Raw genomic sequence first — 57671 nt, 5'->3', positions numbered from 1 at the left:
GAGTATGCATATGAAGCATGAGCAGCTGCATGGTTACCATCCATGGTTTTCATCTTTCTTGCCATAGTTTGTTTTTCCTCCTTAAAGGTATGATGAAAATTGTATTATTTTTAAGGCAATATAATTTATGCCCTAAATTTCACAATAAATTATAACATAATCTTTACGAAATGTGCAATTGGTTTTGGAAGTTTTTGTATCTTATGAGATACAATTGTGTTACTGTTCACACAACACTATCCCATAAAACAAAAAAAGAAGAGGCTTACGCCTCCTCCAGAATCTGCAGTAAGGTTTTTCTCTTAAGCATGGCAAACAGCTGAGACTGGATGTCTGCCAGCTCTCTGTGCACCAGACAGGGAATTCCGTCCTGTCCGTCACGCACGCAGCCAAACTGAGGATCCAGGCATTCAATAATAAACATTCCCGGATCTATGGCCTCATATACATCATATAAGGTCAGTTCATCTGCACCTCTGTCCAGGGAATAGCCTCCATGAACACCGCGGTAGCCTTTCACAATCTTCGCTTTCTGTAATTTCTTAAGTATTTTATAAGCAAAGGGGGCTGTAATTGCTTCCTTCTCACAGATCTCAGGCACACTGAGCCTGCTCTCCCCCTGCAGTGCACGGATCACACGTACTGCATAATCACATTCTCTGGTAATAAACATTCCTTATATATCCTCTCTGCTCACAGCATTTCATTATTTTCAAACCTTATTATACCAATGCAGATTTTTTTTGTAAATAAAAGAAAACAAAAAATCAAAAAACTGTTGCAAATTTCCTATTTTAATGTAAAATGGTAAGCGGCTGTGCTGGTATAACAGGTGCAGGCATTTTTATTATATAAAAGAACACAATCACAGTATTTCATGAAAAAGAGGTAAACTATGATTTCAGCAAACAATATTACTTTACGTGTGGGCAAGAAAGCCCTTTTCGAAGACGTAAATATCAAATTTACAGAAGGAAACTGCTACGGTCTCATCGGAGCCAACGGAGCAGGTAAATCTACTTTCCTTAAAATCCTCTCCGGACAGCTGGAGCCTACCAAGGGTGATATCGTGATCACACCGGGACAGCGTCTCTCCTTCCTGCAGCAGGACCACTTTAAATATGATTCCTATACAGTACTGGACACCGTTATCATGGGTAACCAGAGACTTTATGAGATCATGAAGGAAAAGGATGCCATCTATGCAAAAGAAGACTTTACAGACGAGGACGGTATCCGTGCCAGTGAGCTGGAAGGCGAATTCGCAGAGATGAACGGATGGGAAGCAGAATCCGATGCAGCTACTCTCCTGAATGGTCTTGGTATTGAGACAGAATTTCATTATTCACAGATGGCTGACCTGACAGGAAGCCAGAAGGTAAAGGTACTTCTTGCCCAGGCACTTTTCGGTAACCCGGATATCCTGCTTCTGGATGAGCCTACCAACCACCTGGATCTGCCTGCTATTGAATGGCTTGAGGAATTCCTGATCAACTTTGACAATACAGTCATCGTAGTTTCCCATGACCGCTATTTCCTGAATAAAGTCTGTACCCATACCGCTGACATTGACTATGGCAAGATCCAGCTCTATGCAGGTAACTATGACTTCTGGTTTGAGTCCAGCCAGCTGCTGGTAAAACAGATGAAGGAAGCCAACAAGAAAAAGGAAGAAAAGATCAAGGAGCTCCAGGAGTTCATCTCCCGTTTCAGCGCCAACGCTTCCAAATCCAAACAGGCTACCTCCCGTAAGCGTGCCCTGGAGAAAATCCAGCTGGATGATATGCGTCCGTCCAGCCGTAAATATCCATATATCGACTTCCGTCCAAACCGCGAGATCGGTAACGAAGTACTTATGGTAGAGGGACTTTCCAAAACCATCGACGGAGTAAAAGTTCTGGACAATATCTCCTTCACACTGGGCCGTGAGGATAAGGTTGCTTTTGTAGGTGCCAACGAACAGGCTATCACAACCTTCTTCAAGATCATTACCGGCGAAATGGAACCGGATGAAGGTAATTATAAATGGGGTGTAACCACAACACAGGCTTATTTCCCCAAAGACAACACTGCAGAGTTTGATAACGACCTGACTATCACAGACTGGCTGACTCAGTACTCCGAGATCAAGGATGCCACCTATGTACGAGGCTTCCTGGGACGTATGCTTTTCCCGGGCGAGGACGGCGTGAAACGTGTCCGCGTACTTTCCGGTGGTGAGAAGGTTCGCTGCCTCCTCTCCAAAATGATGATCTCCGGTGCTAACATCCTGATTCTGGATGAGCCAACCAACCATCTGGATATGGAGAGCATTACCGCACTGAACAACGGACTGATCAAATTCCCGGGCGTGATCCTTTTCACCTCCCATGACCACCAGTTTGTACAGACCACAGCCAACCGTATTATGGAGATCCTTCCAAACGGAACCATGATCGACAAGATCACAACCTACGATGAATATCTGGCAAGTGATGAGATGGCTAAGAAACGTCACGTATTCGAAATCAATGAGGAAGATGCTTCCGATAACTAAAGATAACTAACATCACAAAAAAAGGTTCGCACCGGAGTTATGAGCTCTTCTGCGAACCTTTTCTTATATTATATATATCTTCTGTTTTCACCGTTTCCGTCAGAAACCCGCTCTGCTGTCAGCCTCCGGCACTCAGTCCTCCTGCTTCATGGTAATATCTGCCAGTTTTCCTCCTGTAACCTTCAGAAGATCCTCCAGAGGCACCTTCAGGGTAAGTCCGATCCGGCCGCCGCTGACATAAATCTCACTGAAATTACCTGCTGATGCATCAAATACCACAGGATATGGCTTCTTCATTCCCAGAGGGCTGCAGCCTCCTCTTACATAGCCTGTAATCTTGGTGATGTCCTTTACATGGATCATGTCCACTGTCTTCTCACCTACAGCTCTGGCAGCAGCCTTTCTGTCCACTTCTTTCTCAATGGGGACTACGAACACAAAATAACCGCCGCTTTTGCCCTCCATCACCAGGGTTTTAAAAGACTGGTCATAAGGTGCCCCAATCTTATCTGCACTGTGAAGTCCATCTATAAATTCATCACATTCATAAGTAAAGGTCTCATACCTCACCTTCTGTCTGTCCAGCATTCTCATTGCATTTGTCTTAGCTTCCTTTGCCATTCTCTGTCATTCCTTTCTGTTGTCATACGTGCTCTGCCGCTTACCTATATGGCAAAACGCATCCGGTGCTTCCCTGTCTTATTGAGTTGTGTACCCGGAATCCGGCACAGCCTTCATCTGCTGCATGTCATCGATCAGACGATGATACCCCTCAATGGTGATGATCCTATCTGTCTCAGAGGTTTTAACTCCCACACATCGTACATTTACCCAGCCTCTCTCCGAATGCCTCCATGGATAGGAAGCCTCCACAGTTTGGCCTGTGGTAATAATCGTATCCATTACATTATGAATATAATGGATATAATCCGGATGAATATTCTCAAACCAGTTCCTGTAGCACTGTGCAGGTGATGCATCCTTGTCTGCCTCAATAAGGAGGTGCATATTGTCATCTGCCAGCATAACAACCTGGCCGGAAGCTTTATTGATCTTGATGCTCCACAAGCCCATAAGGGTAGCAGAAAGAATATTATGATCCAACGTTTTCTCTACATACCTGTGAAGTCTCTCTGTCATATCTGTTTTTTCATTCTGGCAGAATAAAACATTCTCCAAAAGCCTTCCTGCCTTTTTCAGCAGAAACAGATCATCCCGGCAGTAATCTGCATTATCCACAGAGACCAGCCCTACAACCTTATGATTCTGATCACAGATACTGCAGAGCATACAATTATAAATATCCTGAAGCATAAATCCATTCCAGAGGATCTGATCCTTTTCCTTCAGTTCCTCTGCACTTCTGATAAACACAGCATGCTTTTCTTCCAGAAGCTTCGCCCAGGGACGCATACTATCCCCTGCTGTCAGCTTAAGAAAACGCTTTTTGTCCATTACACCCTTTTCAAGATAAGAATAAACATCCTGCCAGATGTCCATTCTGGAATCATATAAAAACAGACAAACCCGGCTGCTCTGATAATAATGTCCCGTAAAGTCCAGAATTTCCTGGATCAGTTCCGACTGGTGTTTCTTTCTGAGAGCCAGCTCATAAAGCTCCAAAGTCTGGTTCAGGCCGTACAGCTCATCCCTCACTCTGCGGTCCTGCTGCCGGCTTTCCCCTTCTACAGGCCAGGCAACTACCATAACTGCCGATCTGCCGTTATAAGTCATCGCCCTTTCACGCACACGGAGGAGACGGCCGTATTTCTCATACAGCATTTTCTCAGTCAGATAACTGCCGTTTTCCTCTTTCTCCATACTGTTGCCTGAAATTTTCCTTACATCTCCTGCAAATATCTGACTGTATTTACTTCCAAAATAATTATAAACGCCGGTCAGCTTCTTTGCTGCAGAATTCATGAAATATATTTCCTGGCTTTCCGTATCCACCAGATACACAATTTCCTCCAGCTGATCCAGGATTTTGCGGTACTCAAACTGTTCTGAAATTGCAGTCTGGCCTGTACACTCTTTATGCAGCCTTTCCTTTTCATTATACTCTGTCAGGCGTCGGATCAGCTGCATATAAGCATCGTTGGGAACCAGACAGGTATATTCAAACTCCTGTGCGGGCATAGGTCTGCCAAAAAGGAAGCCCTGGATCAGTTCCGGAAAGAGCGTATCCAGACAATGAAGCTCCTCCTCGTCCTCTACCCCTTCACAGCAGACCCGGATCCGGGCACTGTGGGTCAGCTCCAGCATATTGCTGAGAAGCCGGTAATTATAAGCGCTCTTCTGGATCTGGCGGATAAAGCAGCGGTCAATCTTGACCTCATCCACCTCCAGACCCTTGAGATAGCTCAGGGAAGAATAGCCGGTTCCAAAATCATCAATAGAAACATGAATTTCCTTATTACGCCAATTAGAGAATATATTATTAAAATAATTATAATCCTGCAGCTGCATGCTCTCCGTAACTTCCACTGTAATATTTCTGCCCGGAAGCCCTGCCTCTCTGGCAGCTTCCACCACATCATTTACAATAGAAGCCTCTCTCAGCTGCACATAGGAAACATTGATACTGATGCTGAAATCCTCCTGCAGCTTTCTCCATCTGGCACACTGGGCAAATGCCTGCTGCATTACCCACTTCCCTACAGGAACGATCATGCCGCTCTTCTCCAGAATGGGGATAAACACAACCGGAGACATAAATCCATACTTTCTGGAACGATAGCGCAACAATGCCTCCGCACCGTGAAGCTTATATTCATTGGAGGTTACCTGGGGCTGATAATAAAGCTCAAAGCCCTCAAAATTGTTTCGGATGCTCTCCTTCATCTCCTGCTGAAGCTCAATCCTGGACAAGGTCTTGTTATAATCCTCCGAAGAAAAATACTCCATACGGTTCCTGCCAGCCTCTTTGGCACGACCCAGAGCATTTTCCGCATAGCTGATCAATATATTTACATCTTTTTCCTTTTCAAAAGGATAGCTGACAATTCCTGCTGAAAAGCTACACAGCGCCGCTGTCTTCTCCTTCACCAGAGCATAGAAATCCTCTGCATCCTTCTTGTTGTAGCCCACAAGATCCACTGCAAAATGATCCCCGTCCAGTCTGTAAACTGTGTTTTTCTCACCCTTCAGGCCTTCCAGAATCTCCGCACTCCGGATCAGAACATGATTACCATACTCACGACCCATCCGCTGATTCACATCCCTGAAGCTGTCAATCCCCAAAACTATCAGATGTCCACGGTGTCCCCGGGCAATCTTGCTGTTCAGATTATCCAGCATTTTATTGTAATTCAGCAGTCCGGTAAGCATGTCAACCTTTTCGGCCAGAACACGTCTGGACAGACAGCCCATCACTACAAAGGACTGATGCTTATGGTTCTTCAGCACCTTACCTCTGGCATTGATCCAATTCTTTTTGCCATAGCTGTCCAGATAGCGGAAATCAAAATCCATAGTCTCTTCATTGCCATCTGCAACATTTCCCAGCTGGCGCAGGATCATCTTGCAGTCATCGGGATAAGCCACAGCCTGCAGATCATCCATGGTATATGTACAAACATCATCTCCAGTGCTCTCACGGACAATGTTCAGTTCCCGTGCAAAATGAAATTTCTTCTCCCTGATATCCCACAGAAAGAAAAAATCACTTGTAGACTCATTCAGGAACAACAGCATTTTATAATAATCCTGTATCTGTTTCCTGTCGTTTGCATTTGTCATCTAAAATAACGTACGGATTATGCTCCCCCCCAATAATCCGCATCCTCCTTCTTCAAAACTCATCTCTACGATAGTGGGCTGTGACTATCTGTCACTCGTACTTTTTCTTTTGCGTCTCTGGCTGTACGCTTTTTCTACTTTATCTTCTACAGGTTCTCCGGTTTCTTCCGGGTATTCCGGCTCTACACTGTTCTCCGGTTCTGCATCCTCATCCTCTCTATGAGGTTTATTGATAGCAAACTGGATCAACATTCCCAGAAGAGCAAAGCCTGCACTGAGTCCGATCCCATATGGAAACTCAGCCAGACCTCCCAGTCTGCCCAGAGAGACCCCTGCTATCAGACCACCGATCAGGCTTGTGGCCACGATCAACACCTCCCTGCAGTACTTCACTGCCAGGGTGCCAAGTGCGATCCCGATGAGAATACAGGCAAAAAACGCTGCCGAGCTGGTAGGATGAATAAAATAAATACTCAGTGCCCAGCCAATACCGGCTGCCAGCAGGAATACACCTGCTTTATAAATCAAAAATGCAATGACTGCAAATATGATTCCTGTTATCAAAACTGCCACTCCCCAGACAGTCTTATCCTGAATGTCCATAGACCGGACACAGATAAAGGCCAGTACAGCTCCCACAAAGAAGCCTCCCACCATCATCCAGAACCGGATCAGGCGGTAGCCAAGCACACAGTTCAGAATACCCAGTACCAGAAGTACTCCGAAAATTATGGTATAAAACTGTGTAAACATATCAGAACCCATCAGCCTTTCGCCAAGCTGGGGCATATTGCCGAAAATATCTGTAAAATAACTCATATTCTGTCACTCCTTTTCAGTCATCTCCGGAAACTGCCAATAAACTTTTGATCTGCATGTCCCGGGCTTTCTCAAAACATCTGTCAGAACATATAATACATGGTATACATTCCGTCTATGACACCGTAATGATAAGAAATCTCCTGCAGACCATGCACTGTCATATAATACCTGGCAATCTCCTGTATCTTCTCCTCTGTGATCAGATCCTCATAAGCTGCTTCATAGGCATCTGCATTGCTGAACTTAAATCTGACCACAGCTGCATTGTTGTCTATTCTGAGCCTGCACAAAGCATATACAGATTCTCTGTCATAGCTGTCAAAGCAGGCACCGTTCATCACATAGAAATTTTTGTCCCAGGCTGTACAGGCCGGAACCTGAAATTCCTTCGATGGTGTATAATTCTTCTCATATTCCTGGGGAAAAGGACAGAGATAATCATAAATCGTAGTCTTGTGCTCAGCCAGTGAAACCGCATCCCCTTCCAGAAATTCCGGCTGGTCTCCATTGGTGGCATCCACATAATAGTACTGACCGTCCAGCTCTACAATATTCCAGGCATGTCCCTGGGTGCTGCCTGCTGCATCCCCCTCCACATAGATACAGGGGATATCCAGACGCTCCAGCAGATACTGGACTGCACCTGCATAACCGGCACACACTGCCTTTTTCTTCCAGAAAACTCCGGCAATGCTCTGGTCATCATCAGAAATCTCATAAGCTGTATGATCAATAATATAAGTATAAGCTGTCATTACCTTCTGGTAATCATCCGCCCCCTCCGGGATCTGGGCAGCCATTTCCTGATAAGCAGCCTCCATTGCCTGGGCGATCTCCCGGCACTGCTCCTCTGTATAAGTATAGCCCGGGGAAAATCTGCAGTAATCCCTGCCATCGTAAGTGGTCTTGAATACCTTTTCCCTGTTATGTATCCAGAAAATTTCCGGATGATCCTTCAGCACTGCGTGATAAACTCTGTCGATCTGGTCATCTCCGCCCAGAGACAGGTAGAAATTCTCCTCATGGGCCCGGACCCCCTTCAGGATCTCACGATAGCCCCGCTTCTCATCATCGTCCAGCAGATTAAAATAATATTCCTGGTGTCCCTGGTCTGTGGACTCCACCTCCTGTTTCTTCAGCGTACGCACCTCCACAGGATCACGCACAGCCCTCTCCCAGGTCATTACAGCACCGACGGCAAAAACCGCCACAATTACCGCCAGAAACAGACGAAACACCGGAAAATGACGTTTCTTCATTTCGTTTATCCCTTCTCACAGCTTTCCTAAAGCTTAACACAGAATCCATAAATTTACAATAAAATATCTTTATTCGAAATTATTATATAAACTTTACAACCATTCTTTAATTGTTTTTTCTGTTTCACCAAGGATTCTGCATTGCTCCATCAATTTCCTGTTGCAGTCCCTGTTGATATTGATCGTAACTACCTTTAACTCCAGATTAGGCTCTCCCTGCTGGTTTTCATAAGATTCTGACAGGCAGTTCGTCCATCTGTCCGGCATTTTCCGCTTTCCGTTATAGAATACAATAAAATTCGGTGCCGGTAATTTCAGCAATATGGATGAATACAGGGACTTCCTATCCACTAATTGTAAACGTTATAAGGTTACCATATGCTTCTTGTCCAGGCGGGCATATACCCACTCCCTGAAAAGAGTATAGATCACGGACACTGTCGGGATAAAGATCAGCATACCCACAAGTCCCATCAGGCTGCCGCCCAGGGTAACAGCCACCAGCACCCATATGGACGGAAGTCCCACAGAGCCTCCCACCACATGAGGATAGATCAGATTTCCCTCAATCTGCTGAAGGATCAGGAAGAGTCCCAGGAACAGCACCGCCTGCATGGGGCTTACCATAAGGATCAGGAAAAAGGAAATCCAGCATCCGATAATTCCTCCAAACAATGGGATCAGGGCTGTGAAACCGATCAGCACTCCCACCAGCATGGCATAAGGGAACCTGAAAATGGACATAGAAACAAAAAACATGCTTCCCAGGATCACAGCCTCAATACACTGTCCTGTAATAAAGCTGGAGAAAATCCGGTTGGACAGATTCCATACATGTGCCAAGTAGCGCACCGGCTTTTCAGGCAAAAGAGCATACAGGGCCTTTTTCACCTGACAAAGGAGCTTTTCCTTGGAAAGAAGTACATAGCAGGCAAACACAAAGCCAATGGATATATTCATAGCTGTGCTCAGCAGTCCCATGGTAATGGATACTGTGGAGGAAACAAAATTATCGACGCCGTTTTTCAGTACTCCAAGCATAGAATTAATAATCTTTCCCGGCTCAATGTCCAGAGACTGGGTCCACTTTATGATCTCCGGATTATTTTCAAATGTAGTATCGATCCACTTCTGGATCACCGGTATATTTTCCTCTATCTTTTTGGCAACACTCACCAGAGTTGCACCCAGCTCCGGCACTACCACCAGCATAACAATGATAAGCACACAGACCAGGAGACAAATGGAAAGCACCAGACTTACCGGTCTGGCAAGCTTCATGGCTGCTTTTTTCTGCTGCTTTACAGCCTTGCCAAAGAGATGCTTTTCAATAAATTTCATAGGCACATTCAGAATAAAGGCGATTCCGCATCCCAGAATAAACGGAATGAGAAAGCCCAGAAGTACCTTAGCTGTGCCGATCACAATATCCAGATGCTGGACACCCAGATACAAAAGTATGGCAAAGGCAATGAGATAACGTATTTTTTTCATGTTTTCCTTGTCTAACTGCATTTTATGTTTTTCCCTCTCTATTACGCAATGATATGTTTTTCTTTCTTATGATTCATACCCTCTCTGAGTTCTCATACAGCCTCCCATAACTTCCTTATAAAAAAAGTACAGGAGCTTCTGTCTTTTAGAAAACTCCTGCTTAAAATGAATAATGAAAATAAAAGCATGACTTTTCCGAAAGAACAGATCTTGAATCTGTATAGAAAATAAATGATTGGATTTGAAGAAATAAGAAAATATGCTTTTGCTTATATTAACACGGTTTGTCAGGCGTTACAAGGAATTTTTTTCGAAAACATTGGTCAATCGGATATTCGGTTACTGTTCACACAGGGACTTATTCTGTGTTATTATTTCAACATAATTGCAAAAAGTGTCTTGCATTTAACTTAACCAAATCAAGTAGGTCCCCTGCGGGGGTTGCGAAAAGCAATAGCAGTGGGTGGGAACCATTCACAAATTGCTTCCTTGTGAGACAGTTTTGTAATTCTTAAAAATTAGTAAGGTGAATCTATGCATAATAAAAATAAAGGTTTTACCCTGGTAGAGCTGATTGTGGCGATTTCGGTTCTGGCAGTTCTCATCGGAATCCTGGCACCGGCTTATACGAAATATGTGGAACGAAGCCGTGAGTCTGTAGATCTGACAAATGTTCGTGCAGCATATGATGAAATAGTGGCCGAAGTCACTCTGGAGGGAATAAGTACCACTACAATAAAGAAATCTGTACCACTGAAACAGAAAATCGAAGACTGACAGTCCTCCAGTACTGTCTCCATCGCAGGATATTCCAATCAGAACACAGCAAACTGGATAGGCATTCCCAAAGCGGGCGGAACCTGTGGAATCTACTTTGATGAGAATGGAAATGTTGTGTTTAACTGGGATTGGAAGAAGTATCCCTTTAAGACAGGGGATAATCCAAGAGACCCTCTTAAAAATTCCGGATTGCTTGAAGGGGACTTAAAAACCGTTAATTACTTTGAAATTGATTCCAACGCAAAAAAGTCTAAAACCGAAGATTCAGATTTGGTTAAGAAAATAAAAGAAAATATTGATTCTGACAGCCTGTTAAGAAAAGGAACCTGGGCTTATTATAAAAATTCTGATACCAAAGATAGCTATTATCTCTTTTGGACTTCTGTAGACACCAATGGTGTTGGAGCAGGTAAAGAAATCCCTGTTATTATCAGTACAGCAGACAACAAATATTATATTTCTAAAACAAATACAGTTGAGCGTCAAGTAAACCCCAATCGAGAAACCCCTAAATATGTAGCGATTGCAGATCGTGAAACAGGACACAATGGATATAAACACTATATTACTGATGCTCCAAAATACGACTCTTTAGAAGCTGCCTACGATGCATACGAAAAGGTAATTGCCGATAATTTTCCAACCTACCAAGACACACTCCCCAAATAGCAACTCAACTACAAAAGCCACAGACCGGTTTTGACACCAGTCTGTGACTTTTTTGTTCTCTGCCTATCTTCTGTCTGCACCGCTTTCCGTATAGTAGCGTTCCTTACTCTGATACATTCTTGCATCTGCAGCTTTTGAAATTTCATATGCACTATCCCAGTTTCTCTCTGTACTGAAAACCCATCCGTATGACACAGTCATTGAATCAACAAACTTTCCATGCCAGTTTGCCACATTGGAGTCAAAGCTATGTATCAGCTCTTCCACCTGGCTTGGATTCTCTGTAATGATCACTGCAAATTCATCTCCACCGATTCTGTATACCTTTCCATACTCATGAAAGCTGTTTCTCATACAATCTGCAGCTGCACATATAAGTTCATCTCCTGCCATATGCCCATAAGTATCATTTGCCCCTTTTAATCCGTTCAGATCTGCAGAAATGTATACCCATTCCTCACTAAGATTAAGCTTTTTCATATCATTTTCATATGCGTGCCTGTTTAAACATCTGGTAAGCTCATCCGTATTTGAGGTGTATATCAGTTTTTCTTTTTCCAGTCTTTCTTTCATCACTTTGGAAAACATATAGGTTATACAGCAGGATGCCAGTACCAAATATGCGCCTACTATAAAAATAGCAATCATGCCGCCCTGCTGATAAAATGAATCCTCTACAGTTACAAAAACAATATAGTTATCATTCTGGCGCATCATGCATCTGCAGTGCTTTCCATCCATTCTGATCTGTGTTACAGTCGCACCGTCATCACTGTCATGATTCGCTGATATCCCCACATCTTCCAGTTTTTTCTCTAATTTGCTACTGTCCGTGGCTCCTTCTATTATCTGTCTATCCCCATCTGCAACTATAATTTCTATGCCTTTATATACCGGCATTCCGGCAACTACATTGGAAATGTTATTCTGCTTTATTTCATTGAGAAGTCTCTTTGGCTCAATTCCCACCTGGATCATCTTGGTTCCGTCTTCATTCCAGGTGATGGCATACATCATTTTCTTTCCCTCTGCAGTATTTGGAATAACATCCTGGCACATGGTCAGCGATTTATTCTTACCTGCTGCCAATTCTAAAATAATATCAACCAATTCTTCCTGAATATAAATTAGCTCATATCCATTCAGCATCAAAAATACAAGCATTACATGCGCACCTAATCTCTTGTTTCCGTCAATCATTGCATGATTTTTCACTAATCAAAAGCATAATTGTGCCGCCTTAGCCTGAATACTTGGATAAAGTTCTTCTCCTCCAAATGACTGAAAAGGATTCAGCAATGCAGAATCCAGCATTCCTTCATCTCTAATTCCATCACTTCCACCAGTCACAGATATTAGCTGTCTATGCATCATTAGTACTTGTTCTTTGCTGAGAATTATCATTTAGCCAGCTCCTTATATGCTTCCATATTCTGTTTTATTAATCGTTCCGAAATTGTTGCCACATCTTCTACATCTGCTATTTTCTGTGCTTCTGCTTTACTAAAATCAATTACAAGATATCTGGGAACATTGTTCTTTAGGATTACTGCTGTTCCATGTTTATCAACAACTCTTGTGACCTTTGAAAAATTCTGGTTAGCTTCTGTAATTGATACCATTGTATTTGTATCTATTGTCATAATCTACACCTCTTTCTAAACATTATATGATTTTATCTAAAGCTTCTATCTATAGAAGACTCTTATTCTATCTAGAATACAACCTATTTTATTAAAATTTTCCGTCTGTCCTGTTGACGATCTGTTTCATTATACTGTTCAAAACGGCCCTCAATTTCTACCAGCATATTGGCATATTCTCTCAATTCATCACGAAGCTGTTCTTTATCCCGACACCTACTGCTACTGCTGTTATATATTCACAGATCCAGAACGCATTCCACACAGCACCTGCCCCGGCAAAATAGCACAGCAGATAAGCTACCGGAATAATCATGAAAATATATCTTAACAGTGAAATCACCAGGGACTGAGTACCTTTGCCCAGTCCTTCTAATGCACCTGAAGCTGTAACAGAGATGGCAGATGGGATGAATCCAATACTGATAACCTGCAATGCAGCAGTGCCAAGTCTTATAGTTTCCGGGTTCTCAGTAAACATTCCCATCAATGTCTCTGATGCTGTAAAGCAGATAATCGTTCCTGCCAGCATGATCATACCATTCAGCAGCACAGAAATCCCCAAAAGCTTCTTTACCCTCTTTATTTCTCCCGCTCCGTAATTATATCCTATCAGCGGACGCATTCCCTGAACAATGCCGCTTGCAGGCAGATATAAAAAAGTCTGAAGCTTATAATAGATTCCCAGAACCACTACATAGCTTCCGGAGAAAACAGCCAATATCTGATTCAGGAAAGAAATTTTATTTCCTGCTGTCAAGGCTTTTATCCATTTTACTGTAAAAAGCCACAGGCTGGGTGGGTTCCAGTCTGTGACCCCAATGTGCAAACCGTGCTATTTTCCAGCAATATAAATATGTATTATTATACCACTTACTCATCATACAGTACAATAATAATATTTGTTACTGTTCACTCTGTTCACAGCAACACGCTTCGTGATGCACAGACTTTATGCTAATCGCATAAAGTCGCGCGGTATGTCTCGGGTTTTCTGTGACCTTCGTTCGCAAAAAACACCTCGCGGGATATTACCAGTGAACAGTAACTAATATTTTTTCTTTATTTCATACCCCCTCTGGTTTTGTTGACAATCCACATATGAAAGGGTACACTTTCATTATCAGAAATAAAGGAATGGAGGACGTAGCGATGAAGATACTTCTGATCAACGGAAGCCCAAAAGGCAAAAGAAGTAATTCATTAAAACTTGCATACAGCTTTATTAAGGGATTAGAAAACGGATGTACGAGTAATAAAGAAGAGTTATCTGTTGATGAACTGCATATAGCTTCAATGAATATAGGTGCGTGTAAGGGATGCTTTGCATGCTGGCAGAAAACACCCGGGAGATGCTGTATAAATGATGATATGCAAACAGTCATTAAAAAACTGATTCGTGCTGATCTAATTTTATGGTCTTTTCCACTGTACTATTTTAATGTTCCCGGTATGTTAAAGAATTTGATCGATCGTCAGCTTCCTATGAGTCTTCCTTTTATGAGTTCAAGGCAGGACGGATACGGAAGCGGCAGTCATGATGCCAGATATGATACGGAAGGCAAGAGACACGTATTAATCTCTACCTGTGGTTTTTATTCTGCCGACGAAAATTATGACAGTGTATTGCGGATGTTTGACCATTTCCTTGGCAGAGGAAATTATACGACCATTTTTTGCGGTCAGGGAGAATTGTTTCGTGTAAAGGAATTGTCAGTGAGAACAAATGAATATCTTGCTGCAGTAAAATGTGCAGGCACTGAATATGCAATGACAGGAGCAATATCGAAAGAAACAGATGCTGTGCTCCATACACTTTTATATCCCAGGGATGTATTTGAAAAAATGGCAGATGCCAGCTGGGGTATTAACAAAACGACCGGCGAGAAAGAACCTGAGGATCTTGTATTTACCCGGCAAATGGCCGCCCTTTACAATAAAGACGCCTATGACGGAAAAGAACGCGTACTTGAGATACATTTTACCGATTTGGATCATACGTATCAGATTCGACTTAACCAGACCGGAAGCCAGATTTTTACAGATGGAAGCCTTTCTCCAACTACTCGCATCGATACACCTTTTTCTGTATGGTCAGCTATTTCTCGTGGAGAAATTGGTGGCGCAGAAGCATTGGGAAAACAGATGTATACGGTATCCGGCGATTTCTCCTTAATGATCAATTGGGATAAATTCTTTGGAAACACATCTGCGGTTAAAAATCCTGAGAAAAAATCCCCAAACATGATTGAGAAGAAAAATCCTTCTATGATGACAATGCTTATACCATGGATTGCCTTTTGGACTGCTGTTTCTATCACTCCTAAAGTGGGGGCTTTGATAGCTCTTATCGTAGTGGCAGCCATACCGTTTATTATGAGAAATCATGAATTTGAGATCTGGGATCAACTCTCTATGATAGCCGTTGCTGTACTTTCCGCAGCAGCAAATGTAACCGGGAATGGAGATATTCCTACAAATATAGGATATCTTGTGTTTGGATTGTTCTGGCTGCTTTCATGCCTGACAAAAGAACCTTTATGCGCTGCTTATGTAAAATACAATTATGGTGGTGAAAGTGCACATCAAAACCCTCTCTTCATGAAGACAAATTATATTCTTGCAGCGGCATGGGGATTGTTATATGTACTGACAGCAGTCTGGACCTTTCTGCTTAGAGGAGCCGGGTTTGGAAATCTGCTTATCATTGTAAACAATTTAATTCCAATCTTGATGGGATTTTTTACAATATGGTTTGAAAAATGGTATCCCGCAAAGATAGCAAGAGGCAAGAGAAAAGAAGAAAACTCTGCCTTATAAACATGATTCCGGTTGACCTCATATAGCATAAGTTCTATTACGGTCATCTATAGCCATGATTCGGCTTGACTTTATATAACATAATCGCTGTTGCAGTCAACCAGAAAGATGATTCAGTTTGACTATATATAATGAAAGTACAATCTAACAGAAAGTCACAGGCTGGGTAGGCTCCAGTCTGTGACTCAGTTAGATTTTTATACTTTCTTTAGAAAACTTTTAAAACAAATTTCGTTTCTTTATTTTCCCGACAGAGGGTGCGACCCCGCCTGGTATCCTATAAGCCGGCTTTACACAGCTTTGCGTAAACGCCATCTTTATCCATCAGTTCCTGATGTGTTCCCTCTTCTGTAATTCCATCCTCTGTAAGGACAAGGATTCTTCTGGCATTGCGAATTGTAGAAAGTCTGTGAGCAATTACAAAAGTAGTTCTGTCCTTTGCAAGACGCTCCAGCGATTCCTGAACCACCTTCTCACTCTCATTATCCAGCGCAGATGTTGCCTCATCAAAAATCAGAATAGGCGGATTCTTCAGAAAAGCTCTGGCAATGGAAAGACGCTGTTTCTGTCCTCCAGAGAGCTTCACTCCACGCTGCCCAATATCTGTACCATAATTATCCGGCATTTCCATAATAAAATCATGAGCATTTGCCAGCTTAGCCGCCCTGATAACATCCTCGTCTGTAGCATCCGGACGTCCATAGCGAATATTTTCCATAATATTTCCGGCAAACAGATACACATCCTGCTGCACGATTCCTATGTGATCACGCAGATCCTTCAGTTTGATCTTACGGATATCTTTTCCATCCAGATAGATTGCTCCTGATGACACATCATAAAATCTGGGGATCAGACTGCAAAGAGTAGTCTTTCCGGCGCCTGAGGTACCTACAAGAGCAACATAGTCACCAGACTTTACTTCCAGATTCACATTAGAAAGCACCTTCTCATTATGGTCTTCATAATGGAATGATACATTCTCAAAACGAATATCTCCATCCACATGTTCCAGAGGAACAGCATCCGGTGCATCTTCAATATCCGGTGCAATGGACATCATTTCCAGGAAACGGTCATAACCGCTGTAACCATTCTGGAACTGTTCAGTAAAATTCACCAGCTTCGTAACGGGCTCAGTAAAATTATTGATATATAAAAGAAATGTCACAAGGTCTGTAGCGCTTAAATTTCCAGATGCCAGGAACACAGCACCGGAAACAAGTGCTGTTACCGTGATCAATGTAGTAAAGGCATCCATTCCTGCATGATAGCCTGCCATATAGCGGTAAGTCACACGCTTAGAATCCACGAAACGCTCATTTCCTTTACGGAACTTCTCAATCTCACGCTTCTCATTTCCAAAGGATTTTACCACCCTGATTCCGGAAAGGCTATCCTCGATCTGACTATTGATCTCACCCATGCGCACACGATTCTCTTTAAATGCACTTTTCATTTTCTTATTGTAGATCAGCGCGTAGATCAACATGATGATCACAACAGCAAAACACAGCAACGCCATCTGCGGCTTTACATTCAAGAGAATGATCAGCGCTCCGAACAGCTTGATCACGGAGATCAGAATATCCTCCGGTCCATGATGAAGAAGCTCTGTAATATCAAAAAGGTCACTTGTAATACGGGAAAGCAACTGTCCCACCTTCTGGTTATCGTAGAATGCAAAAGAAAGCTTCTGATAATGGCTGAAGATCTCATTTCGCATATCGTGCTCAATATAAGCACCCATCATGTGACCATAATAGGTGATAAAATAGCGGCTTCCCAGCTGCACCAGGATCAGCAGCAGCATTCCCACACCTATTTTCAGAATGATAGTCTTAGCTTCCACCGCTGATAACTCGCTTACCGAATTCATAATATAGCGGACCATCAATGGAATAACAAGGGTAACTGCCGCCCCTAGAAATGCAAAAAACAAATCTGCAAAAAATAATCCCCTATATGGTTTGTAATAGCCAGCAAGCATCTTCAGCTTGCCAGGCTGTTTTTTCTCTTGTTTCATGTGATTCTCCTCCGCTTTTACTGCTATATTTTTATTAGCCAGCAGCAAAAATTTTCATACAGAATTTATTATAAACCGACTGGGAGTGTTTTGTCAAAATGCTTCTGCAAATATTTTCTCCAGAATGGATTGTATTATAAAGACGAGCCCTACATACCTTAGGAATCCAAATGATCCTGCTCGATTCATAGGGAAAGTCGCAGCAACTGAAGATGGAGAAGCTGCAAAGATTCACAATTATCTGGACACAGAAAAGATCGAACAGGAAGCCTTATATGATGACAAGACCGGCTTTTCTTCAAGACGATATACGCATAAAAGCCCATTTCCTTATCTGTTTCCTTGCATTAGTGATATATCGTTACCCCTTGAAAGAGACCTGGAAAATGCCCTCAGCTGCTTACACACGAGACAAGCTAACCGATGCATTGCACACTGTTTACGGCTTTGAAACGGATTATAAATTTATCACCAAAAGGCAAATGAAAAACATTCAGAAAAAAAGTAAAGGCCGGAAATAAAATACTATATTCCAAAGCTTCTATTTTTTCTTTTTCAGCAGAATCTGCTCTTTGACGTTCTCTTTCTGTATTTTTGCGTTCCTTTTCTGTATTCTTGCGTTCAGCTTCCTGACCTTTTTCATACATGATCGTATCTCTCTCAAATCCCTTCATATAACTCAACGACACCTCCCCGTCCCGCTTCACGATATCCACCATCTTCTGGATATCTTTCAGTGTATCATTTACTGCGTTTGTCTGGGTTGTGTTCTCCATATAGCTTAAAAACTGCCGGAGTTCTTCGGATATGTCATCACCCTTAGTATACAATACGGTTGTCTGTGCACCATCATCGTATGGCATTTCCGGTTCTTCCACACACATATTTCGTATTGTATATTTCACTCTGTCGTAACCAAAAGGATCGTAATTACAGATAAAGATCACGTATACTCTCTTTAACTTTCCAAAATCCTCTCCTGATTTCAGACTGCGGCTGTCTATGATGGCATGATAAAAGCGGATCCTCTGTGGAAATCCGTATTCAATCCCCCATAGGATTTCTGTGCGATCACTTTCAGATTTCGAAACTCCTTGTTAAACAGAAGTTTCAGGATCTTTCGTGTAAACTTCTCTCCCATTTCAGGATATGTCATCATGGCATTGAAGAGAAAATCATCCAGCAGGTTCTACTCTTCCAGTTTTTTTCTTTCATTCTGCATCTGCATGCTCCTTTCCTTATGATGGAGGAAACAGCATCGTTTCTACAGAATTTATGTGTGCCGTTGCCGACAGGGGGTGCGACCCCGCCAGGTCCCCCATACCGGGTTTTACTATTCCAATTTGTTCTAAAACATGTTATACTAAAAAAGCTGTCGAACCTCCAGCAGAAAGGAGGTGGACTCCATGGAAGAAATTCTCACCACATTTCTTGTCTCTGTTATAGCAGGCGTAGTTAGCTACTACATATGCAAATGGCTGGACAGCAGACGATAGACAGCAACAGTCTAAACGGAATAGCTCACCGCAACGAGCAAGAAAGCCCTCAGAGCTGGCACTCTGAGGGCTTTTGCTTTGCTTCACGGAATCTCACCACATTCCTTAGCTACTGTTAGTATATGCGCAATGTGCCAAAAAGTCAACCCAAAAATAATGGGTGTATTATAACCAGAAAAAACGTTCCAGTCTGTGACTCAGTTAGATTTTTATACTTTCTTTAGAAAACTTTTAAAACAAATTTCGTTTCTTTATTTTCCCGACAGGGGGTGCGACCCCGGGAGTTTGACAGTTGAATTATAGAAAAAATGCTTGCAGGTCGCATAAAACCTGCTTTTTTTATGTCAAATTTATCGTTTTATTCTATTGCATTTTATTGTAATGTATGATAAAATAAGGTATGGAGGATTTTTTTATGCGAGTTACGACATCCAAATCAAAAAATTCAGAATCCTTTTATATTTCGAAAGGATACATCAACAACAAAGGGGTTAGTACTTCTGTGATTGTTCGTAAACTTGGAACACTCAAAGATTTACTTCCTGAGCACGGGCCGACTCGTGATGATGTTATGAAATGGGCTAGAGAAGAAGCCAGATTGGAAACAATAAAATACAAAAAAGAGCAACAAACTAAATCTGTTCAAATAACTTTTCATGCTGACCAAAAGCTTGATTATAATCAGCAGGTCTTTTATCGGGGAGGATATCTTTTTCCGCAGGCTTTTTACTATCGTCTTCATCTTGATAAGACTTGTCGAAAGCTTCGGGACAAACATAAATTCAAATTTGATATCAATGCCATTCTTTCTGACCTGATCTATGCCAGGATTTTGGAACCGGTAAGCAAACGTTCTTCATTTAAAGTAGCTTCTGAATTTTTGGAAAAACCTTCCTATCAGCTGCATGACATATATCGGGCTCTTGATGTATTAGGAAACGAATGTGATTTTATTCAAGCCGAGGTATACAAAAACAGCCATCTCCTTGGAAAGAGAAATGATAAGATACTCTATTATGATTGTACAAACTATTTTTTTGAGATCGAGCAGGAAGATGGTGACAAAAAATACGGTAAATGTAAAGAACACCGTCCAAATCCAATCATACAGATGGGAATGTTTATGGATGGAGACGGCATCCCTCTTGCATTCTCACTTTTTCCAGGAAATGCAAATGAACAGACTTCATTAAAACCTCTGGAAGAAAAAGTGCTTCAGGATTTTGGCTGCACGAAATTTATCTACTGCAGCGATGCAGGGCTTGGTTCAGAAGCCATTAAAAGAATTAATCATTCAGGAGAACGGGCATTTATCGTTACTCAGTCTATTAAAAAGTTAAATAAAGAGGATAAAAAATGGGCACTGGATAAGACAGGCTTCAAGCGTGTCTCGGATGATTCACCGGTTGATCTTTCAAAGATTCCAGAAGACGATACTGGGTTATATTATAAGGATGAGCCTTATACTCCGCATTCCCTGCACCAACGTCTTATCATCACATACTCTCCTAAATATGCCAAATATCAGAAAGCAATACGTGATGCTCAGGTGGAGCGTGCTGAAAAAATGCTCAAATCCGGGAAAATAAAAAAAGAACGAAGAAATCCAAACGATCCAGCCAGATTTATCGGAAAGACCGCTGTTACTGAAGATGGGGAGATTGCAAAGATTGAAAACTATCTGGACACAGATAAGATTGAAAACGAAGCACTTTATGATGGATTGTATGCAGTAACAACAGATCTGCTGGACGATGATGTAAAAGATATCTTGAAAGTAAGTGAGGGACGATGGGAAATCGAAGAATGTTTCCGCATCATGAAAACCGATTTTGAAACCAGACCAGTATATCTTCAAGATGAAATACGCATCAAAGCGCATTTTTTGATCTGTTTTCTTTCATTAATCATCTATCGTTATCTGGAAAAGAGTTTAGGAAACATTTATACTTGTGAAACAATTTTGGACAAACTCAAAACCATGAATTTTGCTGATGTACAGGAACAGGGATTCATTCCTCTGTATACACGGGATAAATTAACCGATACTTTGCATTCGGTGTGCGGTTTTGAAACAGACTTTCAGTTTATTACGAAAAGTCAGATGAAAACGATTCAGAAAAAAAGTAAGGGCAGGGAATAAATTACCATATTTCAAAACGAGAGCAAAACACCTCGCAACCAGCATAAACACTGGGTTTGCGAGGTATTTTAATCTACTTAAGTGTCAAAGATGAGAGTATATGCGCAATGTGCCAAAAAGTCAACCCAAAAATAATGGGTGTATTATAACCAGAAAAAACGTTCCAGTCTGTGACTCAGTTAGATTTTTATACTTTCTTTAGAAAACTTTTAAAACAAATTTCGTTTCTTTATTTTCCCGACAGGGGGTGCGACCCCAACCGGTCCTGTCCACCAGACGTTCCTCATGATGAAGGAATGCTTCTGCGACTACCCCTGCATCCAGGAAAGTAAGAGAACGAGAGTCCCAGTTCCAATCCAATATATCTCTTTATATTAATCTAGCTCAAAAAGCTGACGCTGTTTTAATGAAACTGATGTCACTGATGAATTTTCTTTTAATTCACCATAAAGAGCTGCCTTACTTGTAACTTTAACATAAAGATTACAGTTATTCTTATAATTTCCACCTGATTCCCACAGATACTGTTCAATATCTGATATACTGATCTTATACGCATCATTATCTCTGTCTTTCAGATGGAATAATCCGTCTGAAGTATCCAGAGTAACTACATCCGCATTCTTATTATACGGAATCATTTTTCCAATTACGGAATTAATAGGTACGCTGCCCTCTATACTGTTGCCACCGATATAAAATTCAACAGTCATGTCCTCTTTATCCTGATCCTCCTGACTGAGACTGGAACTGATCATATTATAATCCTTTATACTAATATAAAAATCCATATCTTTCTCCAGAGTATTGGCATCCGTTTGAGTCCAGCTTGTCTGATCCGTCGCATAATACCGGGTTTTTTCCACCTGCGCAGCAGGATTCAGGGTTTTTACGAAATCTACATAAGGACTAACCGCGGTGATGTTTGCAGCAGCTACAATTGCATTAACAAAAAGATCTACTTCATCTTTTCCGGTAACCTTTCTGTGTCCAACACCTGTATAGATAACATTACCACGACTATAAAAATAATAGTTATTTCTTACATCATTAGGCGAATTCTGATAATAATTTCCACTCAGGCAATACCAGACTACAATATCGTTCTTTCCATCACTGACTCCATTAATATCAAGATCTTTTTCCAGTGCCAGCTGATAATACTGTCCATGAGTGTTCGCAACGGTATATGTCTGACTGACCCCATCTTTTAATTTATAAGGATATTCTGTAATAATTCCATCATTTACTTTTGTGATACTATTTACTTCATTCCCGGCTTTCATTTTGGTAATTTCTTTATTGGTATATCCCTGCGTCTGCATATAACTCTGAGAACGATTAGAATTCGTAACATAAGCTACATCACCAACCATCTGTTCCATATAATCAAAATCCACATCTGATGCATTTGCAGACAACATATTTCCGGCTTTCAGAAGGCTTGAGATATTGGTATTTCCCCCTTTAATTGAATATGCCTCATCATTTGTAATTCCATAACGGTCAAGTCCTGCTATACTACGAAACAGAGAATTAAGAGAATATCCCCAGTCCTTTCGGTTAATAGAGTTCTTCCATAACCAGCTGTCTTTAATTTGTTTTCCATCTTCTGTTATCGGCTCATTATTAAATTCCTTATAATTCCAATTGATATTCGATGTAGTATCATGAGTGAAAATAACACTCTTGCCATTCTGTATAAATCTTTTTATATTATCTACCGCACCGTCTGTATTATCTATATTTTCATATACATCTCCAAATCCCAGAATCAGCATATCCTTTCCATCTAGCAGAGATTGTTTTTTATCTATGGTACCATTTTTTAACTGCTTCTGATTATCTACATACTCTGTAACTGTTTTTGTTTGAATATTCAACGTAAAATCTTTCACAGCAGACATTTCTTTATAAAACCAGCTGCTATGATTCTTCCAGTCATTCTCCAAATTCCAGGTAGCAAGCGTTTTCTCACCTCCGGATGGTACAGATGGTATAATCTGTAAGACGTTAACTATCTGTTTTCCATCTTGCTTGTTACGCTTGGAATATCCGGTTACTGAAGTTCTAACGCTGGAATTGGAATTACTTACCAGCTGTAATTTCCAGTTAATAGCTTTGAAATTTTTCCGAATTTAGCAATGCCCTGTTTCTGATACGGCTAAGCTGCCCGCATACCGATCACTGATATTTTCAGGTATGCTAAATGCTGTATCTAATATATATCAAATACAGCAGAAAACCGGAATCATATTATAGACATTACTATTCTCTTATCTTCAGATTTTTATGCTACTGTTCACTTCGTTCTCAGTAACATTTTCTATTGATTCAAACTTAACATATCTTGTATAGTTTGTCAATTTTTGTTTCCCTATTTGCACATATTTTTCATATTTTTCAGACATATCCCGCAGATTATCAGGCAAAAAGCTCAAGTTTAGCTTTAACGTTTCAGTTCTAATGCTGATGGTTTATTCCGGAAATATATAGAAAACGCAAAAAGGCAAAAGCCCTGGGCAGTAAGTTCTGTCAGGCGCTTTTGCCTTTCTTATGCTATTTAATTTCCGAGCAGTTATTCGGTGTAGAGCCACGTAGTGAAAGCGGATGATTTTATCCGATTGACTTATTTCGCCTTAAATACTGCAACATCCTCTGTAGACAGATCAATCTTATCGGAAATGATAGAAGTTGTCTGCTTAGAAGAATCCGGTGCTGTCAATCCTGTTGCGGAAGAGTTTGCAGAACCGCTGTTCTTCATTGCATCCTGCAGGGTATTGCTTACAGTTACATTTGAACTGAAGATATCTGTGCCGGAACTGATTGCTGTGCTGCTGCTCTGCATCTCCTGTACCTGCTCAGAAGTCGGATAGAAGGATGGCTGACGGATATATCTGAAGCTTGCACTATATGCCTCACCTACCGTTACACCATTCTTTCCGGAAGAACAATGTACTGCGATCCAGTCACCTGCGTCTGTCTTACCGCAGAGAATACCTACATGGTTATCGCTTCCTGCTTCTGGTCCTTTCTGGAATACGAGATCTCCAGGCTGTGCATCAGCTTCGCTTACTACGTTTGCTTTCTCCCACTGGTCTGAAGTTCCGTCTCCTACGGCTTCCTGCATAGCTTTGTCCTGATATCCGTTGATTACTGCCCAGGTAACAAAACCGCTGCAGTCCAGACCATATGCACGAATTGTACCGGTACTCTTGCTTCCTTCAGCGGATACTGTCTCAGATGTTCCCCAGCTTGGATCTTCTCCGATTACTGTGGATTTACCACCCCAGAAATATCCAACCTTACCAACCAGTGAATAAGCTGCGGAGATAACATTTACTCTCTCCTCAGAAACATCATCACCAACGCTCTCACGGATGAAGCCATTTGCCGCTGTTACAACCGCGCACAGAAGCTTGCAGTCTGTTTCTACATATTTCTTAAGAATTGTACGGTCTTTCTTGGCAATTTTATTCTTCTTGATATAGTAGTTGATCTTACGGTTACCGTATGTAACGTGAGTAATATTCTGCTTGTCTCTTACGATCGGATTCATCTCTGCGAAAATCTTCGCCAGATCTTCCTTACAAGAGGAATCAAGTGTAAATTCTGTCTTGCCGTCTTTGCTCTGCTGGTATACATATACTGCAAGGATATCCTGCCAGTTTCTTACCAGAAGACTGTCTGCGGATGTGGTGGTCTTGCTGCCGTCAGTGTCGCTGGCATCTGAAACTTTATTCTTCTCTTTATATTCTTTCTCGATTTCGTCCATAACAGTGGCAAAATCATCTGAGAAAGTCAGATTGTAATTGCTCTTTAAGCTGTCCAGATAGAAATCCTTACCGGCATGGATATTAGATGCATAGTATACCGGAGTTCCAGTCTGCGCTGTGCTGGTGGTATTATCTGAAAATGAATTGTTTGTGTTGCTGTTTGTGTTATTCTTCTGCTGTTCTTCTAACTGGGCAATCTTAGCCTCTGCCTGAACCAGAAGATTATAATTGGAAACCTGTGCTTTCTCTTTATCAGAAAGGGCATTGTAAGCTGTACGGATACTCTGAACAATAGATTTCTTCTCCAGAGTTACTTCCTGCTCATTCAGTTCAGTAATTCTTTTGATCACATCCTGTGCTGCCGCTGTAATCTGATCTGCCGGTGTCGGTGTAGGATTTACCGGTGTAGGCGTCGGATCCACCGGTGTCGGTGTAGGATCTACCGGTGACGGAGTCGGGTCTACAGGAGATGGTGTCGGATCTATCGGATCTGGTGTAGGATCTACAGGATCCGGAGTTGGGTCTGCCGGTGCTGGTGTCGGGTCTGCCGGTGTCGGTGTAGGAACTTCAGGTTCTGAACCAAAGTCGCTGGAGTCGCTGAAATCTGAACTGCCGTCTTCTGATGTATATGCAGGTACTTCCTCCGCTGCAAGTATGGACGCAGGACCGGATAATACCATACCTGACATCAATGTCAGACATAAGAACTTGGTAAGATACTTGTTTTTCATATATCTAAATTGCTCCCTTCTTACTCTAAGCATGTCCTTATCCCCCTGTCAGTAAGGGCATACTGTTTATTCTTTCCTATCACTCAACAGCATTAATTATGCTGTTTGTAAGTTTATTTATATTTTTTACTAAAACATTAACCTGTTTTATTCTAGCATAATCATTTTGCGAAATCAACCGCTGTGGCCGGTCAATTTCCTCATTTAACCAAAATTCATTTTTTCGTCACATTTTAACCAAATCAGGTAAGTACAGCAAACTTTATTTGCTGTACTTACCTGCATCAGAAAGAGCAACGCTCTTTCTGATAAACTGCGGAGCAGTTATTTGGTTATGAGCAAGTAGCGAAGCGGATTGCGAATTCATCTTCTCTCAAATAAACTGCGGAGCAGTTATTTGGTTATGAGCAAGTAGCGAAGCGGATTGCGAATTCATCTTCTCTCAAATAAACCGCGGAGCGGTTATTTGGTATAGAGCCATACAGCGAAGCGGATTGCGAATATTGGTCGCGCACAAAGAGACTGTGTGTAAAAAAGCTGTGCAGAAATTTCTCCCGCACAGCCTCTCCTTATTTTATCAGCATGTATTTTTTCGCTTCAGGCTGCCTGTGCAGTCTTTGCAAAACTCTGTCCGATGCAGATCTGTACCAGCCCCTGGATTACCTGAAAACACATGTTCAGAATGAAGCGAATATCTTCTTCCACGCAACGAAGTTTATTAAGATATCTCTCATGATTTGCCTCAATATAATCGACCAGTGTGGAAAAATCTGCAAAACGTATCGCAGGTTCCAGATATTTATGCGCTTCTCCCTGCTGTATACAGGCTTTCAGTCTGTTCTTGAGCACTTTCTCATAATGGTTATGCTGAGCAAATGTGCCCGTATATGTCTTATTATGAGGAAAAGTAAAATAATCCGCCATATAGTGGATCACTTCGCCGAACCGACGCCAGTAAACTCTCTGGTTGCTCTCATCCAGTCTGACATCTGCCAGTTCTCTCATTCTTCTCTTGACATCCTCAAATGTTCCGTAGAACTCATGTCTCTTAGTAATGAAAGACGGCTTGATATCCGGCAGAATGCTGCCCAGGCAGAAAGCCTTTCTGTGAGACTGCAGGCTTGCTGTGGTCTGCATCTGATCCGCAAGATACCTTGCTAATAAAATATGTGATTTTTTACGCAATTTTCTTCCTCTTTCTTTCTTGTGAGAAACTATTGTCCGAATCTGCAGCAGCTGTTTCAATTTACTGTTTCATAAGATATCCGGATAAGTGCTGGTCATCTGGATATCCGAATATAAAAATGTATGTTTTGAAGCATTTTGTTACCGATTGAGTGAACAATAACTAAACTATAACCAACATAGTATACTATAACAGGTTTATACATAATATTCAAATAAAAATTTTGTAAAATCTGATCCAGCCGATTATTGCGTTACCGCTTATTGCTTATTCTGATAATTGTCTTAATAATTCCAGATCGCTGTCTTTCACCTTGAGATTTGTCTCGATTTTCTCTCCTTCAGGAGTGATAAATGCAATCTCAATAATGCTTCCCTCTCTGATTCCCTTGCGTGAAACCGCCTGACAGAATGCAGGGAATTTCGGATGGTTTCTTTTGAAGGTGTTCCACGCACCTGTAAACTTCATCATATTTCCGATATTCATTGTATCTGGTATATCCTTTCTATTCTTAGATTACCCCGTTTTTTACTTTTCGAGATCTGCCAGATATCATAACATACTTCATGAAGTTTGGCTACATTATCATATAATTAAGTGTCCTGTACAACCGGTAAAAATTTTCGTTCAGTTCTTTTACGTTTAGCATTTTGCCTTATATGTTGTCTGTTGAATTTTGCAATCAACTACATTATAAAAAGCCTCCCAGATTAACTCCAGGAGGCTTTCAGTGTCACCACTGTATCAGCATTATAATATTTTTCTTCTTTCGTGTACTCTTCTTTAAGCAATGGCATTTCTAATCACCTCCCCGTGTGTTCTATTTACGTGTGTCAAATATCCATACTTCCGAAATCAATTACAAAATCATCATAGATTCCCACTTTGACAGAATCCTGTAAGGTGTATTGTTCCATCTCACCTAATTCAAAATTATACACGACAATCAGGTTCTTCGATGGATCAACAATCCAATATTCACGCACTCCTGTATTCCTGTATTTGAATAATTTTGTATAATAATCCATCTGTTTACTTGCAGGTGACACAATCTCAATAATCCAGTCAGGCGCACCCTTACATCCTCTATCATCAAGCTTATCCGGATCACAGATAACAGAAATATCTGGTTCTACATAGGTATTACTTCTTTCATCCAGATATACAGCAAACGGCGCTGCATATACCTCACACTTTCCTTTATGTGAACGAATATATTCACGAATGATACTGGAAAGATCCATTGATATTTTCTGATGTTTTCGGCTTGGCGGTGCCATCATATACATATGACCGTCAATCAGTTCTGCTCTTTCTCCATCTGATAAAGCATATATATCATCTATAGTATATGTTTCTTCCTTCAATAATGGCATATTATCACCTCCAAGTGAGTTTGGTTATTGTACATTATAATATAGATTATGTCTGTTCAGCAACCTGTTTTTTGATACCTTTAGATCTCACTGAAATCCGGTGTTCCATACAGGTCAAATGGAGTTGACTGATAAACATAATAATTCAGCCAGTTTGTATAGAGGTTGTTTGCATGAGCTCTCCACATAAGAAGTGGTCTGTTCTCCGGGTTATTGTCTTTGTAGTAGTTCTCAGGTATCTCTATCGGAAGGTTTTTGCTGACATCTCGCTTGTATTCTCCGTCAAGTGTCACGCGGTCATATTCCGGATGTCCCATTACGAAAATCTTGCGGCCACCGTCTGCCATTGCGAGGAAAAGTCCTGCTTCTTCTGATTCTGCAAGTACTGTCAGTTCTTTACAGTTATGGATATCTTCGATTGGCACTTCGGTGTGTCTGGAATGTGGTGCAAGGAACATATCGTCAAAGCCTCGTACCAGCGGGATCTTACGATTCAGCACTTTATGCCAGAAAAGGCCGAACATTTTTTTATCCAGTTTACGTTTCTTCAGGCCATAGTGATGATAAAGTCCAGCCTGGGCAGCCCAGCACAGATAAATCGTAGATGTCACATGATCATTCGTCCAATCCATAATCTCTACCAGTTCGTTCCAGTAGTCCACTTCTTCAAACTCCATCTGCTCTACCGGCGCGCCTGTGATGATCATTCCATCATACTTATTATCCTTTAACTCCGGAAATGTCTGATAAAATTTATTCAGGTGACTCATGGAAGTATTCTTGGATTCATGGCTCTGTACCGCCATAAATGTTACATCCACCTGAAGCGGTGTATTGGAAAGAGAACGAAGAAGCTGAAGCTCTGTCTCCTCTTTCAGAGGCATCAGATTCAGAATAAGGATCTGAATCGGGCGGATATCCTGATGGGACGCACGGGATTCATCCATTACGAAAATATTTTCTTTTTCCAGAATTTCTTTTACGGGCAGATCACCCTGTATTTTAATTGGCATTTTTCTTTTCTCCTGTTGTCTTATTTTTTATTTACACTCACTGCTGTGCCATCTTAAGGAAGTCTTCCTCCGAAAGAATCGGAATTCCCAACTCCTTAGCTTTCTTATTCTTGGAAGAATTAGAAGCCGTATCATTATTGATCAGGTAATTCGTCTTAGATGTCACAGAGCCTGTAACCTTGCCTCCCAGTGATTCAATAAATTCCTTCGCCTGCGCTCTGTTTGCAAAATGTTCTACGCTTCCGGTGATAACGAAATTCATGTTCCAGAAAATCTGCTCGCCGGTCTTTTCTTCTTTCTTGATGATCAGGTAGCTCATCAGATGATCCAGTTTCTTATTATTCTCTTCTTTTGCAAAATAATCTGTCAGGCTCCTGGCAATCACCGGCCCAATAGTGTCAATGGAGCTGACCTCTTCTTCATCCGCATGGCGGATTTTCTCCAGGTCATCATCAAAATGGCGGCAGATTACTTTTGCATTTGCAAGTCCGATATTTGCAATTCCCAGACTGTAGATTACTTTTGCCAGAGTCGTCTCTTTTGCCTTATCCAGGCTGGCAATCAGGTTCTCAAAGGATTTCTCCCCGAATCCATCCATCTCTACGATCTCATCTCTGTGTTTCGCAATCTCAAAAATATCTCCGAAATCATGGATAAATCCTCTGGCAATAAATTTCTCCAGTGTCGCTTCAGACAATCCATCTATATTCATGGCATCTCTGCTTGCAAAAAGGGCAAAGGATTTAATCTTCTTGGCTGCGCAATCCGGGTTTGTGCAATAAAGTGCTTCTACATCATTCACCTTCTGAATCTCTGTGGCATGTCCACAGGCCGGACAGGTTTCCGGTATCTCCAATTTACTGCTGCGGGTAAGATTCTCTGCAATCTGTGGAATGATCATATTCGCCTTGTACACCGTGATTATATCTCCGATACCGAGTTCCAGTTCTTTTACAATGCTGACATTATGCACACTGGCACGGCTGACAGTTGTCCCCTCCAGTTCAACCGGTTCAAAAACCGCCACCGGATTGATCAGACCGGTTCTTGACGGGCTCCACTCAATTTCCAAAAGGTGCGTTTCTTTGATCTCATCTGCCCATTTAAAAGCAAATGCATTTCTCGGAAACTTCGCGGTTCTTCCCAGGGAATCTCCGTATGCAATGTCATCATAAAGTGCCACCAGGCCGTCTGACGGGAAATCATTCTCTGTAATCGCTGTCGAAAAATATTCCATCGCTTCATCCAATGTAGCACCAGTCACTACCCGGTATTCAACCACATCAAATCCCTGTTCTTTCAGCCACTCAAACTGTCTTGCTCTTGAGTTCCGGAAATCTACGTTCTCTGTGCTTACAAGCGCGAACGCATAGAAGCGTACATTTCTGTGAGCTGTGATCTCATTGTTGAGCTGACGTACGGATCCGCTGCATAAGTTTCTGGGGTTTTTATATTTGGCATCCACATCCTCTATCGACTCATTGATCCGTTCAAAGTCGGAATATGTGATGATTGCTTCCCCACGAAGTACAAGTCTTCCCTGATAAGGAATCTTGAGCGGAACATTCTTAAATACTCTGGCATTATTTGTGACAACCTCACCTACTACACCATTTCCACGAGTGACTGCTTTTGCAAGTTCACCATTTTCATAAGTAAGAACGATCGTCAGTCCGTCCAGTTTCCATGACAGAAGCGTTTTGTGTTCTCCCATGAAGTCCCGCAGGACCTCTCTGTCTTTCGTCTTATCCAGAGACAACATCGGTGACTCATGCTCTTCTTTCGGAAGCTGGTCAACGGCTTCGTACCCTACGCTGATGGTTGGACTGTTTGCCAGAATGGTTCCGGTTTCCTTTTCCAGCGCCTGTAGCTCGTCGTACATCTGATCGTACTCTCTGTTGCTTATGAGTTCTATATCCTGCTGGTAATACGCCTTTGCTGCTGTGTCCAGTTTCTGCACCAGCTCTTTCATTCGCGTGATTGCTGCTGTTTCCATTGTGTCCTCCTGTTTCGATCACTGTTTCGCTGGAAGAAGATACCAGCAAACGGTTCAGTTCTTCCCATTCCCGGGCAGTGATTTCTCTGTATTCGCCTTCTTTGATTCCATCCAGAGTCAGATTCATAATTCTGATTCTCTTTAACTTCTGTACTTCGTATCCCAGATACTGACACATTCTGCGGATCTGCCGGTTCAGTCCCTGAGTCAGGATGATCCGGAAGCTGCATTCTCCCGTCTGTACTACCTTACACGGTCTTGTCACCGTATCCAGAATCGGAACTCCCCTGCTCATTCTGCGGATAAATTCTTTATCTAAAGGCTTGTTTACTGTAACAAAGTATTCTTTTTCGTGATAGTTACCTGCACGCATGATCTTATTTACCAAATCGCCCTCATTTGTCAAAAGCAGCAGACCCTGTGACTCCTTGTCCAGTCTGCCTACAGGGTAGATCCGTAAAGGATAATCCAGGTAATCTGTCACTGTTGTTTCCTGGCGCTGTTGTTTTGTGCTGCACACAATTCCTCTGGGTTTATTAAAAAGAAGCATTACTTTTTTTTCATTTTTATGGACAGGTACATTGTCTATACAGATTTCATCTTCTGTGCTTACCTTCTGACCGCTTACAGCTTTCTGGCCGTTCACAGTGATCCTTTCTTCTTCGATCATCCGGTCCGCCTCACGTCTGGAGCATACACCCGCCTCGCTTAAATATTTGTTAATTCTGATTTTTTCGTCCATTTTTCTATTATATAATTTTTTTCCCGTCTTATCAACGGGGAAATAAACCAAAATTTGCCAAAGGGGATTTACCTTGTATTTTGTCGTTCTTTATTGTATGATAGGGCTAGTACAGTGTGTTTGAAAATTGCTTTTCGCAAATATACCGCAAAGTTATCATGCATCCGTAAAGAGTTGCCAGTGGCAGGTCCTGTAGGTGGGGTGTGCAGATTGCAGGATTGATTTTTCAAACACGCTCTAAGGTTGTTGGATTTATCTGACTCCGTAAAATGCCGGATATTTCACCACAGCCTTATTACAACTACGCAAAGGAGGCTTTTATGTCAGGCCATTTACCACGTACAAACCGCTGGCTGATCCTGCTTTCCATTGTTCTGTGTCTGATCTTCGGAGGAATTTTTACCCGTTCTTCTGCCGGTCCTTCACAGGTCAGCGCAGGCAGTGATGCCGGAGTTTTTGTATCAGAAGATCAGGATTCTTCGGAGTTTTCTTCTGAAGGAACAGTGGCTGATAATAATGATAATTTTACAGATATTTCTTCCGATAGTTCCGATGATCTTTCACCTGACAGTTCAGATAATGCTTCGGCAAAAAATTCAACTGACAATGCATCCGAAACATTATCTGAATCTACAGAAGAAAAATCCGGCAAAAACTCACAGAAAAACTCTTCAAAGAGTTCTTCCGCAACTTCATCAGGCGGTCCTGTATTAAGTTCTGATATCTCAAAAGAGGCATCAAAAGGTCACTGGGCTTCCAGCGGAAGTAACTGGATGTTTCTCGTAAACGCCAAGCCATATACCGGCTGGCTGACCGACACTGATGGCAAACAATACTATATGGATGACACCGGAATCATGCAGACAGGCTGGACCGATATCGGAAAGAAACGATATTATTTCGACATGGATGGTATTTTGCAGACCGGGACTATTAAAATTGATAAAAAAACTTATGAACTGAATGCGGACGGATCACTGAAAGATTATGTTCCAGCGAAGAATTCTTCTGAGAAATCCAGGAAATCTTCCCAAAATTCTGATTCCAGGAATTCGGAAAGTTCCGGTAAATCCGGCGAAGAGGCAGATGCCTCTGGCAGTTCCAGTAACTCCGATACTTCTAAAGGAAACAATACTTCTAAAGAAAACGATACTTCAACACCCCAGAAGGCAATCGCTCTTACATTTGATGACGGGCCAGGTTCCTTTACTAACCGTCTTCTGGACTGTCTGGAACAGAATAATGCCAAGGCTACTTTCTTTATGGTCGGCACTGAGATTGCCAGTTTTCCGGATGAGGTGAAACGTATGAAGGAGCTGGGCTGTGAACTTGGAAATCATACCTATGATCATACTGAGCTGACAACTTTATCTGTTGATCAGATCAGTTCAGAAATTGCCAGAGTGGATGAGCAGCTCGTCAACCTGACGGGCCAGGGAGCATCTGTTGTCCGACCACCTTATGGTTCTGTCAATGACACTGTTAAGTCTGTGATCGGAACACCTATGATTCTGTGGTCAATCGATACACTCGACTGGAAGACACTTGATGTCGAATCCACTGTAGAAGAAGTTATGAACAATGTAAAAGATGGTTCTGTTATCCTGATGCATGATATTTACAGTACTTCTGTAGACGCTGCAGAGATTCTGATCCCGCAGCTGATTGAAGATGGATATCAGCTTGTGACGATACATGAGCTGGCCGCACTGCACCAGACAGAATTATCCGGCGGAAATACATACAGTGAATTTCATGGTGCTTCTTAGTTTATCATTATTACAGCACAAAAAATACTGCCTATCATCATTTTCCGATGAGTGGCAGTATTTTTTATTATCCGTATTTAATTGTTATTCAAGCAAGTCTCCCCTGATGTATCCGGTCTCACCATCATAATCAATCTGAACCCATTCACCATCAGTGCCTTTCTTCTCAACCTGCTCACCTGCCGAAATCACGCCAAGGATCTCAGCATCTGTGCTTGCTTCAGCACGCACATTACATTCATCTGTAGTAGTAAGCATTGTGCCATCCTCTGCATCTGTTGACACACTTGCTTCCTCTCCGAGGCCATTTAAGAATTCTGCGAGAGATGAATCTGACTGCTGTGCCTGATCCAGCTCATTTTGTACTTTCTTTACAAGGTCAGAAACATCACTGTCTGACAACTGATTCTCCATATATGTAGAAATTTCAGAATCCTGTAAAGCTCCGTTATCGATTACCCAGTTACCTTCACTGTTTTTATACACATAGAACTGAGTCAAAGCCGGTGCTTTCGTCTCGATACCCTGACAGATGTAAGAGAAACAGGCGTAAACCACGTAAGAATCATCTGTCATACCTTTCTTCGTGTACACATCGCCCACTTCATACCCTTCGATATAATCTTTCAAATTTGTGACTTTTGACTCATCGGATGGTGTAAAATCATCTTCAAGAGTCTTCAGCGTTGCAATATCTTTTTCCCCCAGAGCCTGATAATAGCTCTTAATCAATGCAGTGATATCTGCATCTGCTGTTTCCATGGGATTGGCGTCTTCTTTCTTCTCGTCAGACTCCCCTTCACTTGTCGGAGAAGAAGGAACATTTCCCTGGTCTGTGGATGTGGTCTTCTGTCCATCTCCGGAATTCCCCTTATTACTTCCGGAACAGGCACGAATGCCCCAAAACAGGACAACCACGATTATCAGAATCGCACCACCCAGCATAAAATACCGGAGGTTGTCTGACAACCATTCTCTGAAATCATCCAAGTTCTTGTCCTCCTTATGAGTCACTGTTCACTTCGTTTCTCAGCAACTCCTATATGATACAACGCACCGGAACTGTACATACGTCCCAGGCAGCACACCTGAAGGGAATCGAACCCCCGCACATGGTACCGGAAACCACTGCTCTATCCACTGAGCTACAGGTGCAGGTAAGACAATAAATTCAGTAACCTTCACTGCTCTTTAGTTACTAAATTTCCATTTATCATTTTATCACAGCCCTATGTAAAAGTAAAGTTTTTTTTGGAATATGCATAAATGTACCAAACTTATCTACTATTACGATAATTTACGAATCAAGCTGAAAATTTACGATATATTATAACAAAAATACCATGTTTTTAAAGTTTCTCTGCTACTGACATTTTTCACATTCTCTGAAGCAAAAATTTCTGTAACATAATCAGAAACTATGCAGAGTAGCAGTTTCGGCTATCCAAAGCAGAAATTCACTTCCTGCTCCGGATAGTCAATCCGCTACTCTGTCAATTTCTATCTGATGCCAGTACCGTGAATATTAAGTAATTCCTGTTTTAACATAAAAACTTAATTTCAGCAGTACTCATCTCTTTATATCTTCAGATCATCAAATTTCAGTCGGATAATCACCAGTGTAATCGCCATCAGAACAATTCCGGCCGGAAGTGCAATCCAAGGTGTCTGTACAAATCCTGCGATAATATAAGTCAGGAAAGATACAACCGCTGCGACCATTGCATACGGAAGCTGTGTGCTGACATGGTTTACATGCTCACACTGTGCACCTGCAGAAGCCATGATCGTTGTATCAGAAATCGGTGAGCAGTGGTCACCACATACAGCACCTGCCATACAAGCAGAAATAGAGATGATCATCAGTTCGTGGTTTGTTCCTGAGAATACATCAACCACGATCGGGATCAGGATACCAAAAGTTCCCCATGAAGTACCTGTCGCAAATGCGATCACAGCACCAATTACAAAAATAATAGCCGGCAGGAAATTCATCAGTCCGCCCGCGGAGCTCTTAACAACTCCATATACGAAATCAGATGCACCCAGGCTGTCTGTCATGGCTTTCAGTGTCCATGCAAAAGTAAGGATCAGGATTGCAGGTACCATTGCTTTAAATCCATCCGGGATACATGCCATGCAGTCTTTGAAATTCATAACGCGGCGTACCAGATAGAGTACAATTGTGATCACAAGTCCAAAGAAACTTCCAAGTACAAGTCCGATAGAAGCATCGCTCTGTGAAAAAGCAGTTACAAAATCAGTTCCGCTAAAGAACCCACCAGTATAGATCATACCAATAACGCAGCACACTACAAGGCTGATGATAGGAATCAGAAGATCAATCACCTTGCCACGTGGATTACTCTTCTCATCCTCGGCAGCGTTTGCATAAGGACGTGCAGGTGTCGTATAAATATCACCTTTTAACGCATTTGTTTCATGAACACCCATCGGGCCAAATTCTACTTTCATAAAGACCATGGCGATCATCATGAAGATTGTAAGCAAGGCATAGAAGTTATATGGAATTGCATGTACAAACAGTGAGATTCCATCCTCTCCCTCTACGAACCCGCTGACTGCTGCTGCCCATGAAGAAATCGGAGCGATAATACATACAGGAGCTGCTGTCGCATCGATCAGATAAGCCAGCTTTGCACGGGATACGTTGTGCTTGTCAGTTACAGGACGCATAACGCTTCCTACTGTCAGACAGTTAAAATAGTCATCGATAAAGATCAATACGCCGAGAACAACTGTTGCAATCTCAGCACCGGCTCTTGTCTTGATTCTCTTACTTGCCCAGCGACCAAAAGCTGCTGAACCTCCGGCTCTGTTCATCAGGCAAACCATCGTTCCGAGGATAACCAAGAATATCAGGATACCCATATTATAGGAGCTTGTCAGAACACTGATCATTCCGCCTTCAAAGATATGAAGGATTGTTCCCTCAAAGCTAAATCCTGAGTAAAACAGTGCGCCAACTAAAATTCCGATAAACAGCGAACTGTATACCTCCTTTGTGATCAACGCCAGCGCAATGGCAACGATCGGCGGAACCAGTGCCCAGAATGTACCATAAAATTTTGCAGATGCTGCCGCTTCTTCCTCTGCTGCAAGTACAGTCAACGGACTTGCAAGGATCATCAGCATGATCACTGACAGAACAGCTGATATTTTTTTTACATTTTTTTTCATGAATGTACCTCCCTCTTTTGTAGATATGTACGATATGTTACAATCCTGCCCGAAAGGCCTTTTATATCGCAAGAACATTACTGAGCAATTTCCTGTGATATTTTTATGTAACAGGAGATTCCAACAGAATTTTCTATTACATAAAAAATACCACAAATGCATTCTGAAACACATTCGTGGTATCTGTTATACATTACAGTATACGTTACATCCGATAGCGCTTCACCCAGGTGACAGTACGGCGCATATTCTGCGACGTCCCAGGAATCTGCCCCCTGACCTGTCAGATTCCTTCGGCGGTTTTCCCTTTCTCCGGATGGGTGTCATTCCATCTCTCCCGAACTACTAATGAATCCCGCGCCTCTATCATTACATATCATTTCACTTACTGTATCAGTTTTCCTGACAAATAGCAATAGGTATCTGCTTCTTTTTCATTAGTTATTTTATTAACGAAGATTGCCCGTACACTGCTATTTTTGAGGAATTTTGGCATAATATACCCAAACAGGTTCTTCGGATAAGATTCCTTTCCGGCAAACTCTATTTCCGGTAAGCCTTAGCCATTATATTTATAAACATAATGAGTCTCTGTCTGCGCGACCAGTTCACATCCGTTATTTACCAGAAACTCATGATCTACCTGCCCGATTGCGGTTACCACAAAATCGGTCTTTGTCTTCTTGAGAGCTTTTTTGAATTGATCAGGGCTGTCATAAATATGATAATCGATCACATCCAACAACGCCTTCTGCCGTTTATAAAAGCCACTGTTTTCATCGAAACTTCCAGCTACCGTACTTCCTGCGCGATAAATACTTGCATTTCGGCTGACCACAAGACCGATACCGGCATCATACTGTCTCACAATATTGTTTAAGCTGCTGTCAAATACAACCCTTGGGAAATCATTCTCCTGATTTTGATGAATCACATCGCAGACTGCCCTCAGATCATCCGGAACTTTATATATATTCTCCGTCATCGCAAAATTGGTCACCACACCATCAAGCGGATTTCCCAGTAACACAAAGCAACCAAGTACGACTATCGCCGCAAGCGCGCGCTGCCATTTTTTTCTGAAAACACTTACCAGTTTTACCCCGTAATATGCTACGGCAGGAATAACCGGCAAAATCCAGATAAACCTGTAATATTCGTTTTCGAACTTCACTTTCGCGATCAGATATTTCACAACCAGCGGATTATAAACTGTGAGCAATAAGAAAAGTACATATCCTATAAAAATTCTGGAATTCTTTTTACGTCCCCAGATCAACGTGCATATGATACCCACTACAAACAGAAAAGGATACCAGCAGGAACTCCAGTATAACTTCATACATGCACTGACAAAGCGGAGTCCATATTCCTGAATCGTTACACCTGCCATTATTATCTCCTCCTATTTAAGATGCCGCCAGCGTCAGCAGACCAATCCTGCATGCAAAAAAGACAGCCGCATACAATATTGACGGGATCATACACACAGCACAATATACCAAGCCCGAAATTTTCTTATTCATAACTGCTACAGGTGCCATCCCCGCCGCGATTACGATTGGGAAAATAATCGCTGAACCGGAAAATGTCAATGCACTGACAGCTGTGATAAACAATACAATCCAGACATTTCTGTCGTTTTTTTCCTGAAGATACCATATCGCACACATCAGCACTGCAGGAATGGCGATATTGGCAAGAATTGCCTTTCCCTCATAACTTCTTGTAAAGAAAAAAGTACCAGAAGAATAAATCGTTCCACAAAACAACTGCAATACACATGTAAATACCACCATCAGGTCTGCTTTTTTTCTGTTTCCGTCAAACAGTCTCTTACCAATCTGGTAGATAATCAGGTTAGCTGTTAGCACATTCATACATGACATCACAAGCTTTGCCTGTACAATCGGGTGTATTCCCAGAAGCCTGCACCAGACTGCATTATTCATCGGATATGCAGAGAAAACATATCTGGCCTGAAAAACTTTCAGGATTATTCCATTGTAAGGATTATATCTGCCAAGCGTATCTGTATATACAGAAGTGCTCACCGTTCCCACATAATATGCCGCATCTACCGTCGTATCTTTATAGAAGATTACAATCAGGCACTGCAGAAGAACTACAGCACCTGCGATAATAATCATTATCGAATGCCTTTTCCATATATCAGAAATACTGTTGCCTTTTTTCGGTGTGATATCTCCGGAAATTCCTGCTGCATCTGGCAAATTCTTACTATACTTATCTTTTGTTTTTTTCTTTACAGCACAGATAATCGCCACTATAACAGTAATAATCATAAGCCCTGCCCATATACAGGCAGCTGTGGTAAGAGAAACCCATTTTAAAGTCATAGGCACTGTCACCAGTTCAAATACAGCAGAATACGTCAGATATCCAAGAATAAACGTCAAAGAAACGTCTTTTTTCATTTTCAGTATTCTTGTCAGAAGACTGCCCACAGCATAAAAAGCTGCAAATTCCAGCACAAATCCTATACACGCAAGGCATAGTTCCTTCATCTGTCAACCTTCACCTCTGTTTTGGCATTCTCTTTCATCTGGTCTTTTGCTTCCATTTTATTCTTCAGGATTCCCATCGCGATTTTCTCCGGAGTCATCGGAAGTTCTGTCAGACGTACACCTGTTGCATTGTAAATTGCTTCTGCAATTGCCGGACACGGGGTATCAATAACCAGTTCTCCGATTGATTTAGCACCAAATGGGCCTGTCTTTTCGTAACTGCTCTCGAATGCCACACGAATATTTCCAATATCCTGTCTGGTCGGAATCTTGTACTGCATGAAGGAGTTATTGCGGATTTTCCCCTTGTCTGTGTACTGTACATCTTCCCAGAGTGCCATACCGATTCCCTGCGCAATACCACCTTCGGTCTGGACGCGGGCAAGATTTGGATTGATTGGCGTACCACAGTCAACTGCTGCTACATAATCAAGTACATCCACATTTCCTGTCTCTGTATCGACTTCCACTTCTACCATGCCAACCATGAATGGTGGCGGAGAAATCGGGGAGGAATGCTGCTGTACGACCTGAAGTTCGACATTGTTAAAGAATGTGCTCTTCAATGCGATATCTTCTATAGAAACTTTCTTTTCGGCCAGATCTGCCTTGTCATCTGCGGCCGTAGAAGTCATACTATTTTCTTCTGCTGTGGCAGCATCACCATCTTCATCACAGTCATAATCATAGAAGACATAAGAACCATCAAAATCAACCTTGTTCTCATCAACTTCCATCATCTCTGCACCAAGCTTACAGATTTTCTTCTTAAGCTCCTCGCAGGCTTTCATTACCGCCACGCCGGTAGTATATGTAGTGGAAGAAGCATAAGATCCTGAATCATATGGGGAAATATCTGTATCTACGCTGAATACTACAATATTATCCATCGGAGTATTCAGACAGTCTGCTGCAATCTGTGCCATAATCGTGTCACAGCCTGTACCCATGTCAGTACATCCAAGCGCAAGAGTATAGGATCCATCTTCATTTAACTTGATATCTGCTCCGCCGACGTCTACTCCCGCAATGGAAGATCCCTGCATTGCCATGGCAACACCAACTCCACGGACTTTGCCATTACCCATATCGCGGCGTGGGTATTTTGCATCCCAGTCCATCATCTCTTTGGCACGTGCCATACAGCGATCCATCGCACAGCTCTGTGCATATGGCACATCCGGATAACCTGGAAGAGGGCCACCTTCTACCGGCATATTCAGTTCCTTGATTTTAACAGGATCCATTCCCATCTGATGTGCAAGTTCATTTACCGCAGACTCTACCGCAAAAATACCCTGGGTAGCACCATAACCACGATAAGCTCCTGCTGCCTGTATATTTGTATATACAACATCAAAAGCAAACTTGTATGCTTCTGTATGTCTGTAAAGACCGATTGATTTATGCCCACTAAGTCCTACCGTTGTAGAACTGTGTTCGCCATATGCCCCTGTATTGGATAAGGTATAGACATCGATTGCCTTAATGATACCATTCTCATCTGCCCCGGCACGTACTGTAATCTCCATCTCATGACGTGGAGAAGAACAGATCATGGATTCATATCTGGAAAAAATCATCTTAGATGGACGGCCGGTTTTCCATGTAACGATTGCCGGATAAATCTCGCTGACAGATGTCTGTTTCGCACCAAAGCCTCCTCCAATTCGCGGCTTGATCACGCGGACTTTGGAAGCCGGAATGTCGAGCGCTCTTCCTACGATTCTTCTTACATGGAACGGAATCTGTGTAGAAGACAACACGATCAGTCTTCCAAAATGGTCCAGATAGCAGGCGGTACGGAAAGTCTCCATCATTGTCTGCTGATTTGCTTTTGTATGATAAGTACGCTCAACTGTATATTTACATTTGGAAAGAACCTCATCTACGTTTCCATGCTCTTCCACCGCAGAGGCACATAAATTTCTCTTATTATCTCCGCCAAGCGGAATTTTCAGTTTCCAGTCTTCCTCCGGATGGACAAGAATCGGGTTATCTTTCGCTTTGTGAATGTCAAGAACAGGGGCTTCCACACGATAATCCACACGGATTCTCTTTAGTGCCTTATCTACCGCTTCCTCAGTCTCACCGGCTACGATAGCAACCGCATCTCCCACGAAACGGACATGGCGGTCAAGGATCAATCTGTCATCCGGGCTCATTTCCGGAGCAGTCTGACCGGCAAGAGTGAAACGCTTCTTCGGCACATCTTTATAGGTAAGGACACAGGCAATGCCTGCTACTTTCTCTGCCGTACCAGTCTTAATGTCCTCTACCCACGCATTGGCATGAGGGCTTCTTAGAACTTTGACGATCAGGCAGTCCTTTGGCGCCAGATCATCTGTATAGACAGGCTTTCCTGTCACCAATGACATCGCATCTGTTTTTCGTACAGGTTGATTTACATATTTCATCTTATGCTTCCTCCTGTGCTTTCTTATATTTCAGGAATTTCAGGATACTCTTTGTCTGAGAAACGAAACCGGAACATCTGCATAAATTTCCGGCAAGATACTCTTTGATCTGTTCCTCTGTCGGTTCTTTGATCTCATTTAACATTGCAAACACATTCATAATAAATCCAGGATTGCAGAAGCCACATTGTTCCGCACCTTCATTCGCCAGGAAACTTCCAAACTCTTTCGCTTCCCTCTGCATTCCTTCCAATGTGACAATCTTCTTTCCCTCAACACGGGCTGCAAGTGTACTGCAGGAGAGTACCGGACGTCCGTCTACCAAAACTGTACACAGACCACAGTTTGCTGTCTCGCACCCTCTCTTTACGCTGTAACATCCCTGCTCTCTCAAAAAATCAATCAGCAGTGTGTCAGGATAGATCTCCGCATGGCGGTTTACCCCGTTAAGCCAGAAATTAATATTCATTCTTCATCCCTCCTACTGCTTCCCATGCTCTTCTTGTCAGTACTTTTACAAGAAGACTTCTATATTCTTCTGATCCTCGCATATTGCCTGTCGTCGGAACATTCCCGGCCGCATATTCGGCAAATTCTTCGATTGCCTGCGCTTTCTGCTTCTTTGTCATATTTTTAAAATTCTTAAGGATCTGTTTCTTATCTTCTACGACCATGGCTCGTGCAGGTCTGGCACCGATTACTGTTCTTGCCTCATCTCCGATCACTGAAGCAGTACAGGTCAGTACCGGGAAATCTGTCTTCGTGTTTCTTTGGCTTAAATAACAGGTAAGAAGAGGCTCTTTGCGCACAATAATATTCACAAGGATGTCATTATCTTTCTTCATGTTTACAAATTCAGTCAGTGGAATGCGGCCTGCATCATATAATTCTACCCATGTGTCCATTCCAAGGAACATGGTCAGAACATCTGAGAAACCAAATCTTCCATAAATGCTTCCTCCCACAGTGGCACAGTTTCGAAACTGTACTCCCACAATGTGGCAAAGGCTTTCTTTCATAGCTCCATGTGTGTAGGTGTTCAGAGCCTCATTTGTCTCCAGATCACGAAGCGGAGTCATGCAGCCAATCACGAATTCATCATCATCCTCAGAGATCGTATCCAGTCCCAGACCGGAGAGATCAATTGCTGTAGATACTGCTCTGTTGCCCATCTTCATCCAGACCATTCCGCCAAGAACACGGGCTGTTTTTTTCTGGTTCAGCTCATAAGCCTCTGCCAGACTGTTTACCTTTACATAGCTTTTGATTTTCAGCATTATGTATTGTATCCCTTTCTTCCATACTTATCATTTATCATAAGAGTTACGGACTGCTGTTTCTTCAGGTCTCCAGACTCTGCTCATTGTTCTCCTGAGTCTGTTAAACAGCAGTATATTTACGGACATTTATGCACAACCCGTAAACGTCTGTCGGCATCTGCCAGACAGCCAATTAAATATAATAACATAACTTAAAGAAAATATCTATAAATAACCACTATCTTATAAATAAATTTTCCAATTTAATTTTATCATACGCAAAATATCCACGTCTATTGATAAATTTGTCCAAAAAAGCAGCAAAAAAATAGCTGGAATTACCAGAGAACTATCATTTTGTAAATAATTTCTCTTAGTAATCCCTGCCGGAATTTATCCGGAATAACGTAACGCGTCAATCGTTTTTTTGCGCGCGGCTTTATTTGCAGGATACAATCCAAATACAATGCCGATGATTCCTGAGAATATTACAGAAATCCATACAACGTTCATGTCCATGGTTAAATTCATGGAACCCTGCATCACTTTTCCAGCAACCTGTAATGCCACCCAGGACACCCCATGTGACTTTCTATTTCTTTCAAATATAACAATATCTTTCGTAAAGGTCTACTTATTTTTGTATAGTATATATAAATTTTCTTGTATTATTTTTGTTTTTTTATGTATTTTACTGGTATTTTTCTGACATTAGTGTTATAATGTTAACAAATAAAAGACTTGTTACTATTGACAGGTGATACGATATCAGGATTATGGGAGCTTTGGCTCAGGTATCATAAGATAACAGTAACAGGGATGTCATAAGGAGGTTTTGATTATGAGTAAACGCGTGATTACAATAAACAGAATGCTCGGCAGTAATGGCCGTCTGATCGGTAAAGCTCTGGCAGAAGAACTTGGATTTGCTTTTTATGACAAAGAACTAATCGATATTGCAGCTCAGAAAGAGAATATTCCTTTTGATGTGCTTGCCAAAGTTGATGAGAAACGCGGCAGTCAGTGGCGTTTTCCTATCGATCATGATCTTCAGATGGACAGCGATTTCCACTTCGTTCCGATGAATGATGTTCTCTTTGATCTTCAGCGCAAGATTATTCTGGATGCAGCGGAGAAGGAGGACTGCGTAATTGTCGGACGATGCGCGAATTATATTCTTGATAATAAATGCCTGAGCGTATTTATCCATGCGCCATTTGATTATCGTGTACAGACTATCATTGAGCGTACCGGACGGGAAGAAAAGAGTGCTCAGAAACTCGTTAAGAAAGTTGATAAAGAACGCCGTACTTATTATGAATATTTCACTGATAAGAAATGGAAAGATATTTCCCAGTATCATCTGGCATTTGACAGTAGCAAATTTGACCAGGATACGATCGTTAAGATGATTAAGATGGCATTATAAAATATTAGTAAAAAACAGGTTCCCTCGCGAACCTGTTTTTTTATTGCAAGCTATATTACCAAACTGTCTCTTCTGATTTTAATTATGCGGATATTTCCCGTGCTCTTTATTTGTTCAGAATATATTGTTTCAGGAAATCATAGATCTGATTTTCTGTAGGCGGGCATCCGTTTACATTGTGTTCAAATTTACAGGTGCAGGCACCAACGCCCAGTTTTCCTGTTTTGCCACGGTAACCCTGCCCGATACAGATCTTTGTATCCAGTTTTTCAAAAAGCCCATCATTTTTGAGCATTTCCAGTGCAGGGATAAGGTATCCATAGCAGGCACTGCAGGATTCTACTTCTTCTACAGCATCCTGAAGTTCTACTACCTTTCGGGATTTCGGCAATTCCTTTCGGGCAGTTTCCTCACAGTAAATGATGTGAGCATTTTTCAGATCTGTGTTTCCGACTCCCAATTTTTCTGCCAGTCCGATATAAGGAACATCTTTTGTCTCATAGTGCATGACCTGACAAACATAGGAATCAATCAGCACCGGGTCCATTCCTGCCCAGATTCGATTCATCACTACTGGATTTCCACCATCCTCGAAATCCAGATCTCCGCAGATATTGTCGACTACGATAAAGTCCTGATGAATTCCGGCATTGAGATGTGCGATTGGCTTATGCAATCCCATTGCATGGAATCTGCGTTTCTCGGTGTTGGGAATCAAGCCTTTCATATTCTTTAATGCACAGGTTATCTTTGTCTGACAGTGACCTTTCAATACCGGAACATTGATCAGAAAATCAACTTTTTCTACTCGTTCACAGATATTTAATTTCACGCCTTTACAGTCGCGTTCTATTCCTTTATCTTCCTGCATATCCCAGAAAGGCACCTGATATTTCTCTGAAAGTTCCCGATAGCCGCATATCTCGTAACTCTCTTTCGTCTTATCACCGACCCAGGAACCTTCCAGAATTGCAATATTTTCATATCTGTTCTCCTGCAGATATTCGATAATTCCCGCCACGATCTCCGGATGTGTGGTAGCTCCCCAAGAGGCTTCAGATGGTGAGACAAGATTTGGTTTGATGCCGATCTGTATTTTCTTATCTGTTATCCGAGATACAAGGTCACATTGCGCAAGGAGTTCTTTTGTCATTTTTATGTATTGGGTACCACTTTTTATATAGATTTCATTTTTATTCATTGTGTTGTCCTTTTCTCTATGTAAATTGTGTGATTTCTCTTGTGCATTGTATCACAACTATTCCTGACCTGCAATAATCCGCCACTCACCACATATCGGTTAATATTTTATCTGTGAACTGTTGAGGCGATACCCTGCACCCCATACGGTCTCAATAATCTGGGGATTTCTCACTCCATCTTCCAGCTTCTCCCTGAGACGGTTAATATGTACAGAAACGGTAGCCGCATCCGAAACATACATAATGTGCATACATTTTCTTTTATGATCCGCACTTTGTTTTTCGTAATCTGTGTAGACAGATCCTGATCCGACATCTCTGCGCGGCGCTGTCTCACTTCTTCCGTTGTAAGACCCATTAGATTCTTTTACATGTTCCTTAGCCTCCTGTTACTTATTTCCTTTAACGATACCCTATCATACAGGGCTAAAGATTCTTCTGAAAAAAGTTAAACATTTTATAAATAAAAATGCCATCAGTTACAAACTTATTCCATAACTGACAGCATTTCATTTTACAAATATTCCTACAGATATTTCTGCATATCATCCCGCAGATTCTCTTCCATTCCAATAAGCTTCTTTGCAATGGAAATACTTTCGGACGACGCATCTTTGCATTGGTGCATGGCTTCTGTGATAGACTGGATTCCCATGTTGCAGCCATTCATGATGATCTTAACCGCCTGTTTATTCTCATCTTCTCCGGTCATCATTTTTACACCTGTCGTCATCCACGAAAATGTGGATACTATAACACCCGGTTCTTTCTCCGGCTGGCCTGCGCGAAGAAGTATTTTGGAAATTTCCTCTTCCAGTTCCTTATGTTTTGAACAGGATTTCTCAATCGTTGCTGCGATTTTGGCGTCTGTCACATGATGCTGTACCTGCTCCATGCTCTCGATTCCCATCTTGCATCCGACACTGCATTCTTCTAATAGTTTCTTTGTGCTGTTGTACATATCTGTCCTCCTGTATAAAAGTTTACTTTCTATATAGAAGATAGTATATGTACTTTTTGGCTATTTATGTATTCTTCCTGTTACTGGGCACGGAGTGAACAGTAACTCTTTTCTATCTGTGCAAAGCAATCGCTATATTCAGATATGACGCAAAAGTAAGCCAGATCAGATACGGGATCATAAGCTTTGCCGCGCCTTCATCAATTTTTGCAAATTCTTTTATCATAACAAATACCAGATACCATAACAGCAACAGCCAGACTACCGCAAATAACTGCCAGCCGAAATTAAAGAAAAGTATCGGCCATAAGAAGTTTACCGCCAGCTGGATCAGGTACAGTTTCAGTACTTCTGCTTTTGGATCTTTCATGTATATTCTGTATGCGGCAATTCCCATCAGTGTATAAAGGATCAGCCATACTACTGGAAATACCCATCCCGGCGGCGATGATGGCGGGCGGTACATTTCCTGGTATTGTTCCATACTTTTAAAAGTAAGAAAGCCTGCAATCACTCCGGTTCCCAGAGAAATTAACAGGCTGATCAATAAGGGTTTTTGCTTCATTAAAGAGCTCCCTTTGTTTGTAAAATTAATTTATTATATTCTGCTGTCATGGCAGACATTCTACTTTTGGCTGCGTTACTGAGAATATTATCTATTGTCTGCTTTATTAGTTTTTCTTGTGAAAATACTCATTCTCTGCACCAGATTCATTTCTTTGATATATAAGTGCTGTCTTGCTTGCAGCGCCCTTTCCCATGTTTGTCTCATCTCCATTTATGAGAAAGACCTTATGACTGCTCCTGCATTTTTTTCTGATATGCTGACATCAGATGATATACCAGTGTGCTTGCAAATACTGCTACCAGAAATCCTCCCAGAACATCTCCCGGATAATGGACTCCCAGGTAAAGTCTTGAGAAGGCTATCATTCCTGCCAGGATCACTGCCGGAATTCCAAATTTCTTCGGAAGCATTCTAAATAGTATCAGCGCGCACGCAAATGATGCACATGTATGACCAGACGGGAATGAAAAATCCGTCGGTTTTGTGATCAGAGGAATAATCTCTGTATAAGCGTCAAAAGGTCTTGGGCGGGCAACAATATTCTTCAGCAGCACATTCGTGATAAGGAAGCCTACTGTAATGGAAAGTAATGCCGCAATCCCCGTCGGATGTGTTTTCTTATACACCAGCAGTCCGGCTGCCAACACAAGCCAGAACCATCCTCCATTTCCCAGAAAAGTGATCACTTTCCAGAAAGGTGTCAGGGCATCTGCTCTTAAATGTTCCTGTATCCACAATAAAATACTCATATCGATCTGCTGCAATGTCATCATTAAAAATTCACCCACCATGTTTTTATTTATCATTTTTTAATTGTTCAAAATCTTTTCGGTAAGAACACGGATATTTACATTTATCATCATGGGCTGCACTCCTTTCATTTAAGATGTGCTCAGTATAACCGGCAGTCTTAAATCTGAAAGTAAAATTTTCTAAATATTTTTTAAACTCTGTGCTCTTTTCCTTACGTATCTGCGTCTGCTATCAGCAAAAGCCTCCAGAATCGCATATAGAAATACTGAAATATACAGAATATATGGTACAAAAACTGCATGTCCTACAAAATCCATATATAGATTATACCAGTCCAGTACTTTTAGCGCAATACAGACCATGCTACATATGATACACAAGTTTAACCGAATCAAGTAAGTCCCCTGTTTCAATTGCGAAGAGCAATAAGCAGGGGACTTACTTGATTCGGTTAAAAAAACGAGGATAAAAAGATGAATATTTCTTAAATAATTTATGGAATACCAACAAGCAAGCAGCCATAAAAGTCATAATAATGTATAAATTTGTCAAAATAGAGATAGCGCATTCCCCGCATGAAAGCTATGATAAAAACAGGTGAAATAATATGCTCTGATCAGACAAAAAGAAAATTTATAATTTATTATGGGGGTAAATATGACAAATACAGTATCAGCCGGTAAAGATGATTTCTATCGGCAAATGTTTCGGCTGACGATTCCGATCATTATCCAGAATCTGCTCAGCGCAGCGGTCAATTCCGCAGACGTAATTATGCTCAATTACGTCGGACAGTCTGCGATTTCCGCAGTGTCCCTGGCTGCCAATTACTCCAATATCCTGTTTATGGTATATTACGGACTTGGCACCGGCGCATCTCTTCTGTGCGCACAATATTTCGGAAAAAATAATATGCAGGCAATTCATGCAATCGAGGGAATTGCGCTTCGTTTTTCAATCGCAATTTCCGCGATCGTAGCAATGATTGCCTTCATTGCGCCTCAGCTTATGATGAAAATATTCACATCTGACCCTGAACTGATCTCCATTGGTTCTTCTTATCTCAGAATCATGGGCATCACTTATCTGTGTTGGGGTATTACAGAAGTTTACCTGGCGATTCTGCGCAGTGTTGGACGTGTAACGATCAGTATGGCATTGAATATGCTGGCTTTTGTCCTGAACATTATTCTGAATGCAACCTTTATCTTTGGACTGTTCGGAGCTCCAAAGCTTGGCGCTACAGGTGTTGCGATTGCAACTGCTTCTTCCAGATTCATAGAATTGATTGCCTGCGTGATCGTATCTTTCCTGAGTAAGAATGTGAAACTGAACCTGACATATATGTTTATCCGCAGTAAAGTATTGTTCCGGGATTTCATTAAATTGTCACTTCCTGCGCTTGGAAATGACATTTCATGGAGTGTAGCATTCTCCATGTATTCAGTAATCCTCGGACACCTTGGCACGGATGCAGTTGCCGCCAATTCACTGGTTACTGTTGTCCGCAATATCGGCTCTGTTTTCTGCTTTGCCATTGCCAGTGCAGGAACGATTCTTCTTGGAAATGTTATGGGAAAAGGTGATCTGGAAAAGTCAAAAGTATATGCTTCCAGAATGTTAAAGATGACTGTCATCGCCGGTGTGATCGGTGGTGTGATCGTATTTGCCATCACCCCTGTGGTTATGAGATTTGCCTCTTTAAGTGACGGGGCAATGCACTATCTGAAATATATGCTGCTGATCAATACTTATTACATTATGGGTTCTGCTGTCAATACCGCACTGATCGCCGGGATATTCCGGGCAGGTGGAGATACGAAATTCGGGCTCATCTGCGATACGATCGATATGTGGGTGTACGCAGTACCGCTGGGATTCTTCGCAGCATTTGTGCTGAAGCTTCCTGTGCTTTGGGTATATTTCCTGTTATGTACAGACGAATTCGTCAAGTGGCCATGGGTATTCCACCATTACCGTAAAAGAACATGGGCACAGAATATTACAAGAGAGGATTTGTTTGAACAGGAACAAATTTCTTAAATCTCTGATTTTTCAAAAAGCATTATAATTCTATAAACATAAAAATAGCAGGAGCACTCATTAAGAGAACATTCCTGCTGTTTTTATGTCTGCAAGCCTTCGCTCACAGGCATTCATTTTCAGTTATAAAAATGATTATAATGTATTCAGGTCGATCTTGTAATCGTCAGATCCCTGACCGTCTACTGTGTAGTATGCGGCTTTCTGCTCAACGTTTACATAAACACTGATATCTTTTCCTTTGATGTCTTTCGCTTTAATGTCTTCTTTGATTGCTTCCTCGATGGAGCTCATTGTAACTGCAAAACCAGGTAATTCGATAGTTGTTTCTACGAATTTTTTGATGTCGATATTTTTAGCCACTTCTTTTACTGCTTTCTTTACAGTTTTTTTTGCTTCTTCTACAACCGGTGCTTTCGCAATATCAGATGCAACGTCTTTTGCTTCATCAATCACTTCCGGAGCTTTGGCAATTGTTTTCTCTACTGTTTCTTTCACTGTCTCTGTTGCTTTGGTTGTAGCTTCTTTGATAGTTGCTGTTGCTTTTGAAGTTGATTTTTTTCTCATAATAATCTCCTATTCCAACTGATTGGTCTAACAGTTTCCTACCTACCATAACACAAAATCCAGATAATGTCAAATTTTTGTCAGATTCTGCTGCCCGCCGGAAAGCTGGTTTGGAAGTTTTCGCTGGTGCTCGTAAATTCCAAGAGTATGAAGCAGTTCATCTACATCCAGAGGTTTGTCACTAAGATAAGCACCCACCTCAATATTTTCCCTGACTGTAAGATTGGGGATCAGATTATACATCTGGAAAATATAGCCGAGATGTTTTCTTCTGTATAACGAAAGTTTCTTCTCTGACATATCCGCCAGACGTTCTCCGTCTATCACTAAGTTTCCTTCGTCTGCACTGTCGATTCCGCCAATAATGTTCAGAAGTGTAGACTTTCCTGAACCGGACGGACCAAGCAGAACGCAGAATTCTCCTCTTTCAATCTCAAGATCTAAGCCTTTCAGCACATCAACACGACTGTCACCTGTGCCAAAGGATTTTTTGATTCCCTGTATTTGCAAAAACATATTTTCTTTGCTCCTCCCTCATGTAACCTTGTAGTTTCACTATTTGGTTATTTATCGCTAACTTTATGTTAGTTTAAACTTACTCGGTTGTCAACTGATTTTCAGAGTTTCGTGAAGTTTCGTAAGATTTTTTATTGAGACTCTAAGGGATAGGGAAGAAACAAGTCAGGAGGGACGGTCAGAACTATGTTTTATTTTCGGGACGGTTTCCACGGTCTAAGATATTCTAAGTCGTCAGAAATCTGCTAAAACCATGAACCGCCCTGTCAAACTCGCTCCGCTGCAGGATTCGCTCAAACACGTGAGGCGGGACATATGCATAAGCTGATTTTTGAGGCATATAAAGCCGGTGAGATTGATAGAGCTGGCGAGTTGATGAAGAAGCATCTGGACGATTCTTTGCAGTATGCTTTATCTTGTCTGTAATTTATTAGTTACTGTTCACTCCGTTCTCAGTAACATTTATTAAGCATTTCATACTTTTTGAATGTCAAAATATATTGACTTTTCTTTTTTGCCTTGCTATATTTTTCTTGATTACATATTACAGAGGAGAATTATCATGAATCCTATCAGAAAAATATATTGCAGGGCTTTTCAGAAAGCTTTTCACATCGCTATCCCATTTTTACCTTACCGCAAACCGAAAATCGCCGGAAGTGTTAAAGAACTTCCGGAAATCATCATGCGCCATAAATGTACACATGTGCTGATCATCACAGACGCGGGAATTGCCCGTCTCGGACTTACCAGACGTCTGGAGAAAACGCTGAACGAAGCCGGAATTCCTTATACAATCTATGATAAAACAGTTGCCAACCCTACTACCGTAAATGTTAAGGAGGCACTGAATCTTTATCACGAAAACGGGTGCGATGCTATCATCGGTTTCGGCGGCGGTTCCAGTATGGACTGTGCAAAGGCTGTCGGTGCACGCGCAGTAAAGCCAAAACAAACTCTGGCTCAGATGAAGGGAATCCTGAAAGTACACAAGAAACTTCCACTTCTTATGGCAGTTCCTACTACTGCCGGTACCGGAAGTGAAACTACTCTCGCAGCTGTAATTACCGATGCAGATACCCGATATAAATATGCGATCAACGACTTTCCACTGATTCCCCGCTATGCAGTACTTGACCCGAAAGTAACCTTAAGCCTGCCGCCATTTATCACCGCCACCACAGGCATGGATGCCCTCACTCACGCAGTCGAAGCATACATCGGAAACTCTACCACAATAGATACCCGCAGGGACGCTTTAAAAGCTGTAAAACTGATTTTCGAAAATATTTACACTGTTTATGAACATGGTGATAACATCCAGGCGCGTCGGAATATGCTCCATGCTTCTTTCTATGCAGGCTGTGCATTTACCAAATCTTATGTAGGATATGTTCACGCAGTTGCTCACTCACTTGGAGGAGAATATAACGTGCCTCATGGACTTGCCAATGCGATTCTGCTGCCTATGGTGCTTCGTGAATATGGAAGCTGCATTAATAAAAAACTCCACAATCTGGCTGTTGCTGCCGGACTCGCGGATAAGAACACACCAGATCATGAAGCTGCAGAACTTTTTATTCAGGCAATCGAAGAAATGAAACAGAAATTCGGAATCGGAGATACTGTAAAAGAGATCCAGAAAACAGATATCCCGAAGCTGGCACATTATGCAGATAAAGAGGCAAATCCTCTGTATCCTGTGCCAAAGCTGATGGATGCATCAGAACTTGAGAAATTTTATTATATGCTGATTCCTGAATCTGATAAATAATACAACACAATCAAAATTCTACTGACACCAGAACACAGTAGTGGCTACAATACTTTATGATAATATTGCAGATGAAAATTCAGTCAAGTTATCTAGAGCATATTTGAAAAATCATTTCCACAATCTGTACGCACCAGTACATCATTCTTATATTATATATGGAGGGACTATTCAATGACAGAAACAGAAATTAAAGAAATCGTCCAGAAACAGCGTACCTATTTTTATACCGGCGCAACTTTACCAGTTGATAAAAGAATTGAAGCTTTAAAAAAATTAAAATTCTGTATTCAGAAATATGAACCATTGATCAATGAAGCATTAAAGCGCGACCTCGGCAAGAGTAACTTCGAGTCTTATATGTGCGAGGTCGGACTTGTACTCTCCGAACTCAGCTATATGATCTGCCATACGCCATCCTACGCAAAGGAAAAAAACGTAATAACCCCTCTTGCACAGTTCGCCTCCAGAAGCTATAAAAAGCCATCCCCTTATGGTGTAGTTCTTGTTATGAGTCCTTGGAATTATCCGTTCCTGCTCACCATCGATCCACTGATAGATGCGATTGCCGCAGGAAACACCGTAGTATTAAAACCAAGTGCTTACTCACCCAATACAAGTCGTGTCATTGAAACTATCATCTGCGAATGTTTTGACCCGCATTATGTAACCGTTGTAACAGGCGGACGCACAGAAAATACTGCGCTCCTCAATGAACATTTCGACTATATCTTCTTCACCGGAAGCCAGAATGTTGGTCGTGAAGTTATGTCAAAGGCATCTGCACACCTGACTCCTGTTACCCTGGAACTTGGTGGAAAAAGTCCCTGTATCGTAGAAAAAAGTGCCAACCTGAAACTGGCAGCCAGACGGATTGTATTCGGAAAATATCTCAACTGCGGTCAGACCTGTGTTGCACCAGATTATATCTACTGTGATAAGGAAATTAAAGATGAACTGATCCGCCAGATTCAGAAACAAATTAAAAAACAGTTTGGATCTGCACCTCTGAATAATAAAAATTATGGCAAAATCATCAATGAGAAACACTTTACCCGTATCAGCAGCCTGATTGATCCGAACAAAGTAGTCTGCGGTGGTGACAGCAACCCGAAAACTCTGCAGATTGCACCTACTGTCATGAATCATGTTACTTTCCAGGATGCAGTTATGCAGGAAGAAATCTTTGGTCCGGTACTTCCTGTACTGACCTACAATTCACTGGATGAAGCTATCGTAACCATCAACTCCATGGCGCATCCACTGGCTCTGTATATCTTCACTTCCGCCAAAGATATAGCCCGCAAAGTCACCTCTCGCTGCGGATTCGGCGGTGGCTGTGTGAATGATACAATCATCCATCTGGCAACCAGCGAGATGGGATTTGGTGGCTTTGGCGAAAGCGGTATGGGATCTTACCACGGCAGAGATGGGTTCAATACTTTCTCTCATTTCAAGAGTATTGTAGATAAAAAAACATGGCTGGATCTTCCTATGAGATACCAGCCATACAAAAAAATCTATGAAAAACTACTTAGAAAGTTCCTGAAATAAGGAACTTTCTTCTATTATTACTACTTTTCTTACACCGCATCTTTATATACTCTCTGTATATGCATCGCCAGATATCCAATCTCCGTCTCGTCCAGCTTATGTCCGATACATCCTTCCAGATTCTTACATATATCCGCCGCAATCTCATAGGCCTGTGGATACTGATCCAGCATATATTCGTTCATATCCAGATTCAGTTTCTCCCCAGTTGATGCGCGTGCCACCATATATTTCATATGATTCATCAGACGATTATATGACAGAGAAAGTACATCAATCGGCTTGCCTGTCGCCTTCTCGATCATGTCAATACACTCTCTCACTGCCCTTGCAGTCTGCATCGCAACAGATACCTTCTCATCGCCAATTGCAGAATGGATATGAAGTGCCACATATCCAACTTCATGGTCATCAATTTCTATCTGAAATCTCTCCTTCAAAATTGCTTTCAACGTCTCTGCAACCTTAAATTCACTGTAAAAAAGCACTTTGATATCCTCAGTCAGAGGATTACTGATCTGCTCATTTCGGCGAATTCTTGCAACTGCAAAAGAGATATGGTCTGCAAGTGGGAAAAGAATTCCTCTGTCTACAGAATCTCCAAATACTTTCTGCGCCTCTGTCAGAATCTCATCTGCAATTTCCAGATACTCCGGCTCGATTCCCTTTACCAGTTCTTTCGCAGATCCGCGCTCCGTTTCCTGTTCCAACCGATATAAAGTACACTCTGCTGGTTTATCAAAACGCTGGCTGACTTTCTTACCAAAGCCAACCCCCTTGCCGAGAATGACATATTCCTGATTTTCTTCCATATCAATAGCTATTACGCCATTGTTATTTAATACTTTGCTTACTCTGTACATGTTTAAGGATCCCCTCATTTAATCTTGTATTAATCGTATCAGAAATTTTTCTTAATGTAAACCACCAAGTTATGACTGTCTACTCCATTTTCATTCGCCAGTATTACTGTTCACTTCGTTCTCAGTAACCAATCGGTAATATCTGATTTCTCTTATAAGCCATTTTATGCAGCCAACGCATTTGCATTTATCTGATCAATTGTTTTTCTGATTCCTATCCACACATTTAAATCAGTAAATATATCTACAATACTTCCCTGATCTGTAAATGGTGCTTCCTGAAGAACAGATAAATCCTTTAGCATTCCATTATGCACAATATACTCTACGATCTGATTTACAAAGTAAATCTGTCTGCTATCCAGGTTCGTATCATTCAGATACTGTGAGAATGCAGCTTTCGCGGCATTCATATCAAGTCCCACAATCTCACGCACAAATTCTCCCAGCGGTTTTTCACCATATTCAGATTCATAGTCCTGCTTTGTCCCAAGCTCACTCCACAAAATATTCTCCAACACCTTCATATCTTTTTCTGTTAGCGGAATAATGCTGGCATACTCCTTTTAGATACCAGCATCCTTCAACCATTGTGTCTATAACATTTTATTTTCTCTGTAGCATTCGAATATATATGATGGGTTTTCATAATAGACACTGCTATTATAATCATCTATTTTTTCACTGATAAAAGAATTATATACTTTTATCAATGCCTCAACAGGTTCTATTCGCTCACTCTGCACTACTTGCCCTTATCCAAAATATTGTTGCATCAAACTATCAAATAACATCTGTGTCTTATCAAGTGCTTTCTGTATTTCAACTTTTTATCGATCTAACTCTTCCATAATTTTCGTATTCATAAAATCATACGATTGCCAATTTTCTTTTCTGGTGTTTATCTCCCTAATATTTTCCTTAAAAATCCTTCATCCGGATGTTCCGGATTTTCAAAGAAAATATCTATCTTCCCATGCTCTGCGGATCTGTCTTCAAATGCCGGAAATATAAATCCGTATTTTGGTTTTCCTGCATTATAGTCTTTATCTACCGGTGCAGCTACACACACAAGGAAGCTATAAACTTCTTCCGATTCCCATTGTTCGCTCTGATCTGAGCCTTTCTTTGGAATATCGTAGATTCCATGGTAAATATAAATTCCAAATTCCTGCCCGCGTAAATGATTTGTCCTGTTGGGCTTGTCTTCTGTGCCGCAGATTCCCTCTGCCAGCTGTTCACAAAGTGTCTGCACAAGAAGATCATCTTTTAAACCATATTGCGATAATGCCATTAGCAGTTTATGAATACTATCATATGCCAGATCTCCTGCCGGAAATTTATAACATTTTAACTGCTCATTTGTTTTTGAAAACGGAATCGTTTTCGCAAGATCCAGATTAACTTGCTGGTCATGTTTTCCCATATTCTTAAAGTTTACATTAAAAGTATTATCGATATATCCATCTTCGTCTATGTAAGCGCCTGCTGCACGCATAAAACAATTTCTGGATAAGGTCATCCTGCGGGTTAACTCCAGCATATCATTTCTGTTTATCATACTTTTTCTTTTCCTTTATATCTGTCCGATTTTTTATTATGTTTTTCCATACTGCGTTTATGTTTTATTTATTATACTTTTCTCTCAGATAAATCTTTAACAGAAATTGTGCGATTAGCCTTTCTTCCATATGCCCTGGCAATCTGTATTCCATCTGCAATTTCACACGCCTGCTGATAATAATATCCCACTGCCGTTTTAAAAACCTCCGGGCGTTTCCCTTCTAGTAAATCCGGACTTAGACGAATTTCTTTTTTATATGGAATATTTTCATTTTTACAGCGTATAAAATTTTTCTGCGTTGTGAACCTCACATGACTGAAGTCACATGCTTCCAGACGCTTTAGGCGTCAGACTGAATATCGACGGATACGCCTGTAACTTAGGTGCGCAGTTATGCGCATTTCCCATGCCAGATATGGCTGGTTCCCACATTACAGGTAGTCCGCTGTATATC

General features: G+C 41.6%; 47 protein-coding genes, 1 tRNA gene, 7 pseudogenes and 1 riboswitch (1 of these 56 running past the window's edge). Of the genes and pseudogenes, 13 read left to right on the top strand and 42 right to left on the bottom strand.

Features of this window, described 5'->3' with window-relative positions; all coding sequences use genetic code 11:
• Positions 1-65: the start of a pyruvate:ferredoxin (flavodoxin) oxidoreductase gene (nifJ, locus tag ACTNC0_RS11625; protein ID WP_441087498.1), read on the bottom strand. 3472 nt of this gene lie to the left of the window's left edge; 65 of the gene's 3537 nt are visible here — the first part of the coding sequence; it begins with the start codon at positions 63-65; its stop codon lies beyond the left edge, outside the window.
• 200 nt (positions 66-265) lie between these two features.
• Positions 266-673: an RrF2 family transcriptional regulator gene (locus ACTNC0_RS11620; protein ID WP_173742428.1), complete on the bottom strand. Its 408-nt coding sequence runs from the start codon at positions 671-673 to the stop codon at positions 266-268.
• Positions 674-895: 222 nt separating this feature from the next.
• On the opposite strand from ACTNC0_RS11620, the gene ACTNC0_RS11615 reads away from it, so the two are divergent.
• Complete coding sequence (locus ACTNC0_RS11615; protein WP_019161885.1) at positions 896-2536, top strand: ABC-F family ATP-binding cassette domain-containing protein; 1641 nt, start codon at positions 896-898, stop codon at positions 2534-2536.
• Positions 2537-2668: 132 nt separating this feature from the next.
• On the opposite strand, the gene ybaK is transcribed toward ACTNC0_RS11615, so the two are convergent.
• A complete protein-coding gene (gene ybaK, locus ACTNC0_RS11610) occupies positions 2669-3157 on the bottom strand; it encodes a Cys-tRNA(Pro) deacylase (protein WP_173742429.1) in 489 nt (162 codons plus the stop codon).
• A 78-nt stretch (positions 3158-3235) separates the two neighbouring features.
• Positions 3236-6277: a putative bifunctional diguanylate cyclase/phosphodiesterase gene (locus tag ACTNC0_RS11605; protein WP_441087497.1), complete on the bottom strand. Its 3042-nt coding sequence runs from the start codon at positions 6275-6277 to the stop codon at positions 3236-3238.
• Between the two features lie 19 nt (positions 6278-6296).
• Here ACTNC0_RS11605 and ACTNC0_RS11600 point away from each other — a divergent pair.
• Positions 6297-6383 (top strand): annotated as a pseudogene (locus ACTNC0_RS11600) (hypothetical protein); the annotation flags it as partial.
• Here ACTNC0_RS11600 and ACTNC0_RS11595 read toward each other — a convergent pair.
• From ACTNC0_RS11595 to ACTNC0_RS11580, 4 genes are all read right to left on the bottom strand, one after another.
• Complete coding sequence (locus ACTNC0_RS11595) at positions 6362-7096, bottom strand: TM7S3/TM198-like domain-containing protein (protein ID WP_441087496.1); 735 nt, start codon at positions 7094-7096, stop codon at positions 6362-6364. The pseudogene ACTNC0_RS11600 and the gene ACTNC0_RS11595 overlap by 22 nt on opposite strands.
• Before the next feature lie 83 nt (positions 7097-7179).
• The gene (locus ACTNC0_RS11590) at positions 7180-8358 is read right to left on the bottom strand and encodes a transglutaminase domain-containing protein (RefSeq protein ID WP_441087495.1); all 1179 of its coding nucleotides are present in this window, start codon (positions 8356-8358) and stop codon (positions 7180-7182) included.
• A gap of 93 nt (positions 8359-8451) precedes the next feature.
• On the bottom strand, positions 8452-8625 hold the full coding sequence (locus ACTNC0_RS11585; protein WP_441087494.1) for a hypothetical protein: 174 nt from the start codon (positions 8623-8625) through the stop codon (positions 8452-8454).
• Between the two features lie 96 nt (positions 8626-8721).
• The gene (locus ACTNC0_RS11580; RefSeq protein WP_441087493.1) at positions 8722-9873 is read right to left on the bottom strand and encodes an AI-2E family transporter; all 1152 of its coding nucleotides are present in this window, start codon (positions 9871-9873) and stop codon (positions 8722-8724) included.
• 513 nt (positions 9874-10386) lie between these two features.
• On the opposite strand from ACTNC0_RS11580, the gene ACTNC0_RS11575 reads away from it, so the two are divergent.
• Together ACTNC0_RS11575 and ACTNC0_RS11570 are read left to right on the top strand one after the other, a co-directional pair.
• Positions 10387-10629, top strand: coding sequence for a type II secretion system protein (locus ACTNC0_RS11575; RefSeq protein WP_441087491.1), 243 nt, complete (start codon positions 10387-10389; stop codon positions 10627-10629).
• A 117-nt stretch (positions 10630-10746) separates the two neighbouring features.
• On the top strand, positions 10747-11301 hold the full coding sequence (locus tag ACTNC0_RS11570) for a hypothetical protein (RefSeq protein ID WP_441087490.1): 555 nt from the start codon (positions 10747-10749) through the stop codon (positions 11299-11301).
• A gap of 63 nt (positions 11302-11364) precedes the next feature.
• On the opposite strand, the gene ACTNC0_RS11565 is transcribed toward ACTNC0_RS11570, so the two are convergent.
• From ACTNC0_RS11565 to ACTNC0_RS11550, 4 genes and pseudogenes are all read right to left on the bottom strand, one after another.
• Complete coding sequence (locus ACTNC0_RS11565; protein WP_441087489.1) at positions 11365-12501, bottom strand: diguanylate cyclase domain-containing protein; 1137 nt, start codon at positions 12499-12501, stop codon at positions 11365-11367.
• Between the two features lie 18 nt (positions 12502-12519).
• A complete protein-coding gene (locus ACTNC0_RS11560; protein WP_441087488.1) occupies positions 12520-12705 on the bottom strand; it encodes a type II toxin-antitoxin system death-on-curing family toxin in 186 nt (61 codons plus the stop codon).
• Positions 12702-12944 (bottom strand): type II toxin-antitoxin system Phd/YefM family antitoxin, encoded by a 243-nt coding sequence (locus tag ACTNC0_RS11555; protein ID WP_441035549.1) that lies wholly within the window; start codon positions 12942-12944, stop codon positions 12702-12704. Before ACTNC0_RS11555 ends, ACTNC0_RS11560 begins: the two co-directional genes overlap by 4 nt.
• 181 nt (positions 12945-13125) lie before the next feature.
• Positions 13126-13686 (bottom strand): annotated as a pseudogene (locus tag ACTNC0_RS11550) (MATE family efflux transporter); the annotation flags it as partial.
• A gap of 410 nt (positions 13687-14096) precedes the next feature.
• On the opposite strand from ACTNC0_RS11550, the gene ACTNC0_RS11545 reads away from it, so the two are divergent.
• Positions 14097-15764 carry a flavodoxin family protein gene (locus tag ACTNC0_RS11545; protein ID WP_441087487.1) on the top strand — a complete coding sequence of 556 codons (1668 nt, stop codon included), beginning with the start codon at positions 14097-14099 and terminating at the stop codon, positions 15762-15764.
• Between the two features lie 277 nt (positions 15765-16041).
• Here the strand turns inward: ACTNC0_RS11545 and ACTNC0_RS11540 are convergent, their stop codons facing one another.
• Positions 16042-17790: an ABC transporter ATP-binding protein gene (locus ACTNC0_RS11540; protein ID WP_441087486.1), complete on the bottom strand. Its 1749-nt coding sequence runs from the start codon at positions 17788-17790 to the stop codon at positions 16042-16044.
• Between the two features lie 160 nt (positions 17791-17950).
• Here ACTNC0_RS11540 and ACTNC0_RS11535 point away from each other — a divergent pair.
• A pseudogene (locus ACTNC0_RS11535) lies at positions 17951-18311 on the top strand (IS1634 family transposase); the annotation flags it as partial.
• Here the strand turns inward: ACTNC0_RS11535 and ACTNC0_RS11530 are convergent.
• Together ACTNC0_RS11530 and ACTNC0_RS11525 are read right to left on the bottom strand one after the other, a co-directional pair.
• Positions 18207-18737, bottom strand: a complete 531-nt coding sequence (locus ACTNC0_RS11530) for a hypothetical protein (RefSeq protein ID WP_441087485.1) — start codon at positions 18735-18737, stop codon at positions 18207-18209. The pseudogene ACTNC0_RS11535 and the gene ACTNC0_RS11530 sit on opposite strands and share 105 nt — an antisense overlap.
• A 53-nt stretch (positions 18738-18790) precedes the next feature.
• A complete protein-coding gene (locus ACTNC0_RS11525) occupies positions 18791-18931 on the bottom strand; it encodes a hypothetical protein (protein WP_441087484.1) in 141 nt (46 codons plus the stop codon).
• 770 nt (positions 18932-19701) lie between these two features.
• On the opposite strand from ACTNC0_RS11525, the gene ACTNC0_RS11520 reads away from it, so the two are divergent.
• Positions 19702-21429, top strand: coding sequence for an IS1634 family transposase (locus ACTNC0_RS11520; RefSeq protein WP_441087483.1), 1728 nt, complete (start codon positions 19702-19704; stop codon positions 21427-21429).
• Positions 21430-21803: 374 nt separating this feature from the next.
• Here ACTNC0_RS11520 and ACTNC0_RS11515 read toward each other — a convergent pair whose 3' ends face one another.
• The 8 genes and pseudogenes from ACTNC0_RS11515 to ACTNC0_RS11480 form a co-directional block, all read right to left on the bottom strand.
• The gene (locus ACTNC0_RS11515) at positions 21804-23546 is read right to left on the bottom strand and encodes a DUF5057 domain-containing protein (protein WP_441087547.1); all 1743 of its coding nucleotides are present in this window, start codon (positions 23544-23546) and stop codon (positions 21804-21806) included.
• 512 nt (positions 23547-24058) lie between these two features.
• Positions 24059-25936 carry a C40 family peptidase gene (locus ACTNC0_RS11510; RefSeq protein WP_441087482.1) on the bottom strand — a complete coding sequence of 626 codons (1878 nt, stop codon included), beginning with the start codon at positions 25934-25936 and terminating at the stop codon, positions 24059-24061.
• Positions 25937-26533: 597 nt separating this feature from the next.
• Positions 26534-27121 (bottom strand): zinc dependent phospholipase C family protein, encoded by a 588-nt coding sequence (locus ACTNC0_RS11505; protein WP_118136080.1) that lies wholly within the window; start codon positions 27119-27121, stop codon positions 26534-26536.
• Between the two features lie 268 nt (positions 27122-27389).
• Positions 27390-27608, bottom strand: coding sequence for a hypothetical protein (locus ACTNC0_RS11500; RefSeq protein WP_441087481.1), 219 nt, complete (start codon positions 27606-27608; stop codon positions 27390-27392).
• Positions 27609-27955: 347 nt separating this feature from the next.
• Entirely contained in the window at positions 27956-28498 is a 543-nt protein-coding gene (locus ACTNC0_RS11495) for a Uma2 family endonuclease (protein WP_441087480.1), read from the bottom strand.
• Positions 28499-28578: 80 nt separating this feature from the next.
• Positions 28579-29511 (bottom strand): homoserine O-acetyltransferase MetA, encoded by a 933-nt coding sequence (gene metA / locus ACTNC0_RS11490; RefSeq protein ID WP_441087479.1) that lies wholly within the window; start codon positions 29509-29511, stop codon positions 28579-28581.
• 37 nt (positions 29512-29548) lie between these two features.
• Positions 29549-31507 carry an NAD-dependent DNA ligase LigA gene (ligA, locus tag ACTNC0_RS11485; RefSeq protein WP_441087478.1) on the bottom strand — a complete coding sequence of 653 codons (1959 nt, stop codon included), beginning with the start codon at positions 31505-31507 and terminating at the stop codon, positions 29549-29551.
• An 88-nt stretch (positions 31508-31595) separates the two neighbouring features.
• Positions 31596-32249 (bottom strand): annotated as a pseudogene (locus ACTNC0_RS11480) (pseudouridine synthase); the annotation flags it as partial.
• A 194-nt stretch (positions 32250-32443) separates the two neighbouring features.
• On the opposite strand from ACTNC0_RS11480, the pseudogene ACTNC0_RS11475 reads away from it, so the two are divergent.
• Positions 32444-32509 (top strand): annotated as a pseudogene (locus ACTNC0_RS11475) (DUF6783 domain-containing protein); the annotation flags it as partial.
• A 60-nt stretch (positions 32510-32569) separates the two neighbouring features.
• Entirely contained in the window at positions 32570-34018 is a 1449-nt protein-coding gene (locus tag ACTNC0_RS11470; protein WP_441087477.1) for a polysaccharide deacetylase family protein, read from the top strand.
• Positions 34019-34102: 84 nt separating this feature from the next.
• Here the strand turns inward: ACTNC0_RS11470 and ACTNC0_RS11465 are convergent, their stop codons facing one another.
• From ACTNC0_RS11465 to ACTNC0_RS11425, 9 genes are all read right to left on the bottom strand, one after another.
• The gene (locus tag ACTNC0_RS11465) at positions 34103-35008 is read right to left on the bottom strand and encodes an SH3 domain-containing protein (protein WP_441087476.1); all 906 of its coding nucleotides are present in this window, start codon (positions 35006-35008) and stop codon (positions 34103-34105) included.
• Between the two features lie 93 nt (positions 35009-35101).
• Positions 35102-35173: transfer RNA gene (locus ACTNC0_RS11460), tRNA-Arg, on the bottom strand.
• Positions 35174-35596: 423 nt separating this feature from the next.
• Positions 35597-37219: a Na+/H+ antiporter NhaC family protein gene (locus ACTNC0_RS11455; protein WP_441087475.1), complete on the bottom strand. Its 1623-nt coding sequence runs from the start codon at positions 37217-37219 to the stop codon at positions 35597-35599.
• Positions 37220-37426: 207 nt separating this feature from the next.
• Positions 37427-37593, bottom strand: a riboswitch (Lysine riboswitch).
• 185 nt (positions 37594-37778) lie between these two features.
• Positions 37779-38612, bottom strand: a complete 834-nt coding sequence (locus tag ACTNC0_RS11450) for a hypothetical protein (protein WP_441087474.1) — start codon at positions 38610-38612, stop codon at positions 37779-37781.
• A gap of 16 nt (positions 38613-38628) precedes the next feature.
• Positions 38629-39747: a DUF6077 domain-containing protein gene (locus tag ACTNC0_RS11445; protein ID WP_441087473.1), complete on the bottom strand. Its 1119-nt coding sequence runs from the start codon at positions 39745-39747 to the stop codon at positions 38629-38631.
• On the bottom strand, positions 39744-42164 hold the full coding sequence (locus ACTNC0_RS11440; protein WP_441087472.1) for a xanthine dehydrogenase family protein molybdopterin-binding subunit: 2421 nt from the start codon (positions 42162-42164) through the stop codon (positions 39744-39746). The genes ACTNC0_RS11445 and ACTNC0_RS11440 overlap by 4 nt, the downstream gene beginning before the upstream one ends.
• Before the next feature lies 1 nt (position 42165).
• Positions 42166-42633, bottom strand: coding sequence for a (2Fe-2S)-binding protein (locus tag ACTNC0_RS11435; protein WP_441087471.1), 468 nt, complete (start codon positions 42631-42633; stop codon positions 42166-42168).
• On the bottom strand, positions 42623-43441 hold the full coding sequence (locus tag ACTNC0_RS11430) for an FAD binding domain-containing protein (protein ID WP_441087470.1): 819 nt from the start codon (positions 43439-43441) through the stop codon (positions 42623-42625). The genes ACTNC0_RS11435 and ACTNC0_RS11430 overlap by 11 nt, the downstream gene beginning before the upstream one ends.
• Positions 43442-43816: 375 nt before the next feature.
• Entirely contained in the window at positions 43817-43993 is a 177-nt protein-coding gene (locus tag ACTNC0_RS11425) for an ABC transporter permease (protein WP_441087469.1), read from the bottom strand.
• Positions 43994-44264: 271 nt separating this feature from the next.
• Between ACTNC0_RS11425 and ACTNC0_RS11420 the strand changes: the two genes are divergently transcribed.
• Positions 44265-44852, top strand: coding sequence for an AAA family ATPase (locus tag ACTNC0_RS11420; RefSeq protein WP_441087468.1), 588 nt, complete (start codon positions 44265-44267; stop codon positions 44850-44852).
• A 106-nt stretch (positions 44853-44958) separates the two neighbouring features.
• On the opposite strand, the gene ACTNC0_RS11415 is transcribed toward ACTNC0_RS11420, so the two are convergent.
• The 5 genes from ACTNC0_RS11415 to ACTNC0_RS11395 all read right to left on the bottom strand — a co-directional run bounded on the left by ACTNC0_RS11415 (position 44959) and on the right by ACTNC0_RS11395 (position 48356).
• The gene (locus ACTNC0_RS11415) at positions 44959-46053 is read right to left on the bottom strand and encodes a DUF362 domain-containing protein (RefSeq protein ID WP_441087467.1); all 1095 of its coding nucleotides are present in this window, start codon (positions 46051-46053) and stop codon (positions 44959-44961) included.
• 99 nt (positions 46054-46152) lie between these two features.
• Complete coding sequence (locus ACTNC0_RS11410; RefSeq protein WP_441087466.1) at positions 46153-46305, bottom strand: winged helix-turn-helix domain-containing protein; 153 nt, start codon at positions 46303-46305, stop codon at positions 46153-46155.
• 275 nt (positions 46306-46580) lie between these two features.
• Entirely contained in the window at positions 46581-47015 is a 435-nt protein-coding gene (locus ACTNC0_RS11405) for a DUF2383 domain-containing protein (protein ID WP_300335483.1), read from the bottom strand.
• A gap of 112 nt (positions 47016-47127) precedes the next feature.
• Positions 47128-47580 (bottom strand): TspO/MBR family protein, encoded by a 453-nt coding sequence (locus ACTNC0_RS11400; protein WP_441087465.1) that lies wholly within the window; start codon positions 47578-47580, stop codon positions 47128-47130.
• A 227-nt stretch (positions 47581-47807) separates the two neighbouring features.
• Positions 47808-48356 (bottom strand): phosphatase PAP2 family protein, encoded by a 549-nt coding sequence (locus ACTNC0_RS11395; RefSeq protein WP_441087464.1) that lies wholly within the window; start codon positions 48354-48356, stop codon positions 47808-47810.
• Positions 48357-48993: 637 nt separating this feature from the next.
• Between ACTNC0_RS11395 and ACTNC0_RS11390 the strand changes: the two genes are divergently transcribed.
• On the top strand, positions 48994-50379 hold the full coding sequence (locus ACTNC0_RS11390; protein ID WP_441087463.1) for an MATE family efflux transporter: 1386 nt from the start codon (positions 48994-48996) through the stop codon (positions 50377-50379).
• Between the two features lie 135 nt (positions 50380-50514).
• Here ACTNC0_RS11390 and ACTNC0_RS11385 read toward each other — a convergent pair whose 3' ends face one another.
• A complete protein-coding gene (locus tag ACTNC0_RS11385) occupies positions 50515-50946 on the bottom strand; it encodes a DUF6465 family protein (protein ID WP_441087462.1) in 432 nt (143 codons plus the stop codon).
• A 72-nt stretch (positions 50947-51018) separates the two neighbouring features.
• Positions 51019-51462: pseudogene (locus ACTNC0_RS11380) on the bottom strand (ABC transporter ATP-binding protein); the annotation flags it as partial.
• A 562-nt stretch (positions 51463-52024) separates the two neighbouring features.
• Here ACTNC0_RS11380 and ACTNC0_RS11375 point away from each other — a divergent pair.
• Both ACTNC0_RS11375 and ACTNC0_RS11370 read left to right on the top strand, forming a co-directional pair.
• Positions 52025-53236, top strand: a complete 1212-nt coding sequence (locus ACTNC0_RS11375) for an iron-containing alcohol dehydrogenase (protein WP_441087461.1) — start codon at positions 52025-52027, stop codon at positions 53234-53236.
• A 174-nt stretch (positions 53237-53410) separates the two neighbouring features.
• A complete protein-coding gene (locus tag ACTNC0_RS11370) occupies positions 53411-54790 on the top strand; it encodes an aldehyde dehydrogenase (protein ID WP_441087460.1) in 1380 nt (459 codons plus the stop codon).
• Between the two features lie 29 nt (positions 54791-54819).
• On the opposite strand, the gene ACTNC0_RS11365 is transcribed toward ACTNC0_RS11370, so the two are convergent.
• The 3 genes and pseudogenes from ACTNC0_RS11365 to ACTNC0_RS11355 form a co-directional block, all read right to left on the bottom strand.
• The gene (locus ACTNC0_RS11365) at positions 54820-55653 is read right to left on the bottom strand and encodes a PRD domain-containing protein (protein ID WP_441087459.1); all 834 of its coding nucleotides are present in this window, start codon (positions 55651-55653) and stop codon (positions 54820-54822) included.
• A gap of 164 nt (positions 55654-55817) precedes the next feature.
• Positions 55818-56198, bottom strand: a pseudogene (locus ACTNC0_RS11360) (type I restriction-modification enzyme R subunit C-terminal domain-containing protein); the annotation flags it as partial.
• 356 nt (positions 56199-56554) lie between these two features.
• Positions 56555-57214, bottom strand: a complete 660-nt coding sequence (locus tag ACTNC0_RS11355; protein WP_441087458.1) for a DUF4317 family protein — start codon at positions 57212-57214, stop codon at positions 56555-56557.
• Between the last annotated feature and the right edge of the window lie 457 nt (positions 57215-57671).

This window comes from Blautia sp. HCP3S3_B11, from assembly GCF_052064435.1.
In the GTDB taxonomy this organism is placed as follows: domain Bacteria; phylum Bacillota; class Clostridia; order Lachnospirales; family Lachnospiraceae; genus Blautia_A.
Note: the sequence above shows the minus strand (reverse complement) of the source record. Positions and strands in the feature narration are given on the sequence as shown.

Excerpts from the sequence above, each read along its gene's own strand:
- ACTNC0_RS11495 (WP_441087480.1), bottom strand. The coding sequence starts at position 28,498 with ATGCCATTATTGAAGGAAGAAACATATACTATAGATGATATATATGCT.
- ACTNC0_RS11620 (WP_173742428.1), bottom strand. The coding sequence starts at position 673 with ATGTTTATTACCAGAGAATGTGATTATGCAGTACGTGTGATCCGTGCA.
- ACTNC0_RS11590 (WP_441087495.1), bottom strand. The coding sequence starts at position 8,358 with ATGAAGAAACGTCATTTTCCGGTGTTTCGTCTGTTTCTGGCGGTAATT.
- ACTNC0_RS11420 (WP_441087468.1), top strand. The coding sequence starts at position 44,265 with ATGAGTAAACGCGTGATTACAATAAACAGAATGCTCGGCAGTAATGGC.
- ACTNC0_RS11430 (WP_441087470.1), bottom strand. The coding sequence starts at position 43,441 with ATGCTGAAAATCAAAAGCTATGTAAAGGTAAACAGTCTGGCAGAGGCT.
- ACTNC0_RS11450 (WP_441087474.1), bottom strand. The coding sequence starts at position 38,612 with ATGGCAGGTGTAACGATTCAGGAATATGGACTCCGCTTTGTCAGTGCA.
- ACTNC0_RS11455 (WP_441087475.1), bottom strand. The coding sequence starts at position 37,219 with ATGAAAAAAAATGTAAAAAAAATATCAGCTGTTCTGTCAGTGATCATG.
- ACTNC0_RS11595 (WP_441087496.1), bottom strand. The coding sequence starts at position 7,096 with ATGAGTTATTTTACAGATATTTTCGGCAATATGCCCCAGCTTGGCGAA.
- ACTNC0_RS11540 (WP_441087486.1), bottom strand. The coding sequence starts at position 17,790 with ATGAAACAAGAGAAAAAACAGCCTGGCAAGCTGAAGATGCTTGCTGGC.
- ACTNC0_RS11525 (WP_441087484.1), bottom strand. The coding sequence starts at position 18,931 with ATGGGAGAGAAGTTTACACGAAAGATCCTGAAACTTCTGTTTAACAAG.
- metA (WP_441087479.1), bottom strand. The coding sequence starts at position 29,511 with ATGCCAATTAAAATACAGGGTGATCTGCCCGTAAAAGAAATTCTGGAA.
- ACTNC0_RS11440 (WP_441087472.1), bottom strand. The coding sequence starts at position 42,164 with ATGAAATATGTAAATCAACCTGTACGAAAAACAGATGCGATGTCATTG.
- ACTNC0_RS11580 (WP_441087493.1), bottom strand. The coding sequence starts at position 9,873 with ATGCAGTTAGACAAGGAAAACATGAAAAAAATACGTTATCTCATTGCC.
- ACTNC0_RS11565 (WP_441087489.1), bottom strand. The coding sequence starts at position 12,501 with ATGATTGACGGAAACAAGAGATTAGGTGCGCATGTAATGCTTGTATTT.
- ACTNC0_RS11545 (WP_441087487.1), top strand. The coding sequence starts at position 14,097 with ATGAAGATACTTCTGATCAACGGAAGCCCAAAAGGCAAAAGAAGTAAT.
- ybaK (WP_173742429.1), bottom strand. The coding sequence starts at position 3,157 with ATGGCAAAGGAAGCTAAGACAAATGCAATGAGAATGCTGGACAGACAG.
- ACTNC0_RS11520 (WP_441087483.1), top strand. The coding sequence starts at position 19,702 with ATGCGAGTTACGACATCCAAATCAAAAAATTCAGAATCCTTTTATATT.
- ACTNC0_RS11510 (WP_441087482.1), bottom strand. The coding sequence starts at position 25,936 with ATGAAAAACAAGTATCTTACCAAGTTCTTATGTCTGACATTGATGTCA.
- ACTNC0_RS11585 (WP_441087494.1), bottom strand. The coding sequence starts at position 8,625 with ATGCCGGACAGATGGACGAACTGCCTGTCAGAATCTTATGAAAACCAG.
- ACTNC0_RS11500 (WP_441087481.1), bottom strand. The coding sequence starts at position 27,608 with ATGAATATCGGAAATATGATGAAGTTTACAGGTGCGTGGAACACCTTC.
- ACTNC0_RS11470 (WP_441087477.1), top strand. The coding sequence starts at position 32,570 with ATGTCAGGCCATTTACCACGTACAAACCGCTGGCTGATCCTGCTTTCC.
- ACTNC0_RS11605 (WP_441087497.1), bottom strand. The coding sequence starts at position 6,277 with ATGACAAATGCAAACGACAGGAAACAGATACAGGATTATTATAAAATG.
- ACTNC0_RS11435 (WP_441087471.1), bottom strand. The coding sequence starts at position 42,633 with ATGAATATTAATTTCTGGCTTAACGGGGTAAACCGCCATGCGGAGATC.
- ACTNC0_RS11375 (WP_441087461.1), top strand. The coding sequence starts at position 52,025 with ATGAATCCTATCAGAAAAATATATTGCAGGGCTTTTCAGAAAGCTTTT.
- ACTNC0_RS11445 (WP_441087473.1), bottom strand. The coding sequence starts at position 39,747 with ATGAAGGAACTATGCCTTGCGTGTATAGGATTTGTGCTGGAATTTGCA.
- ACTNC0_RS11575 (WP_441087491.1), top strand. The coding sequence starts at position 10,387 with ATGCATAATAAAAATAAAGGTTTTACCCTGGTAGAGCTGATTGTGGCG.
- ligA (WP_441087478.1), bottom strand. The coding sequence starts at position 31,507 with ATGGAAACAGCAGCAATCACGCGAATGAAAGAGCTGGTGCAGAAACTG.
- ACTNC0_RS11365 (WP_441087459.1), bottom strand. The coding sequence starts at position 55,653 with ATGTACAGAGTAAGCAAAGTATTAAATAACAATGGCGTAATAGCTATT.
- ACTNC0_RS11395 (WP_441087464.1), bottom strand. The coding sequence starts at position 48,356 with ATGATGACATTGCAGCAGATCGATATGAGTATTTTATTGTGGATACAG.
- ACTNC0_RS11560 (WP_441087488.1), bottom strand. The coding sequence starts at position 12,705 with ATGATAATTCTCAGCAAAGAACAAGTACTAATGATGCATAGACAGCTA.
- ACTNC0_RS11410 (WP_441087466.1), bottom strand. The coding sequence starts at position 46,305 with ATGCACATTATGTATGTTTCGGATGCGGCTACCGTTTCTGTACATATT.
- ACTNC0_RS11555 (WP_441035549.1), bottom strand. The coding sequence starts at position 12,944 with ATGACAATAGATACAAATACAATGGTATCAATTACAGAAGCTAACCAG.
- ACTNC0_RS11390 (WP_441087463.1), top strand. The coding sequence starts at position 48,994 with ATGACAAATACAGTATCAGCCGGTAAAGATGATTTCTATCGGCAAATG.
- ACTNC0_RS11415 (WP_441087467.1), bottom strand. The coding sequence starts at position 46,053 with ATGAATAAAAATGAAATCTATATAAAAAGTGGTACCCAATACATAAAA.
- ACTNC0_RS11385 (WP_441087462.1), bottom strand. The coding sequence starts at position 50,946 with ATGAGAAAAAAATCAACTTCAAAAGCAACAGCAACTATCAAAGAAGCT.
- ACTNC0_RS11405 (WP_300335483.1), bottom strand. The coding sequence starts at position 47,015 with ATGTACAACAGCACAAAGAAACTATTAGAAGAATGCAGTGTCGGATGC.
- ACTNC0_RS11400 (WP_441087465.1), bottom strand. The coding sequence starts at position 47,580 with ATGAAGCAAAAACCCTTATTGATCAGCCTGTTAATTTCTCTGGGAACC.
- ACTNC0_RS11355 (WP_441087458.1), bottom strand. The coding sequence starts at position 57,214 with ATGATAAACAGAAATGATATGCTGGAGTTAACCCGCAGGATGACCTTA.
- ACTNC0_RS11370 (WP_441087460.1), top strand. The coding sequence starts at position 53,411 with ATGACAGAAACAGAAATTAAAGAAATCGTCCAGAAACAGCGTACCTAT.
- ACTNC0_RS11615 (WP_019161885.1), top strand. The coding sequence starts at position 896 with ATGATTTCAGCAAACAATATTACTTTACGTGTGGGCAAGAAAGCCCTT.